The sequence below is a fragment of the Catellatospora bangladeshensis genome, from assembly GCF_016862575.1.
Classification (GTDB): domain Bacteria; phylum Actinomycetota; class Actinomycetes; order Mycobacteriales; family Micromonosporaceae; genus Catellatospora; species Catellatospora bangladeshensis.
The window spans coordinates 163,136-217,286 of the sequence record NZ_BONF01000009.1 but is presented as its reverse complement, the minus strand read 5'-3'; the positions used below and the strand labels follow the sequence as shown (position 1 = coordinate 217,286).

Genomic DNA, 54,151 nt, shown 5'->3' with positions numbered 1-54,151 from the left:
GGGGTGGCGTCGGCGGAGCCGTAGTAGGGGGAGTGGGGTCGTTCTTCGAAGGCGGTGAGTTCGCCGTAGCGCATTTCGTGGAGGATTTTGCCGGGGTCTTCGTCGCGGAAGTCGTCGATGCGGCTGCCTTGGCGGGCGCCGAGTTCGGCGAGGGTGGTGGCGGCGAGGGAGGGTACGAAGGGCAGGGCTTGGAGGCTGGTGAGGATGCTGTCGCGGCCGAACATGGTCATGAACCAGGGCAGGCCGGCGGCGGGCAGGCTGCGTTTGCCGGCGGTCATGGGGGCGAAGCGCAGGGCGGCGAGGTCGGTGAGGCTGCGGCGGTAGGTGTGTTTGAGGGGTTCCCAGTCGCATTCGAGTTTGGGTGCTTCTTCCAGCCAGCGCTGGAGTTCGGTTTCCATGTCGCGGCGGGTGTGGGCGGTGTCTTCGTCGCTGGTGATGCGGTGGTGGGCGGCCTGGTTGGCGGCCCAGCCCCACAGTGAGGTCTCGACCTGGATCTCGGTGGTCCAGCTGGTGTGGGGGTCGAGGTGGACGGTGTAGGTGAGGCCGTCGTCGTCGAGGTCGGCGGGGCTGGTGGTGGAGATGAGGGTTTCGCGGCGGTAGGTGTCGCGTTCGTAGCCGAGCAGGAGCCGGTGGTCGACGCGGGTGTAGTACTTGCCTTTCTTTTTGAGGTGGTCTTTGACTTCGAACAGGTCGGCGAAGTCGGCGCCGGCGTCGATGCGTACGGTGAGGTCGATGGGGTTGTCGGCGTGGTTGAGGATGGTGAGGGTTTCGCGGAAGCCGTCGACGACGGCGCGCTGGCGGATGACGGAGTAGGTGGCGTCGACGTAGACGGTGCCGGTGCCGGGGACGAGGAAGAACCGGGTTTCGAAGTAGTGCAGGTCGTCGGTGGACAGGGGCCGTAGGCGGCTGCCGTTGACGGTGAGGATCCAGCGGGACAGGTAGCGGGTGTCCCAGGAGAACAGGCCGTTGGGTTCGGTGGGTGAGGCGTCGATGTCGCCGGCGGTGTCGCTGACGACGAACGTGTTGCCGTCCAGGGTGCTGACCGTCGGTGCGGGGATCATCTGGGGTGCCTCCTGGCGGCGGGTTCGGGCATTGGCGGTCTTCCGCCGGGGAACAGCCGTTGCAGCATGGTGATGAGGTGCAGGTCGCCGTCGACGTCGACCTGGCCGCGGAGCATGGCGGCCATGGTGTTGACCTGGCCGGTGACGATGCCGTCGAAGAGTTTCTTGTCGACTTTGACGACGCAGTCGGCGGGTTGTTCGCCGCGGCTGACGTCGACGTGGCCGCGGTTGATGGTGACGCGCCAGTGTTCGCCGCGGCCGCCGTTGCCGGTGAGGTCGAAGCGGATGGTGCCGGTGGTGGCGCGCAGCAGCGGGTAGCGGCCGTGTTCGGCGAGGCCGGTGAAGTATTCGGCGGTGGGGTCGTGGTTCATCGGGCGGCGCCGGGTGCGGTGGTGGCGGCGGCCGGGAAGGTGGCGCCGAGGCGGTGCATGAGGTGGTCGCCGACGCGCAGGGCGTTGGCCATGGCGGTCAGGGCGGGGTTGACGGCGCCGATGCTGGGGAAGCAGCTGGTGTCGACGACGTACAGGTTGTCGAGTTCGTGGGTTTTGCAGTTGGCGTCGAGGACTGATGTGGCGGGGTCGGTGCCCATGCGGCAGGTGCCGGCCTGGTGGGCGACGCCGGCGATGGGGATGTCGCTCTTCATGTAGGCGAAGCGGTGGATGAGGTGGTCTTCGTGTAGCCGCATCGTCTTGAGCATGGATTTGAGCTGGTGGTAGAGCTGTTTGGCGGCGGTGGGGTTGCTGGGTGTGTAGTCGAGGATGATGTTGCCGTCGCGGGCGACGGTGACGCGGTTGCCGGGTACGGGCAGGTCTTCGGTGGACAGCCAGAAGTCGACGGCGTGCCGGGCGACGTCGGCCAGGGCCCATGACGGGGCGAGTTTCGTCGCGAGGGGTTTCTCGCCGCGGTACATGTCGGGCGCGGATTTGCCGATCATCTGGATGTTGCCCATGGGGTAGTCGAAGCCGGGGCCGCGGAAGTAGAAGTCGTTGAGGCCGAGGGTCTTCTGGAAGACGGTGTCGTTGGGTTCGCGGGACAGGGCGAGCACGGCCTGGGACAGGTGGTACATGTAGTTGCGGCCGACCTGGTCGGAGCCGTTGGCGAGGCCGCGTGGGTGGCGGTCGGTGGCGGACATGAGCAGGAGTTTGGCGGTGTTGGCGGCGCCGGCGGCGACGGCGACGATGGCGGCCGAGTAGCGTTCCTCGTGGCCTTCGTGGTCGACGATGACCTGTGTGACGGCGGTGCCTTCGGGGTTGGTCTCCAGGCGTACGACGTGGGCGTGGGTGAGCATGGTGACGTTGGGTGCGGTGAGCGCGGGGCGTACGGCGAGCGTTTCGGCGTCGGATTTGGCGTGCAGGGGGCAGGGGAAGCCGTCGCAGCGGGCGCAGCGGATGCAGATGCTGTTGTTGATGTCGGCTTCGTTGAGGCGTACGCCGCAGGGGGCGTGGAACGGGTGGTAGCCGGCGGCGGTGAGGTCGTCGGACAGTTGCTGGATGCGGGGTTCGTGGCGTAGCGCCGGGTAGGGGTAGGGCGCGGAGGCGGGCGGTTCGGTGGGGTCTTCGCCGCGGTTGCCGTGGACTTCGTAGAGCTGTTCGGCCATGGTGTACCAGGGCTCCATCTCCTCGTAGGTGATGGGCCAGGCGGGGGACAGGCCGTCGTGGTGCTGGATGGCGCCGAAGTCTTCGCGGCGCAGCCGGTAGAGGGCGGCGCCGTAGAGTTTGGTGGCGCCGCCGACGTAGTAGTGGACCTGCGGCTGGAATGCCTTGCCGGCGCGGTCGTACCAGGTGTCGGGGGAGATGTAGCGGTTGTCGATGAACACTTCGGCGGTGTCCCAGTTGGCGATTTCGCGGGGCAGGTAGTCGCCGCGTTCGAGCAGCAGGATGCGCTTGCCGGACGGGGCGAGGTAGCGGGCGAGGGTGCCGCCTCCGGCGCCGGTGCCGATGATGATGACGTCGTAGGCTTCCATCACAGCTCTCCTGTCCGTTCCGCGAGGATGATCGATTCGGCGGCTCCGATGAGCGCCAGGTGTGAGAACGCCTGGGGGAAGTTGCCGAGGTGGCGTCCGGTGTGGGCGTCGTATTCCTCGGCGTACAGGCCCAGGGGGGATTTGACGCGCAGGAGCCGTTCCATGAGGTCGCGGGCGCGTTGCAGTTCGCCGATGTGGGCCAGGGCGGATACGAGCCAGAACGAGCAGATGAGGAAGGTGCCTTCCTTGCCGTGCTGGCCGTCGTCGGTCTGGTCGGTGCGGTAGCGCAGCACGAACCCGTTCTCGGTGAGGTCTTCGGCGATGGCGTTGACGGTCGCGGCGAGGCGTTTGTCGTCGCCGGGCAGGAACCGGAAGTTCGCGGCGAGCAGGGTGGAGGCGTCGAGGGCGTCGGTGTCGTAGTGCTGGCGCAGGACCCCGTCGGTGGTGACGCCGTGGGTGAGGATGTCGTCGCGGATCTGTTCGGCGGTGTGTGCCCAGGTGGGGGCGCGGTCGGCGTCGCCGCGCAGGACGGCGAGTTTCGCGGCCCGGTCCAGCGCCACCCAGCACATGAGCTTGCTGGACACGTAGTGGCGGGGTTCGCCGCGGGCTTCCCAGATGCCCTGGTCGGGTTGGGTCCAGATGCGGGTGGCGGCTTCGGCCTGGGACACGACGAGGGGCCACAGGCGGCGGGGCAGGCGCTGGCTGCGGCGGGTGTGCAGCAGGATCGAGTCGAGGACGGCGCCGTAGACGTCGTTCTGGCGCTGGGAGTAGGCGGCGTTGCCGACCCGGACGGGTCGGGCGCCGGCGTAGCCGGACAGGTCGGGCAGTTCGGTCTCGGTGAGTTCGCGGCGGCCGTCGATGCCGTACATGATCTGCAGCGAGCCGTCTTCGGTGGGTTGCACGTCGGCGATGAACTGCATGAACTCCTCGGCTTCCCAGTCGAGGTCGAGCCAGTGCAGGGCGCGCAGGGTGAAGGTGGTGTCGCGCATCCACGTGTAGCGGTAGTCCCAGTTGCGGGCCCCGCCGGGGGTTTCGGGCAGGGACGTGGTGGGGGCGGCGACGGTGGCGCCGGTGGGGACGTAGGTGAGGCCTTTGATGGCCAGGGCGGAGCGTTGCAGCGGGTCGCGCCAGCGGTGGTCGGGGATGCGGGCCTGGGCGAGCCAGGTGCGCCAGTACCGGCAGGTCGTGTCGACGAGGGCGCGGGCGTGGTCGCCGTCGGCGGGTACGGCCAGCCCGGCGGCCCAGGACAGGGCGCACCACGCGTGTTCGCCGGTGGACAGCAGGTGCCGGGCCCGGACCCGGCCGCCTTCGATGCCGAGGGTGAGGTCGGTGGCCAGGCGTACGGTCAGGCCGGCGCCGGTGGCGTCGGCGGCGTGCCGTTGCGGGCCGGTCATGGTCCATTCGGCGGGGGTGTGGCCGTAGCCGAACACGGGTTCGCAGATCAGCTGGACCGCGACGGTGCCTTCGAGGCAGTGTGCGGTGCGGACGAGCAGGTGGTGGGCGTCGTCGTCGACGGGTGGGCGGGTGTGCGGGTTGATCTCGTCGTCGGGTGGGGCGGGGCCGATGACGAGGGCGTCACGGACCAGCAGCCACCCGGATTTGGTGCGCCAGGTCGTCTCGAGGACGTTCGTGCCGGGCGTGTAGTGGCGGCTGGTCGGGTGGTCGATGTTGTCGGGGCCGAGCCGGAACGTGCCCGCCTCCCGGTCGAGGAGGCTGCCGAAGATCGACGGCGCGTCGAAGCGGGGCACGCACAGCCAGTCGACGGACCCGTCCGGGGCGAGCAGCGCGCCGGTGTGGCAGTCGGACAGGTACGCGTACTCCTCGATGGGCGGGAACGGTGACGGCGCGGCGGAGGAGAACCGGCCGGGCCCGTCGTGTCCGGTGCTCACGACCCGGCCCCGGGTGGGGGGTCGGCGATCCAGGGGCCGCGCCAGCCGTGCCCGGCGACGAGCTTGTCCGCCCCGGCCGGGCCCCACGTGCCCGGTGCGTACGGTTCGACCGGTGACGGGTGGTCCAGCAGCGGCTGCATGATGCGCCACGTCTCCTCGACGCCGTCCTGGCGGGTGAACCGGTTGGCGTCGCCGATCAGGGCCGCGTGCAGCAGCACCTCGTATGGGGTGGGGCCTTCGCCGCCTTCGGCGGCGAACTCCATGTCCATGGTGATCGGGCCGACGAAGTCGGTGTCGGCGCGTTTGGCGTTCAGGCGCAGCCGGGCGCCGGTGGCCGGGTCGAGTTTGATGACGAACTGGTCCGGTTCCGGTGTCAGGCCCGCGAACGCGGGCAGGCCCAGCCGCGGCGGCTGCTTGAACACGACCCGGAACTCGGTCTGGGTCACGGGCAGGCACTTGCCGGTGCGGATGAAGAACGGCACTCCCGACCAGCGCCAGTTGTCGATCTCCAGGCGCAGGGCGGCGTAGGTCTCGGTGGTGGAGCCCTTCGCGACGCCGCTGATGTCCTGGTAGCCGTCGTACTGGCCGCGCACGTACTGGGCCGGGTCGGCGTCGAGCACCGCGCTCCAGAGGGCGAACTGGGCGTTTTTGACCGCGTCGGGGTGCCGCCCGGCGGGTGGTTCCATCGCGCCGCCGGCCAGGACCTGCATGAGGTGGTTGACGACGACGTCACGCAGCGCGCCGACCGGGTCGTAGAAGTGGCCGCGGTCGGCCACGCCGAAGTCCTCGGCCATGGTGATCTGCACGTTGTCGACGTGGTCGCGGTTCCACACCGGTTCCAGCATCCGGTTGGCGAACCGCAGGAACACCAGCTCCTCGGTGCCCATCTTGCCGAGGAAGTGGTCGATGCGGAACAGCTGCGACTCGTCCAGGTACTGGTGCAGGTCTGCGGCGAGGGCGCGGGCCGAGGCCAGGTCGTGGCCGAACGGCTTCTCCACCACCACCCGCCCGCCGCGGGTCAGCCCCGCCTCGGACAGGCCCTTGATGACGGTCGCGAACAGCGACGGCGGGATCTCCAGGTACGACACGGGCGTCGCGGCGCCTTTCGCGGCGGCGGCGACGCGGCCGTAGAGGCCGTCGTCGGTGAAGTCGCCCGACACGTACGACAGGCGCGCCGCGAACCGGTCGAACACCTGCGGGTCGAGCGGCTCGCCGGTGCCCTCGATGCACGCCTTGGCGTGTTCGCGCAGCTTGTCGAGGGTCCAGTCGTCGGCGGCGACGCCGATGATCGGGCAGGTCAGCAGGCCGCGCCGCTCGAGCCGGTACAGCGAGCGGAACGTCATCACCTTGGCCAGGTCACCGGTGATGCCGAAGATGATGAACACGTCCGCGGGCGCGGGCGCGGCCGGTGCGGTCATGGTGTGCTCCAGGATGTGGTGGGCTCGCCGTGTCGGCTCACGCCGCTCATCCTTCCAATATCGGGACTTATCCGGGTGTGATACGGCTGAACGCGCATATCGGCCGCCGGCCGGCTGCGACGATGAGCCCGTGGCCCGTCTGCAGCCGCTCACCCTCGCCCTGGCCCTGACCGCGGGCCTGTTCCTCGGCCCGGCCCCCGCCGTCCCGGCCGCCGCGCCCACGCCCGCGCCGACCCCGGCGCCGTCGCCGCTGCCGCAGGGCGACCAGCCCGTGCACCTGGATCCGGCGGGGTTCAGCAGCCGTGTCGACAACCCGTACCTGCCGCTGGCGGCCGGGTCGCGCTGGAACTACACCGCCTCCGGCGTCGACGGCGACGTGCGTACCGAGATCACCGCCGGGACCGGCGCCCGCCGCATCATCGGCATCGACACCGTGCCGGTGCGCACGGTCACCACCGACTCCGGCGGGGGCGTCCTGCGTGACGCGACCGCCTGGTACGCCCAGGACCGCGACGGCAACGTGTGGCTGCTCGGCCAGGCCGGCCGCGACTACGTGGAGGGCGTGCTCACCGGCGTCGACCGGTGGGAGGCCGGCCGCGACGGCGCCCAGCCCGGCATCGCCATGCCCGCCGCACCGGCCACCGGGCAGCGGTGGCGGATCGCGTACGCCCCCGGCCGCGCCGAGGACACCGCGCGGGTGCTCGGCACCGGGCAGCACGTCAGCGTCCCCGCCGGCGCCTACGACGGCGTGATCACCGTCGAGGAGAGCTCACGGCTGTTCCCCGGCGCGCGCATCGAGCACTGGTACGCGCCCGGGGTGGGCCTGGTGCAGTCGCAGGCCCCAGGGGACGGCGACCGCACCAGGCTGGTGGCCTACCACCGGCCCTAGGCCGCGGCCCGGACCCGGGCCATCGCCCGGAACTCGTTGGGCACCTGCTGCATCACGTGGTCGAACGCCTCGGCGCCCATGTCCTCCCGCAGCGCCGTCAGCACCCCCCGCACCCCCGACTCGGTGTCGCGCTCGTTGAGGCCCGTGCGCTCGTGCACCCGCCGCAGCAGCTCGGGCAGCCCGAAGCACTGCATCCGGCCGTTGCCGTCCACCGGCACCGCGTCGCGTAACCCCTCGTGCAGGTGCTCGACCAGGTAGCGGCGCTCGCCGTTGCTCAGCCGGCTGCCCAGGCACTCCAGCGTGGCCCGCGTCGTGTCGGCCGCCTCCTCGACGGTCAGCCCCGACAGCTCGGCGACCTTGCGGAAGAACTGCTTGTCCCCCATACGTCCCCTCCCAAACTAGCTTCCCCGACAGGTGGACCAACCCCACCCTAAAGCCACATGCCCCCCAAACCCGCCCGTATTCAGTTGATCATGAACTTGTGGGCGTGGTCGGCGGCGTGTCACCACCCCGCCACCGTGATCACCACCCCGGGCGGGCGGCGATCCGGTGTGGAGCCTCGTAGGATCGCGCGGATGGAGGGAGCCGGGCTGTACGCCGCCAACGCCGCGGGCATGTGGCACGCCGCCGGGACGCCGCTGCCCGCCGACCCCCGCTACGCCGGGTTCACCGCGTACGGCGCGCTGCGGATCGTGCTGCGCCGGCCGCTGGGCGCGCCGTCGATCGCCGCGATCGTCGCCGCGCTGCCCGCCGGGCGGATGACCCTCGAAGACCCGTACGGGCTCGCCGCGCCCCAGCAGCTGCCCGACGTCATGGTGCGGCGCATGCCTGTCATGAACCGGTCCCCGCGGCCGCTGCCCGCAGGGCGGCGCGACGGGATCAGCGTCGCGCCCGTCACCGGCCCGGACACCCTCGCCACGGCCGAGCGGGTCATCGTCGACGGGTTCCCGTACCCGCACCTGCAGCCGTGGACCGCCGGGCGGGCACTGTCACCCGAACTGCTGCACGCCCCCGGCTGGCGGGCGTGGCTGGCCCACCGCGACGGCACCCCGGCCGCGGCCGGCTACACGTTCGACGACGGCACCGCGCTCGGCGTGTACTCCCTGGCCACCCTGCCCGAACACCGGCGCGCCGGGCTCGCCCGGGCCCTGCTCACGGCGATGCTCGCCGCGCACCCGCGGCGCACCGCGACCCTCGTCGCCACCGAGGCCGGCCGGCCCCTGTACACGGCGCTCGGCTTCACCACCGTGTCCACCGCGACCTGGTACTTCCGGGCCGGCTGAGCCGCTGCGGGTTTCGCCGAACGCGCGGCACGCCACACCCGGCGATGGCATCCTGAGGTGTCCCATACACAGTGCCGGTCGCCCCAGGGCAGACGGCTCGCGGCGACCGGGCCGCGGCCGGAGGCGCCCGATGAAAACCACCCGAACGACCGCACGTGCCCCATCGGCGCAGGATCAGTACGTCGTCGACATCCTCACCGTCGTCAACGGCGTCCCGCAGCAGTGGCGCGTCGACACCCGCACCACCCTGCTGGAGGCGCTGCGTGACACGGCCGGGCTCACCGGCACCAAACGCGGCTGCGACCAGGGCGCCTGCGGCGCGTGCACGGTGCACGTCGACGGCAACCGGGTGCTGTCGTGCCTGATGCTCGCCGCGCAGGCCGACGGGCGCACCGTCACCACCGTCGAAGGCCTCGCCGGGGAACTGGGCCTGCACCCGCTGCAGGAGGCGTTCCTGCGCCACGACGCGTTCCAGTGCGGCTTCTGCACCCCCGGGCAGCTCATGTCCGCCGCGTGCCTGCTGCGCGAGCCCGGCCGCACCCGCAGCGACGCCGACATCCGCGAGTACATGTCGGGCAACCTGTGCCGGTGCGGGGCGTACGACAACATCGTCGCCGCGATCCGCGACGTAGCCGCGCAGCAGGCCGAGGACGGTGCGTGATGCGCGCGTTCGTCTACGAGCGGCCCGCCGACGTCGAGCAGGCCGTCGCCGCGGTCGCCGCCGACCCGCAGGCGGCGTTCCTGGCCGGCGGCACCACCCAGCTCGACCTGATGAAGGACGGGGTGTGGACCCCGGACCGGCTGGTCGACATCACCCGGCTGCCGCTGCGCGGGATCATGGTCGAGGGACAGCTCATGCGCGTCGGCGCGCTCACCACGATGGAGCAGCTCGCCGCCGAACCCGCCGTGACCGAGCGGCTGCTGATGGTGCGCGAGGCGCTGCTGGCCGGGGCGTCGACCCAGCTGCGCAACATGGCCACCATCGGCGGGAACCTGCTGCAGCGCACCCGCTGCCGCTACTTCCGCGACCCGAGCGTGGCCGCGTGCAACCGGCGCAGCCCCGACTCCGGCTGCGCGGCCGTCGACAACACCGCCCGGATGCACGCCATCCTCGGCGTCGACGAACGCTGCGTGGCTCTGCACGCCTCCGACGTGGCCGTGCCGCTCGTCGCCGTCGACGCGCAGGCCCTGGTCGCCGGCCCCGGCGGGCAGCAGCGGCACATCCCGCTGACCGAGTTCTGGGTCCGCGCCGACGAGGGCCCGTCGATCGAGCACGTGCTCACCCACGGCGAGCTGGTCACCGCCGTGGACGTGCCGCTGCTGCCCGCCGGGTGGCGCTCGGGCTACCTGAAGGTCCGCGACCGGGCGTCGTACGAGTTCGCGCTGTGCTCGGCCGCGGTCGCGGTGCTCATGGACGGCGACCTGATCGCCGACGTCCGTATCGCGCTCGGCGGCGTCGGGTCGGTGCCGTGGCGGGCCCGGCAGGCCGAACAGATGCTGCGCGGCACGCACGTCGACCCGGTCCGGTTCGAGCAGGCCGGGCGGGCCACCGTCGCCGGGGCGTACACCCTGCCCGGGACCGCGTTCAAGGTCGACCTGGCGGTGGCGACGCTGACCAGGCAGCTGCTGGCGATGACGACGGAGGCGAACTCATGACCGCCGTACAGGCACGCCCCGCAGGCTGGGTCGGGCAGGGCGTCGACCGGGTCGACGGGCCGCACAAGGTCACCGGCACCGCGCCCTACTCCGGTGACGTGACGCTGCCCGGGATGCTTCACGCGATGGTGGTCACCGCGACCATCGCGGCCGGGTCGGTGACGAAGGTCGACACGAGCGCGCTGCTGACCCTGCCCGGGGTGCGGGCCGTGTTCACGCACGAGAACTTCCCGCGCCTGAACGCCGGGCCGCAGGTCGCGTTCGGGGAGGCGCCGCCCGCGCCGCTGCAGGACGGCCGGGTCGCGTTCCACGGCCAGGAGGTCGCCCTCGTCGTCGCCGACACGATCCAGCAGGCCGCCGAGGCAGCGCGGCTCATCGAGATCACGTACGCGCCCGAGGCGGCGCTGCTCGACCCCGCGCACGGTGTCGCCGAGCCGCTGCCGTACCTGCCCGACACGCGCCGCGGCGACACCGAGGCCGGGTGGGCCCTGGCCGACGTGCGCGTCGGGGCGGCGTACACCACGGCGGAGAACGTCAACAACCCGCTCGGGCTGATGGGCGCCGTCGCCGCGTGGGACGGCGACCACCTGGACTTCCACGACTCGACGCAGTGGCCGGTCAACGTCCGCAAGACCCTCGCCGCGATGTTCGGCGTCCCCGAGTCGGGGGTACGGGTGCACGCCCCGTACCTGGGCGGCGGGTTCGGGGCCGGGCTCATCCCGTGGCCGTACAAGATGCTCGCCGCGGGCGCCGCCCGCGCGCTGGGCCGCCCGGTGAAGCTGATGCTGACCCGGCCGCAGATGTTCAAGCTGGTCGGGCACCGGCCCGACACCGAGCACCAGGTCCGCCTGGCCGCCCGCCACGACGGCACGCTCACCGCGATCGAGCACCGGGCCGTGTCCCTGGCCTCGCTCGACAAGCCCGCGCTGGGGCTGCTCACCGCCGCGACCGGGCAGGTGTACGCGTGCCCGAACGTGGCCACCGTCGAGCGGACCGTGCGGCTCAACCGCCGCTACCCGTCGGCGATGCGCGGCCCCGGCGAGGCCGAGGGCAACTGGGCGATCGAGACCGCCATGGACGAGCTCGCCTACGAGCTGGGCATGGATCCGCTGGAGCTGCGGCTGCGCAACATCTCCGCAGACAGGCACCCGGGCAGCGGCCTGCCCTGGTCCAGCAACGCCCTGACCGAGTGCTGCGAGGTCGGCGCGGAGGTGTTCGGGTGGGCGCGGCGCGACCCGCGGCCCTCGGCCACCCGCGACGGGCACCTGCTCGTCGGCTGGGGCATGGCCACCGCGTTCTACGGCGCGTACCTGCCCGTGTCCACCGCCCGGATCACCGTGTACGCCGACGGCACCGCCGCGGTGCGCACCGCCGGGACCGACATCGGCACCGGCACGTACACGGTCCTGACCCAGGTCGCGGCGGACCTGCTGGGGCTTTCGCCCCGGCAGATCGACCTGCAGCTGGGCGACAGCGACCTGCCCGACGCCGCCCAGTCCGGCGGCTCCGGGCTGGCCTCGTCGCTGTCGGCGGCGCTGCAGGACGCCGCCGCGAACCTGCGCGGCTCGCTGCTCGGCCTGGCCGGGCCGGACTCGCCGCTGCGCGGCGCGAGCCCGGACGAGGTCACCTGCCGCGACGGCGGCCTGTGCCGCACCGCCGACCCGTCGGCGAGCACGTCGTTCGCGCAGCTGCTCGCCGACGGGGAGCTGACGCAGCTGTCGGCCGAGGGCCACACCCGGCTGCCCGACTCCGCCGAGACGGGGATGCACCAGGCGGGCGGGTTCGGGGCCCGGTTCGCCGAGGTCGCGATCGACCCGATGATCGGGCGGCTGCGGGTGCGGCGCATCGTCACCGTCACCGACTGCGGGCGGGTGCTGAACCCGAAACTGGCCCGCAGCCAGATCATCGGCGGGACCGTCGGCGGCATCGGCATGGCACTGTTCGAGGAGACCGTCACCGACCCGGACACCGGGCGGGTCGCCAACGGCACGTTCGGCGACTACCTGATCGCCTCGTGCGCGGACGTGCCCGACATCGAGGTGCTGTTCGCGGGCGGGCCCGACCGGTTCAGCCCGGCCGGGACCAAGGGCGCGGGGGAGATCGGCCTGGTAGGCGTACCGGCCGCGATCGGCAACGCGGTCTTCCACGCCACCGGCCGCCGCCTGCGCGCCCTGCCGATCACCGTCGACCAGCTGATGATGTGAGCACCGGCCCGGCCAGGGCACTGTTTGCCCCGGCCGGGCCGGTGGGTACGAAACGGGCATGGCGACCAACACGCAGACCACCTGGCGGCCGCACGAGGTCGAGGGCGAGCTGAGCACCGCGGACAAGAACCGGCTGCCCGAGACCGTGTTCGCGTTCCCGGCCAAGCACAAGCTGCCGCTGACCGACGCCGAGCACGTGCGTAACGCGCTGGCCCGCTTCGACCAGGTCAAGGGCGTCAGCGACGACCAGCGCGACCTGGCGTTCGCCAACATCCAGGCCGCGGCCCGGCACTTCGGCGTCGACGTCGCCGAGACGCACTGGCACCAGCTGGGCCGCCGCCCGCACACCCAGAACCCGGCGCACTGACCGCAGGGGCGAGCGCGGATCGATCCGCTCTGGCAGGATCGCCCGCATGCTGCCCGTCCCCCCAGGCGCCATCGTCCCGTTCACCGCGTACCCGGTGCCGATCGTCGCGCCGCCGGGCTGCGGTGTGCTGGTGTTCACCGTCAACCGCGGGCCGTACCTGGTGTCGGCCGCTTCCACGGCGCGGCTGCGCGTCGGCGGGCGGGAGGTGCCGTTCGCCGGTGAGGGCACCTGGCACGTGGCGCTGCCCGCCGGCAGCTACGACGTGCGGCTCACCGACTTCATGGGTGTGCCGATCATGAAGACGGCGGTGGCCGTGCAGCCCGGCGAGGCCCAGACCCGGGCGTTCGACTTCCAGGTGTGGCGCAACCGGGTCCTCGACGGGCAGGGCAACGACGCCGCCACGTTCGCCATGTGGTCCAACTACCTGATCATGGTGGTGACGCTGGCCGTGGTCGGCGTCGTGTGCTGCTGCGGCTTCGGCGCTCTGATCACGCTGCCGGCGCTGACCGCGCCGCATTGACCGGCTCGGGCAGCTCGGGCAGCTCGACGTCGGCCTCGCCGAGCGGCTGCAGCGGGGTCACCGTGGCGTAGCCGTCGGCGAGCAGCGCCATGTCCGTGCCGGGTTCCAGGCGGGCGCCGGTGTCCTCCAGCGCGGTGCGCACGAAGCCGGTGCCGCGCTCGGCGATGCGCATCTGCACCTGGCCGAACCGGCCGAACCGGGCCCGGCACAGCCCTCGCACCTTGCCCGCGGGCAGGTCGGGCACGTTGAGGTTCAGCACGGTCGAGTGCGGCAGGTCCGCCAGCAGGGGCAGCAGCGACACGGCGTACGCGGCGGCGGTGTCCCAGTGCCGGTCGTCGTCGGTCAGGTCGCCGTCGGCCAGGTCCAGCGACACGGCCAGGCCGTGGCAGCCGTAGGTGGCGCCGGTCAGCGCCGCGCCGACGGTGCCGGAGTGCAGCACGGCCGGGCCCGCGTTGGCGCCCCGGTTGATGCCGGACAGGACCACGTCGGGCGGGTCGCCGAACGCGCCGCGGGTGGCGATCAGCGCGGCCAGCGCCGGGGTGCCGGTGACGGCGTACGCGGGCACGCCGTCCACGCCGGGCAGGTGGCGCTCCTCGACGACGATGCGGCCGTCCTGCGCGACGGCGCTGACGGCGGCGCTGGCGCCGCTGGAGTCACGGGCCGGGGCGGCCACCACCACGTCGAAGCCGCCCTGGTGTGCGGCCAGGGCCAGGCGGTGCAGGCCGGGCGATTCGATGCCGTCGTCGTTGGTGATCAGGACCCGGGTCATGCGTGCGTCACCTTCTCCGCGAGCTGCTCGGGGGACATGTGGCCGGAACGGTCGGGCTCGGGCGGGGGCACGGCCCCGCCGCCGGGCACCGGGGTCAGCTCGACCCGGGTGGTGAACTGGGCGATGACGTCGGCGCGGCCGGTGCCCAGGCCGTGCCGGGTCACGTTGAGGGCGCCCGCGGCGGCGCCGGTGCGCACCGCCTCGGCCAGGTCGCCGCCGCGGGCCAGTGTCGCGGCGACGCCGGCGGTCATCGAGTCGCCCGCTCCGCGGTGGTCGGCCGGCTCCAGGCGGGGCAGCTCGACCTGGTTGACCTCGCCGTCGATGAGGACGAACGCGGGATGCTCGGCGCGGCTGAGGATCACGTTGGCGGCGCCGTCCTCGCGCAGCTTGAACAGGCCGGACACCAGCGACGGGATGCTGTCGTCGGGGGCCATGCCGTCGCGCAGCAGCTCCTCGTGGGAGACCTTGAGCACGTCGACGCCGCCCTCCAGGACCGCGGTCAGGTAGTCGCCGGACAGGTCCGCGACCACCGTGGTGCCGTTGCGGCGCAGGTCCCCGGCCAGCCGCCGGAACACGTCGGGGGGCAGGATCTGCGGGTCGGCGACCCCCGTAAGCACCGCGACCTTCGCGCGCAGGCCCTCGGCGAGCGCGACGTTGTAGAGCTCGTCCTGCTCGTGGCGGCTCAGCGGCCGCCCGGGGGCCTCGGCGACCTCGCGGCGCTGCCCGTCGCGGCGGTCGTGCACGTAGGCGCCGTTGCGGGCGGAGACGTCTACCGCGCCCAGCTCCAGGCCCTCGTCGAGGATGAGGTTGCGCACCACGCGGCCGGTCTCGTCGCCGAAGGCGGAGCACAGCACGGCGCGTACACCCAAGGATTTGATCATGCGGGCGACCCAGACGCCCTGCCCGCCCGCGTGCAGGTGGATCTCCTGCTCGTCGTCGCCGACCTGCTCGACGGTGACGGTGAGCTGCGGGGACGGTGCGAACACCATGACGGATTCCGGCATGATCGTCGCTTACCCCGGCGCCGGGCGGTTCAATCACCGTCCGGCGCCGGTGATCACCGGTGGGTGGGGGTGCAGGCGTCGGCGGCGCGGCGCAGCAGCGGCACCAGGTCGTGGGGGCTGTTGACGACGACGTCCATCATCGCGGCGACCTGCTCGCCGGTCTCGGGGTTGGACACCCCGACCCGGAACACCCGGAAGGACGGGTCGGCCGCGGCCCGGTCGGCCAGCGCGGTCAGCGCGGGCAGGTCGCCCAGGTCGTCGCCGAAGTACCAGACGCAGTCCAGGTCGCCGGTGGCGGTGCGGATGACGCCGCCCTTGTCGCGGCGGATCGGCGGTTTGAGCTCCAGGACCATCCGGCCGGGCAGCGGCGACAGGCCGTACTCCGCGGCGCGGTGCCCGCCCCAGGTCTCGACCTGGGAGCGCAGGTGCGGGGCGGTGCGGTAGTGCAGCGCGACGGACAGGCGCTTGTCCTCCACGAGCACGTCGGGGTCCAGTTCGGTCACCGCGCGTTTGACGACCTCCTCCACGGCCGACACCCAGGGCAGCACCTCGGGGTCGGTCCACAGGGTGCCGTGGGCGTCCATGGACTCCATGCCGTAGAGGCCGTAGAGGCGTACCGGCTGCGCGCCGAAGTGCCGCTGCAGGAACTCCACCGGCCGGCCGGACACGACCGCGACGGTGCGGACGCGTGCGGCGATCTCGGCGACGGCCTCGACGACCCCCGGGACCGGGACGACGCTGGTGGGGTCGTCGCGGATCTCGGACAGGGTCCCGTCGAAGTCGAAGAAGAAACCGCAGGTTTGGCGCCTTTCGGCAGCTATGCGTAGTGCGTCGGTAACGCTCCGCGACTCGATCACTTGCTTACTCTAGGACATCGATCACGATCTGATCACGTGAGATGCACGATCATTCGTGTCCACCAGGTGTAGGGTGTGCGCCTCGGTCAGGTCCGGGGTCTCCCACCTGCCGATCAGCCGCTCCAGCACCGCCGCCGGGACCCGTGCCTGCCGCCGGTCGTTGCGGGCCCGCAGCACCCCCGGGGGCGCCTCCAGCGACACCAGCTCCACCCGCGCGCCGTAGGACGCCGCCAGCCCGATGCAGATCTCCCGGTGCTGGCGCGACACGTTCGTCGCGTTCCACACGAACGCCCGGCCCTCCCGCAGGTGCTCGCGCGAGCGCTCGTACGCCGCCGCGGCCACCGCCCGCTGATCCCCGGCCGGGCTGACGCCCAGCTCCGCCCGCAGCGCGTCCAGGCTCACCACCGGCAGGTCCGGCCGGTGACCGGCCAGCCACGTGTCCTTGCCCGCCCCCGGCAGGCCCGACAGCACCGTCACCGTCAGCCGCGTGTCGTCGTACGCCGCATACCGCGGGTCCCGCCCCGGCGTGCGGAAGTACTCGAAGCGCGCATGGCCGGAGGCGAACGGCCACGGCGCGTCCAGCACCCCCAGCTCGGCGCAGTACTGCCGGAACAGCTCGATGTTCTCCCGCACGGCATCGGCGTCCGCGCACACCCGGCCCAGGATGTCGGCCGTGGCCAGCAGCGCCAGATCCTCGTTACAGGCCGTCAGGGACACCCGCAGCACGATCTGCTCCAGGTCGGGCCGCTCCAGCGCCCAGAACGGCACCTGGTGGTGGCGCACCAGCGCCGCGACGTGCTCGCGCCATACGATCGGCGCGCCCGCCTCCCACAGGATCCGCCGCGCCAGCAGCTCACCGCGGCGCGAGTGCCCGTGCGCGGTCACCCGCCCGCCCTCGTGCCGGGTGCAGTCCGGCTTGGCCACGTCGTGCAGCAGCACCGCCGCGAACAGCCGCACCTGCCGCTGCCGGGGCAGCGCCCGCCACCGCGGCAGGTCCGCCAGGGCCTGCGCCGCCATCCGGGTATGGGTCAGCACGTCGCCCTCGGCGTGGTGCACCGGATCCTGCTCGACCCCGGCCAGCCGCCGCAGCCACGAAAACTCCGCCTCGACCGCCGCCCAGTCCAGCGCCCAGCCGGGGCCCTGCGGGCACAGCCGCTCAAAGGCCCGCATACAGCACCTCCGGGTCGGCCAGCCGATTGGCGACGATCGGCCGGTCCGCCCAGTGCGAACCCGAGTCCAGCACCGCCGTCAGGAACCCGTGCCGCACCCACTTGTAGCGCTCCACGACCCGGCCGTCCTCCTCCACCTTCAGGTAGAGGCCCTCCATCTCGTCGGCCCGGTCCGTCTCGGCCGCCGCCCGCTCCGGGTCCACCCCGGCCTCGGCCGCCGCGCCGACAAGCGCGTCGCGCCAGCCGGGCGTACGGCACCGCGACGGCCCGACCAGCGCCGTCAGCTCCTCCAGCCGCGTGAACGGCCCCGCCGCGAGCACCGGCACGCTCGTCACCGGCAGGCCCGCCAGCAGCTGGCGCCGCGACGGCGTGTCCAGGAACGCGCCCGTGGCGGTGTCCAGCACGTCGAACTCGCAGAAGTAGTGCGGCAGCGCGTCGTAGAAGACGGTGTGCTTGGCGTACATCCACTCGCCGTAGCAGACGTAGCGCTCGCCAAGCCGCGGCCACAGCAGCGGCGCGACCGTCGCCGCCCACGACTTGAGCACCGCGAACTGCCGCTCCCGCGGCCCCCCGGTCAGGTAGTGCCCGCGCGACTGCAGGCGCAGCTCGCCGCCGGCGGTGAAGCTGATGCCCGCGTTCGCGCCGTCCAGCTTCTCCTCGACGACCACGTGCCGGCCCCGCAGCTGCGCGAACGGCACCTGCGCCAGGTCCTCGTCGCCGGGCTGCAGGCGCGAGCCGGCCAGGTGCGGCGTACGCGGATACTTCACGATCACGCCGACTGTTGTACCCGTCCGCAGTGCCGCCGGGCCAGCGGTTTTACGCCCGGAACCGGTGCCGCGATTAAGGATCGGCGCGCCAGGGTAGGGACGCGCCATGACGGCGACCGGAATCCTCAGCGCAATCCTGATCGGAATCTTCATCGGCACCCTCGGCCGGCTGATCCTGCCCGGCCGCCAGGACATCGGAGTCATCGCCACCGGGTTCGTGGGCATCCTCGCGGCGCTGTCGGGCACCTGGGTGGCCCGCCAGATGGGCTGGGAGAACACCTGGCCCGCCCGGTGGGACTGGGACTGGGTCGGCCTGCACCTCACGTGGAGCTGGGCCGAACTGCTCACGCAGCTGGTGTGCGCGGTCATCGGCATCGTCATCGCGATGGCGCTGACCCGCACCTTCATCGCCGACGACGGCCCTGTCCGCCGTCGTCGCCGCCGCACCACCACCTGAGCGGCCACGCGAACGGGCCCCCGGAAGTGTTCCGGGGGCCCGTTCGCGTGTTCACACGAGGGCGCGGAAGTGCTTGACCGCCCGGTTCGCCAGCGGCATCAACGTGCGCGCGTCCAGCTGCCGCAGCGTGCCCCAGCTCGGGTCGGGCACGAACTCGGCCTGCCGGCTGCTGCGGCGCCCCGTCAGCCGTCCCAGCGACAGCGCCAGCCGCGGCGTCAGCTCGCGCAGCCGCGCCTCGTCCGGGGCCGGGAAGTCGCCGTGCGGCGGTGGTTCGCCGCGCACCCGCCACAGCGTCAGCAGGTCACGCACCCGCGCCTGGTCGGTGGGGTCGGCGCCGAACACCGCGGCGATGTGCAGCGCCAGCATCGCCTGCCACCAGGCCAGCTCCGACCACTCGGTGACCGCGTCGGCCGCGGTCAGCGCCCCGACTGCCTGGATCGGGCCGGTGAACAGGAACCGGTGCCGCAGATCGGCGTGCGCCACGTACGCGGTGGTGCCGGGCAGACCGGCCGGGTAGTTCGCCCGATGCGCCGTGAACCAGTCCCGTGCCTGGTCGCCCAGCTGCGCGACGGCGGCCCGCGCCAGGTGCCCGGCGAACCCGTCCGGGTCGGCGAAGAAGCCGTGCCACGCCGGGACCGGGATCACCGCCGGGCGCTCGGGCAGCTCCCGCAGGCGCGGAGACAGGTCGGCGCCCATCAGCGCGTCACCTCCCCGGCGGCCAGCCGCTCCAGGGCCCGCCGGGCCACCTCGTCGGGCCGGTAGGCGCCGGTCAGCCCCACCGGCGCCGCCAGCGCCGACCGGACCACGCCGCACAGGTCGACCAGCAGGTCGTCCGTGGCGGCCCACAGCAGCACCGACCAGGTGCCGCCGACGGCATACGGCGACAGCAGCAGCGCCCGCTGCCGGTCGCCCGGACCGGCGAAACGGTGGCCCACCTGCGGAGGACCGGGCAGCGGGCTGTCCGACACCGTCTGCGGGCGAGCCGTGAGCCGCCGCGCCAGCACCGCCAGCTCCGACTGCCCCACGTCCGGCACGGTGCCGTACAGCCGGCCCGCGCCCCGCAGCAGCGGCAGATCCCACACCCGCGTGAAGACCCACTCGGAGAAACAAGCCGCGTGCACGCTCCACCCGTCCGGGCGGACACCGTCCCAGGAGATCAGCACGGGCGGGTCGGCCGACCCGTCCAGCCGCACCGCCAGGCTGTAGCCGCCCTGGTTCTCGTCGAGGAAGGGCAGCAGGCCCGCCGCGACCGGGTCGAACTCCCGCTCCTCCTGCTCCTCGAGGTCCGGCGGCCAGTCGTCGCCGTCGGCGGGCCACCAGTACGTCGCCGGGCCGCCCAGCTGCTCCGCCGCGAGCACGAGGTCGGCGCCGTCGGGCTCCAGCACCGTCCGGGCGCGGTCCAGGAGGTACCAGTCGCGCACCGCCCGGGGCAGCGGCTGCCCGTGCGTGCTCTCGAACGCCGCGAACGCGGCCCCCGCCGTGGCCGAACGCCGCGCGGGCACCCCCGCCAGGGCCAGGGCGGCGGCCAGGTGATCCATCTCCATGTACCCGTCCATCAGCGATCGTCCACAATGATCAATCAGCGGGACTATACGGGCCGGTGCCGACAGACGGCGGCGCCGGTTCAGCGGCGCTGCCCGCGCGGCTGACCCCGCCGGGCGCCCTCGCTCTTCGACCGCTGCCGCGGCGGCTTGGCCGCCTTGCCCGGACCCGCCTCAGGGGCCTGCCCGGCGGGCGCCGCACCGGGCGGCACGATCCCGAACCACTGGCCGGTCGCGAACGTCAGCGCGGCCACGTAGACCAGCGCCCACACCACCGCGAGCACGTCCCCGTCGGCCAGGTGCGCGACGGCGCCCAGCGCCGCCACCGGCAGCAGCACCGCCAGCAGCCGCCGGCGGGTCAGGCCGGACCCGGCGCGCCCGCCCAGCGGGACCAGCTTCACGCCCCACGGCCTGCGCGTCAGGGCCAGGCTCGCCGGCCACAGCCGCCCCCGGCCGTCGACGTCGATCACGGTGACCCCGGCGCGGCGGCGCACCCGCACCGGATGCGGCCCGGTCAGGTCGCGCAGCCACGGCTCCCACACCACCCGCTGGTGCAGGCGGCGGCCGCGCCGGTCGGTGAGCACCGCCCAGGCGGCGTACCCCCGTGGCGCCGGGTCGATGCCACCGGCTCGGCTGACCCGCCCGGCGGTGCGCACCGCGCGGCCGCGCTCGGCCGGCGGCCCGCCCTGGGCCAGGTGTACGACCAGCTCGCCCGGCTGGGCCGGGGCGCCGGCCGCGGCGACCCACTGCGCCATCCGGACCAGCCACGACACCACCAGCAGCAGCGCCACCGGGATCAGCAGCGCGCTCGGCCCGACCGTGCCGGACTCGTACAGCGGCAGCGCGGCCACGCTGCACACCGTCAGCGCGGTGACGGAGGCGATGACACGCGTCGGCGCGGGGACACGGACCACGCCCGCACGGTAGGCCCGCCGGTCAAGCCCACCCGTGGGCCGCAACTCAGCGCCGGGCGGCCGGGATCCAGCGCACCACCAGCCGCCGCCGGGCCAGCACACCCGCCGCGAGCAGCGGCATCCCGGCCAGCAGCAGCCACAGTGGACGCCCGGCCCAGTACGCCCACGACTCGACCTCGCCGACGCGCTGCACGCTGTAGCCGTCGTCGGCGAGCACGTACGCGTCGATGGTGGTGCTCTGCGCGCGGGCCTCCAGCTCCTGGTAGAGCAGGGTCAGCCGGCCGCGCTGCAGCTGCCCGCCGGCCTGCCAGGTGGCGCCGTAGCAGTGGAAGTCCGCGCGGGGGCCGCTGGCCCAGATGGTGCCGTGGCGGCAGTCGGCGTCGGCGACGGTGACCTCGGTGCGCTGCCCGTACAGGCCGACGTAGTCGGCGGGGGCGAGCTGGCGCATGGCCACCCCGGACACGCCCCAGGACAGGCCCAGCGCGCCCAGGCCGACGACGGTGGCCACGGCGAGCGCGGCCGCCTGCCGCAGCCGGGTCGCGCCGTGCGGGGCGGCGTCGAGCAGCGCGAACCCGAACGCCAGGCCGGGCAGCGCGACGTTGACCATGGTCAGGCCGAAGCCGGCGAGCACGGTGGTGCACACGGCCAGCGCCAGCGACGCCAGGCCCACGCCTCCCACCAGGACCGCGAGCCCGACGATGGTGCTGGCGACGAGGTCGGTCGTGGAGATGCCGTAGTCGCGCCGCGGGGCGGAGGGGCTTGCGGACCGTTCGGTCATCGTCGTCCCCTCCGCAGCGTTAGAAGGCCTCACTTTAGGGGTACGCGTGCGGGTTGGCATCCGGTGATTCACGGGGCGGCACGCCCGGCCGGACGATCATGACCGGTCGGTCAGAGCCACTCGACGCCTTGGCCGTGGCCCATCGTGAACGCGACCGGACGCCCGTCCACCGCCAGCACGAACCGGCCCGGCGGGACGCCGTCGGGCAGCTGCCGGGCGACCTGCGGCACGACGTGCGCGGCCTCGTTGGACAGCCACACCGTGCCGGGCCGCTGCCGGGCCAGGGCGGCCATCTGCGCCGCGAACCGGTCCACCCCGGCGGTGTCCAGGTAGGCCAGCACCGCGGTGTGGAACACCACCAGCGTCGCCTCGGCCGGGACCTGCGCCACGAGCGCGGGCAGGGCCTCGTTCAGGTCGCCGCGGACCAGCACCGGCGGGGCGGCGGCGGCGATCGCGGCGGCGGCGTGCAGCCGGCCGACCCGCTCGGTGTGCTCGGGCCAGATCAGGCTCTCCAGCCAGCGCACGTCGCCGGGGTCGGTGACGTCGAGCGGGTTGAGGTCGATGCCGCCGCGCCACACCACCTGCGGCACCGCGGCGGGCACCGGAACGGGTCCGTCCACGGTGCACTCCAGCAGCGGCCCGTCCTCGGGGCCGAAGGGTGCGCGCTCGCCGTAGGCGTACCGGTAGCGGTCGGGGTAAAGGCACAGCCCGGCGGAGGCGCCGACCTCCAGCAGGGCCAGCGGCTGGGGCAGCGCGGCCAGCACGGGCAGCAGGGTGGCGCAGCGGCCGGCCTCGTTGGTCTGGGTGCTGCGGGCGAGCATCTGCGCGCTGACCGCGGCCCAGTGTCCGGTCACGAACTGCCGGAACGCCGGGTAGTCCGCGACCGGCCCGCCGAGCAGCCGCACCGCGCCCAGCAGCAGGTTCGGCTGGCGCTTGGGCAGCGGCAGGGCACCGAGCAGGGCGAGCAGTTCGGGGTCGGCGGCCACGCCCAGGCACAGCCGCTCGTACGACGGCGAGCGCCCGGCGGCCTCCCTCAGCGCGAACGCGCGGTACGTCTGGGCGAGGGCCTCGCCGTCACTCGGGATGCCAATCATGATCGGTACGGTAGGACGGCGCCGGTGCCGTACGCACCGTGATCAGCGCGACATGCCGAGGTCGTCAGTGGGCGGAGACGGCGGCGGTGGACGAGGAGGCGGCGCCGCCGGTGATGGCGGCCATCAGGGCCATGTTCATGGCGTAGATGACCTTGCCGACGGCGGGTCCGCACCATTCGCCCTCGGTGAGCTCCTGGATGCGGTGGCGCATGTCGTCGCGGTTCATCTCGGGGAAGTGGTGCCGGTCCAGCATCAGGGTGTGGATCAGCGACAGGAGGCTGACCGAGTCGCGGTCCGGGGTGGCGATGCGGTCCAGCACCTCGCGCAGGTGGCCGACCAGGCTGCGCTCCAGCGCCCGGTCCGCCTCGGGGTAGCGGGGGCGGTGGAACACGCCCATGACCCGGTGGTCGACCCGTTCCAGCACGCCCTTGGTGACCAGGCCGTCGAGCAGGCGCTGGCGGTGGTGCGGGGAGGCCAGGTGGTAGATCCACCAGTCGGGGGCGTGGCCCTTGTGGTCCTCGGCGATCTCGATGAGGGCGGCGTCCTGGGACAGGTCGCCGGTCGGGGTGCGGTCGATCGCCACGACCTCGCCGCGCTGGGTCGCGACCCGGCCCGCGTTGGCCAGGCTCAGCAGGACCGCTCCCTCGATGCCGAAGTCGAGATGGTTGATCGGCACCAGCGGCCTGCCGGTCGTGTCGTCGTAACTGAGCAGGACCAGCTGCTCCGCCAGTGAGAGCTCCATAAGCCCGAGTTTAGGCGCTTTGCCCGCCTTCGCAGGTGCTACTGCAGGTCAGGGCTGAGCAGCGAGCCCTCGCGCAGCCTGCGTACCCACCGCTGGACCTGGGCCCGCCCGCGCAGCCGCACCACCGCGACCTGCTCGCCGCGGGACTCCAGCAGCCCCGCCACCCGCCGGCCCGGCTGGCCGTGGGTGCGCCACGCCCACCGGATCACGTGCTCGGGATCGGTGAACACGGTGCGCAGCGGCCCCTCGGTGTTGCCGTTCCACAGCTGCTCGCGGCGCCAGCGGCGCAGCACCGTGCGCCGGGTGACCTGCCACATCGTCAGCCGCCGCGGGTGGTCCAGCCACAGCACCGTGTCGGCCCGGCCGCTGAGCAGGTCGCCGAGCTTGTTCGTGTACTGCCACTCGGTCACCCAGCGCGGCTGCGCCACGAACGCGGCGACCTCGGCGGCGAAGGTGGGACGCGGCTGCCAGCCCGTCCCGTGGTGCAGCGCGTCCAGCTCCACCCGCGGCAGTCCCAGCACCTCGGCGACCGCCGTGCTCAGCGTCGTCTTGCCCGACCCCGACGTCCCCGCCACCAGCACCCGCTGGGGCACCCAGGGCAACGGATCATCGACGCTCAGCAACGGCACCGCCGTACCCTACCGCGAAGCCCTCCCCGCCGCGCGCCCCCAAGATCCCGTCGATCTTGCGTGAACTGTTGCCGATATGCCCGGAACAGGCGTGTCGTACCCACAGTCCGCGCAAGATCGGCGGGGGAGAGGGGGTGGGGTCAGTAGACCTTGAGGAGGTCTACGACGAAGATCAACGTGTCGCCGGGTTTGATGACGCCGCCGGCGCCGCGGTTGCCGTAGGCGAGGTGGGGCGGGATCACCAGCTTGCGGCGGCCGCCTACGCGCATGCCGGCCACGCCCTGGTCCCAGCCGGCGATGACGCGGCCCGCGCCGAGCTGGAACTGGAACGGGGAGCCGCGGTTCCAGGAGGCGTCGAACTCCTCGCCCTGGAAGGTGACGCCGAGGTAGTGCACGGCCACGGTGCGGCCGGGCGTGGCCTCCTCGCCGTCGCCCACCACCAGGTCGGTGATCTCCAGCTCGGCGGGAGGCGCGCCCTCGGGGAAGTCGATGGTCGGTCTGCTCAAGGTCATGTTCGCCATCCTAAGCACGCCGCGCGGAACGTTGTCAGCGCAGCGCCGCCGTGGAGCCGCGCACCACCAGTTCGGGCCGGAACATGTACTCGCTGTGGGGGGCCGCGTAGCCGCCGATCTCGTCGAGCAGCGCCCGCACCGCGGCCTGGGCCATGGCCCGGACCGGCTGGCGCAGCGTGGTCAGCGGCGGGTCGGTGTACGCCATCAGCAGCGAGTCGTCGAAGCCGACGACCGACACGTCGGCGGGCACGGACAGGCCCCGCTCGCGTACGGCCCGGATCGCGCCCAGCGCCATCAGGTCCGATCCGCACAGCACCGCGCTCACGCCGCGTTCAAGCAGCCGCAGGGCGGCGCCGTGGCCGCCCTCGACGCCGAACGGCGCGATCTCGATCAGGTCTTCGAGGTCGCCGTCGCGCAGGCCGGTCATCGCCTGGGCGAACCCGGCGACCTTGCGCCGGGTCGGGGTGAACCGGCGCGGGCCGCAGATCAGCCCGATGCGCCGGTGCCCGAGCGAGGCCAGGTGCGCCACGGCCAGCTCCGCCGCGGCGTGCTCGTCGCACGACACGAACGGCGCCGCGACCCCGGGCAGGTAGCCGTTGACCAGCACCAGCGGCACCCCGTCGGTGGTCAGCCGGTGGTAGCGGCCCGGGTCGCCGTCGGCGGCGGCGTGCATGCCGGACATGACGATGATCCCGGCGACGTCGCGCTCACGCATCATGTCGACGTACTCGTCCTCGCTGACCGTGCCCGGCGTCTGGGTGCACAGCATCGACGTGTAGCCCTGCTGGGCCAGCGTCGACTCGGCGATCTGCGCGAACGCCGGGAAGATCGGGTTGTCCAGCTCGGGCAGGATCAGCCCGACCAGCCCCGCGCCGGTGCGGTGCAGGTGGCCGGGGCGCTCGTAGCCGAGCACGTCCAGCGCGGTCAGCACCGCCTGCCGGGTGGCCGCGCTGGCCCCGGGCCGGTCGTTGAGCACCCGTGACACGGTCGCCTGGCTGACCTGCGCCTGGGCGGCGATGTCAGCCAGGCGTGCCCGCGTGCCCACTCAGCCCTTCGTCCCGCCGGCGGTCAGGCCGGACACCAGGTGGCGCTGGGCGTACAGGAACACGAGCGCGGCGGGGACCGTGACCAGCACCGCGGCGGCGGTCAGGTACTCCCACTGGGCGTTGAACTGCGGCACGAACTGCTGCATGCCGTAGGCCAGGGTGAACTTGTCGTCGGTCTGGATGAACGCCGACGCGTACGCCACCTCGCCCCACGCGGTCAGGAAGCTGTAGAACGCGGTGACGGCGATGCCGGGCCGGGCCAGCGGCAGGATCACCTTCCAGAACGTGGCGAACGGCCCGGCGCCGTCGATGGAGGCGGCCTCGTCCAGCGACGTGGAGATCGAGTCGAAGTAGCCCTTGAGCATCCACGAGCAGAACGGCACCGCGATCGTCAGGTACGCGATGACCAGCGACGCGTGGGTGTTGATCAGCCCGAGCGCGGCCATGATCTGGTAGATCGGCACGATCAGGATGGCCACCGGGAACATCTGCGTCACCAGGAACACCATCAGCAGGTGCCGCCGGCCGGGGAAGTTGAACCGCGACAGCGCGTAGCCGGTGGTGGCCGACATGAGGATGCCGATGAGCATCGTGCACGCGGCGATGACGACCGAGTTCAGCATCCACGTCGGGAAGTTCGTCTGGGTGAGCACGTACTCGTAGTTGGCCAGGGTCGGTTCCTTGACCAGGGTCAGCTCGCTGCTCTGCACCCACTGCTCGGGCTTGAACGAGCTGAGCACCACCCACGCGATCGGGAACACCGCGATCAGCGACGCGCCGATCAGGGTCGCGTGCAGGCCGATGCTGGCCAGGGGGCTGCGGCGGCTGCGGCCGCGCGGGTTGGCGCCGGGCGCCTGGGGGGCCGGGGCGGCCATCGGAGTGACGGTCATGGTCACCACACCTCGCCTTGCTTGCGCAGCGCCCGCCGGTACAGCACCGAGAACACCAGCAGGATGGACAGGATCAGCACGCCGTAGGTCGAGGCCAGCGAGTAGTTGCGGATGCCCTCGAACGCGGCCCGGAACGCGCCGGTCACCAGGATCTCGGTGCCGCCGGCGGGCTCGCCGCCGGTGACCAGGAAGATGATCGGGAACATGTTGAACGTCCAGATCGTGCCCAGCAGCAGCACGGTCATGCTGACCGGGCGCAGGCCGGGCAGGGTGACGTTGACGAAGCGCTGCCAGGGGGTGGCGCCGTCGATCTCGGCGGCCTCGTACTGCTCGCTGGGGATGGTCTGCATGCCGCCGAGCAGGGTGACCATCATGAACGGCACGCCGACCCAGATGTTGGTGACGACCGCGGTGAACAGTGCCGTCTTCCAGTCGGCGAACCACTCGGCCCGGTCCAGGCCGACCGCCTCGAACAGGGTGTTGATCACGCCGAACTGCTCGTTGAACATGAACCGCCAGGCGAACGCGGACACGAACGCGGGCACCGCCCACGGCAGGATCAGCAGCACCCGGTAGATCCCGCGGCCGCGTAGCGGCCGGTTGAGCAGCACCGCCAGGCCCAGGCCGATGCCGTAGTGGAACACCACGCAGCTGACGGTCCACAGCAGCGTCACGCCGAACTGCTGCCAGAACTCGCCGACCTTGCCGGACAGCACGTCGGCGTAGTTCTGCAGGCCCACGACCTCCCACGCGTTCGGGTTCGGCTTGCACACCTCGCTGCCGGTGATCGACTTGGTGCAGATCTCGGCGAGCTGGTTGGCCTCGGTCTGGTTGGTGAACGACAGCAGGATGCCCTGGCCGAGCGGGTAGAAGATCAGCACCCCGAGCACGATCACGACGGGCGCGACCATCACCCAGGCGTACCAGTGCTTGTCCCAGCTGCGGCGCAGCCGCCCGGGTCGTCGGGTGTCGCGCGGCGGGGGGCTGGTCCGGGCCGGCGGCGTGGCGGTGGCTGTGCTCACGGGCGTGCTCCGAGGGGGATGAGGGGTGCTGCGGGAAAGGGGCCGAGGCCGGTCCCGCGCGGGGACCGGCCTCGGGCCGAGGGTCAGGACGCGGAGTAGTCCTTGACGACCTCGGTCTTGTACTTGTTCGCGACCGCGTCGAGCGAGCCCTTCGGGTCCTTGCCCTGGATCAGGACCTCGGTGGCCATGGTGTCGAGCGGGCCGAAGAACTGGCCGCCCTCGGGGATCCACGGACGCGCCACGGCGGAGGCCACGACCGGCTGGAACGCGGCGATGATCGCGTTGTTCTTCACCGAGTCGATCTGGTACGCCGACTGGCGGGTCGGCAGCACGCCCAGCTTGTCGGCCAGGAACGCCTGCGACTGCGCCGAGGACATGAACTTGACGAAGGCGATGGCCGCGGCGGCCTTCTCCTGCGGCATGCCCGACCACAGCACGTAGTTGTGACCGCCGACCGGCGCACCGGCCTTGGCCGAGCCGGACGGCACCGCGGCGACGCCCAGGTTGTCGATGCCGCCGAACGCCGGGGCGTTGCGGACGTTGTTGACCTCCCACGGGCCGTTGATGATCATGGCGACCTTCTGCTCCTTGAACAGGGTCATCATGGTGCCGTAGGAGTCGTTGGCCGGCGGCTTGACCGCGGCGCCGGACTTGACCAGGTCGGCGGCGACCTTGATGCCGGCGACGTTGGCCTCGGAGTTCACGACGATCTTCTTGCCCGCGGCGTCGACCAGGTCGCCGCCCTCACCGTAGATGAACGGCAGCAGGAAGTAGCCGCCCGCGTTGATGAACAGGCCGTCCTTCTTGGTCTTGGCCTTGATGGTCTCGGCGGCGGTCTTCACGTCGGCCCAGGTCTTCGGCGCCTCGGTGATGCCGGCGTCGGCGAAGATCTTCTTGTTGTACATGAGCGCGAGCGAGTCGGTGACCTGCGGGACGCCGTAGGTCTTGCCGTCGAACTTGTTCGACGACATCGGGGTCGCGAAGAAGTCCGACTCGTCGGCGAGCAGCTCGCTGCCGTCGAGGTTGTACAGGTAGCCCAGGGAGGCGAACTCCGGCACCCACGCCACCTCGGCGCGCAGGATGTCCGGGGCGCCGGACTTGGCCGCGGCGGCGGTCTTGAACTTGTTCTGCGCCTCGCCGAACGGGACCGACTGGTAGTTGATCTTGACGTTCGGGTAGGTCTTGTTGAAGTCGGCGATGAGCTGCTTGTACGCCGGGCCCTCGTTCGCGGGGTCCGACGTGTCCCACCACGTCAGCTCGGCCGACAGGGCCGCGGGGTCGGTCTTCTGGGGTGCCTCGGTCGCGTCGTTGCCACAGGCCGCAACCGCGAGTGCGATGGCGGCGGAGGCAAGAACGGCGATCCCTCTGGCGGTGCGACGCATTATTCGCTCCTCGGGGGTTGCCTGTCCTGTCAGCGCGGGACGTTAGCAAGAAGTTTCCGGTTCAGAAAGTCTTTGCGACTCTCGCCGCAAGGCCGTTACCAAACGGCGCCCCAAAATCAGCCCAAACCAGGACCAGATGCATGCGTGACCCCGTTCACAGGCCGCTGATCTAATGAAATCAATCGGAAGACCTTGCTAACAGTTTCAAGGACCAGCGCAAACAAGTGTCGGCGGGCCGCCCGCACGTGACACAGTCCACCCATGCGCGATCCCGACCACACCGACCTCGACCAGGCCAGGAACGCCGCCACCACGGCGCTCGCCGCGCACCTGCGCGCCGACTGGAGCGTGCCCGCCGGCCCGCTCGACTGGAGCTGCCGCGACACCGCCGCGCACATCGCCCACGACCTGCTCGCCTACGCCGGACAGGTCGCCGCCGCGCCCGGTGACGCATACCTGCCGTGCGACCTGACGGTCCGGCCCGACGCCACCGTTGCCCAGATCTTGCAGATCATGACCGCATCCGGCGGGCTGCTGTCGGTCGCGCTCGCCGCGGCCGACCCCGGGCTGCGCGCCTGGCACTGGGGCCCGTGCGACCCCAGCGGCTTCGCCGCCATGGGCATGGCCGAGACCCTCCTGCACACCCACGACATCACCCAGGGCCTCGGCGCCGACTGGACCATCCCCGCCGGCCTCGCCGCACTCGTGCTGCACCGGCTGTTCCCCGACGCCCCCACCGGCGACTCGGCCGCGGTCCTGCTGTGGTGCACCGGCCGCGGCGAACTGCCCGGCCGTCCCCGCCGCACCGCCTGGACCTGGCGCGCCGCCCGCCCCTGACCACCCACGCCGGTGCGGCCCGCTGCGCCGCACCGGCGATGAACCCCGCCACACACCGTTGAGGACCACCGCCGCCCGCGCCTAGGGTCAGGCCATGAGCGCGCAGGATGTCCAAGCGCTGCTGCGCGAGCGCGGCGCCGCGACCATCGCCCACCCCGGCGGCACCCTCCACGCCCACCTGGTACGCGTCCACGACCGGCTCGCCGCGCACGGCCTGCCCGAAGCCACCGCCCTGGCCGGGCTCGCCCACGCCGCATACGGCACCGACGGCTTCGCCACCGCGCTGCTCACCCTCGACGAGCGCGACCTGCTGCGCGCCGCCGCGGGCGAGCACGCCGAGCTGATCGTCTACCGCTACGGCGCCACCCTGCGCAAGGCCACCTGGCGGCAGCTCGCCAGCACCCGGCAGGTCCACGACCGGTTCACCGGCACCGCCGAGACCCTCACCCCCGACCAGCTGCGCCCCCTGGCCGACGTCAGCATCGTCAACGAGCTCGACCTGTGCGAGCAGGCCCCCGACGTCGCCGCCCGGTATGGCGACTACTTCCGCGACCTGTTCGCCTCCTGGGCGCAGCTGGCGTCCCCGCCCGTGCTCGCCGACGCCCGCGCCGTCCTGCGCTTCTGAACATCCGGCCCGAACCCGTGCGGCGGCACGCCAACCATTGCCGCCGCGGCTGACGTCTACGAGGGTCGAACGCACGTCGGCGCACGGGAGGAGCGGCCTTGGCAGACGCCGGGTTCGACGAGTACGTGCAGGCTCGGCTGGGTCAGTGGTCACGGGTGGCGTACCTGCTCACCGGCGACCACCACGCCGCCGAGGACCTGCTGCAGAACGCCCTGTTCAAACTGGCCCTGGCCTGGCGCAGGATCAGCATCGACGCCCCTGACGCGTACCTGCGCCGGATCCTCTACCACGAGCACGTGTCGCGCTGGCGGCGCAGCCACCACCTGCGCAGCGAACACGTCACCGACCGGGTGCCCGAACGCGTGGCGGGCACCGACCTGGCTGCCGACGCCGTCCGCCGGATCCTGCTGCGCCAGGCCCTGGAGAAACTCACCCGCAAGCAGCGTGCCGTCATCGTGCTGCGCTTCTTCGAGGACCTGTCCGAACCCGAGGCCGCCGAGGCCCTCGGCGTGTCCGTCGGCACCGTCAAGAGCCAGACCAGCCGCGCCCTGGCCCGGCTGCGCGAGGTCGCCCCCGAACTGCACGTGCTCGTCAAGGAGACCCGGGAGGTGCGGGCATGACCGATCTGAGGGAACTGCTCGACGGGCTGGCCGACGAGGCCCCCCGCTACGACGTCGTCACCGCCGTACACGAGCGCAGGCACCGCCACGTCCGCAACCGCCGCCTCGCCCGCTCGGGCGCGGGAGTGCTCGCCACCGCCGTCGCCGTGACCGCGGGACTTCAGCTGCCCGGCTGGTTCGAAGACCCGCTGAGCCCGTTCCCCAGCGTCTGGGACGGCTGCCGGGCCGACCGGCTGCCGGTGCCGGGTGGCTACGACGCCGGCAGCACCGTCACCGCGGGCGACCCCACCGGCCGCTACCTCGCCGGCCGCGTGCAGCGCACCGACGGTACCACCACCGCCCTGATCTGGGACGCCATGCGCGACGGTGAACTGCCCCGGCCGGTCGGCGTCGACGGCGAGCAGGCCCGCATCACCGATGTCAACCAGGCAGGCGTCGCCGTGGCCGTCAGCGTCGTCAACGCCGAGACCGTCTCCTGGATCGTGCGCGACGGCATTCCCGTGCGGCTGCCGGGCAGCGGCGTCGAGGCGCTCGCGGTCAGCGCCACCGGCGCGGTCGCCGGCGTGGCAGGCGTGTCCGGGCAGGCCGACAAGCAGCCGATCGTATGGCGAGACACCGCCGCCGAACCGGCCGTGCTCGCGCTACCCGACACCGCCACCGGCGGTACCGTCACCGACATCGCCGAGGACGGTGCCGTCGTCGGCACGATCAGGGACGAAAACGGCACGCACCCCTACCTGTGGCACCCCGACGGCACCGGCGAGCAGCTGAAACTCCCCGACGACATCGTCGGATCGGTCCAGGACGTCCGGATGGGCGCCGTCTACGGGGAGTGGGTGACCGGCGCCGTACGCGACGACCGCGGCTTCGACACCGTGACGCTGGTGCGGTGGAACCGGGTCACCGGCCAGAAATGGTGGTGGCTCAACGGCATCATGCCGGACGTGTTCGGCGACACCCTCGGCGCGGGCACCGGCAGCCTGCTGCCGGTGGGGTTGGCAAGGAACTCCGAGCACGCGCCGGGCAGCGACCTCTACGTAGCCGCCGTTTACGTCAGGGGCCGCAACCTGCCGATAGCCGACGGGGCCGTGCAGCCGCCCGACGCGCCCGACGCCGACTTCGCCACGATCAGCCGCGACGGCGCCGTCATCGGCGGCACCCAGCGGTTCCCCGCCGCGGGCGGGGGCACTGTGCCCGGCGCGGTCTGGTGGCGCTGCGACTGAGCAGGAGCACCGTCCGTGAGCCCGTGCCCCGGCGGGCTCACGGACGGCCGCGGTGCCGATCCCACTCGTGCGACAGGATCGACATCACCGTCGCGTCCACCCACCCGTCGCCGTCGCGTTTCACGTCCCGCAGCACACCCTCGGCGACGAAACCGACCTTCTCGTACACCCGGCGCGCCCGCGGGTTGAACGCGAACACCTCCAGCTCGATACGGTGCAGGCCGAGCTGCTCGAACCCGTACCCGACGAACATCCGGATCGCCTCGGTGCCCAGCCCCCGGTCCCGGCCCGCCGGGCCGAGCAGCACCCGGAAGTTGCAGCTGCCGTTCGCGGCGCTCCACTCGTTGAACACGACCTCGCCCACGCACACGTCCGCGGCCCGGTCCACCACCGCCAGGTCCAGCCGGTCGGGCTGCGCGTTGCGGGTGCCGTACCAGCGCCGCAGGACCTTCTCCTGATCCGCCTCGTCGCCGGGCGTGCTGCCGGTCAGCCGGATCACCTCCGGGTCACGCAAAGCAACCCGGATCGCGTCCAGGTCGCCGTCAGCGAACGGGCGCAACACCACCTTTTCACCGGTCAGCGTCGGTTTGACGGAAAAGTCCACGGCTTGTTCCCCGATCATCCCGCGATGATGGCGACCCGTACGCCCCGGCGCAAACAGAAATCCGTCACCACACCCCACGGCACGAACCACCCCAAGGCGACCACCCGCCGCCCCGATGAGGCATGCTGGACACGAACATTGCGACTGGCGGCACGAGGATGGGAACGACCATCGGGGAGCAGGCCGCGGAAGCCGACCGCCTGGGCGACCGCGATGAGGAGCCGCATGTCCGCGCCCACCACCACCGCCCGGCTGCTGCCCGGCAAGCCCGTCGCCGAAGCCGTCCTGGCCGACGTCGCCACCCGCGCCACCGCCCTGCGCGCCCGCGGCATCACCCCCGCCCTGGCCACCCTCCTCGTCGGTGACGACGACGCCAGCGCCGGCTACATCCGCATCAAGCAGCAGCAGGCCGCCGACCTCGGCTTCGTCTCACCCCACGAGCACCTGCCCGCCGGCGCCGGCCAGGCCGACGTCGAAGCCGTCATCAAAGCCTGGAGCGACGACCCGGCCGTACACGGCATGCTCGTGCAGTACCCGATCCCCGGGCACCTCGACTACAACGCCGCCCTCGCCGTCATGGACCCCGACAAGGACGTCGACGGCATGCACCCCGTCAACATGGGCCGCCTCGCCCTCGGCATGCCCGGCCCGCTGCCCTGCACCCCCGCCGGGATCGAAGCGCTGCTCGCCCACTACGACATCCCCGTCGCCGGGCGCGAAGTCGTCATCCTCGGCCGCGGCGCCACCCTCGGCCGCCCCCTGGCGATGCTGCTCGCCCAGAAACGCCCCACCGCCGACGCCGCCGTCACCGTCGTGCACACCGGCGTCAAGGACTGGCCCCGCTACACCCGGCGCGCCGACATCCTCATCGCCGCCGCCGGCGTACCCGGCATCATCCAGCCCGAACACGTCAAGCCCGGCGCGACCGTCGTCGGCGGCGGCGTCCGCTACGAAGGCCGCCGCATCCTGCCCGACGTCGACGAGTCCTGCGCCGACGTCGCCGGGGCCATCACCCCCCGCGTCGGCGGCGTCGGTCCCACCACCGTCGCGATGCTGTTCCGCAACGCCGTCACCGCCGCCGAGCGGGCCAACCCGTGACCGAGGCGAGGGCCGCGGTCGCCGCGCTGCACCGCTACCCGGTCAAGTCGATGCTCGGCGAGCAGCTCACCGCAGCCGACGTGACCGCACGGGGCATCACCGGCGACCGCGCCCTCGCCCTGCACGACACCGCCACCGGCCGCATCGCCAGCGCCAAACACCCCCGCCGGTGGCAGCGGCTGCTCACCCTCACCGCCACCACCGACGACACCGGCGTCCGCATCACCGGCCCCGGCCTGGACACCCACAGCACCGACCCCGCCGTGAGCAAGGCCCTGTCCGAGCTGCTCGGCCGTGACGTCACCCTCACCGCCACCCCGCCCGCGCAGGCCCGCCTCGACCGCGCAGACCCCGACGCCGTCCTGCGCCACGGCCTCACCGACGACACCCCGCTCACCGTCAGCGAGCTGGGCACCGGCGCCCCACCGGGCACGTTCTTCGACTTCGCGCCCCTGCACCTGATCACCACCGGCACCCTGGACACCATCACCGCACTGCACCCGCACCAGCCCGCGGCCGCCCGCCGCTACCGGCCCAACATCGTCATCGACGCCCGCACCGGTGGCTTCCCCGAAGACGAATGGCCCGGCCGCGACCTGCGCATCGGCGCCGACCTCGTCCTGCGGGTCATCGCCGCCACACCCCGCTGCGTGATACCCACCCTCGCCCACGGCGACCTGCCCCGCGACACCGGCGCACTGCGCGTGCTCGCCGACCACCACCGCATCGTGCCGCTGCCCGGCCTCGGCCCCCAGCCCTGCGCCGGCGTATACGCCCAGGTCGTCCAGCCCGGCCGCATCCGGCCCGGCGACACCGTCCGACCGGCCTAGCGCGACACCTGCTGCAGCAGGCCGTACACGAACATCAGCCGCCACACCCCACCGGCCGGCTCGGGCACGTCCACACCCCACCGCGCCGGCACCTCCGGATCGCGCTGCACCGCACCCGGGAACCTCGCCAGCACGTCGTCGACCACACACGACCACGGCGCCAGCGACCCCACCGGCCCCAGCTCCGGCACCGGCGAACCCGCCGCCCGCACCAGCCACCCGTGCAACACGACATCCCCGGCGCCCACCAGCGCCTCGAACCGCAGATCCGGCCACAGGCCAGGCAGGCGCCACCGGTGCGCCGTCATCCGCGCATCCCCGAACGGCACCTCATACCGCTCATCGGCCGGACCCAGCACCGCCCCGTACAGCGCCAGGCCCTTCGGTGCCGTCCGCGAGCGCAGCATCGTCTGCCACCGGTTGTGCGCCGCCATGTACTCCCGATGCGACACACCCAGCTCGACGCACGCCGCCTCGACCAGGTCGGGCTGGAAGTCGAACATCCGCCGCAGCAGCATCAGCTGGAACTCCCGGCGCGCGAACCCCTGCACGCCCCGAGCCTACGGCCGCCGGGCGGCGGCGTCGGCCAGCCGGTCGAACGTACGGTTCAGCACCGCCCGCCGCTCCTGTTTGAAAGCCGGCGACGGCTCCAGATCGTCGATGGTCCGCTCCCAGACGGCCATGAAGGTCTCCTTCCACGCTTCGACGACCCCGGCCTCCGGCAGGCTGCCGGAGGCGTAGCCGGCCTGGACGAGGACGTGCAGCAGCTCCAGGTTGCACGGCACGGCGACACCCCAGTACTCGTCAGGCTCGATGGTGACCGGATCGTCGGCCATCGCCTCGGCGACCTCGGCGACGAGCCGGTCGACGACGATCGACAGGTGATCCAGCGCCGTGTCGCTCTCGAAGTTCCCGCTGCCCCACGTGCCCACGAACACTCCTCGCCCGGATGCCTTGAGTACTGTCGAGCCCTATCGAACCAGGTGGGAGTGACACTCCCGGCCACACGTCGCGAAGCGGGCCTGCCAGCCGCGACAGATCTTGCACCGATGTGGGCATCGGCTACAACAGAAGACAGCCCCCGAAAGGACGAGCGATGCCCGCCCGCCACCGCACCCGCTGGACCGTCGCACTCGCCGCCGCCACCGTGCTGACCCTCGGCTGCGGCGCCCTGCCCGACGACCCCACCCTGCCCGACGACCCCGCACCCCAGCCCAACGCCCCGCAAGCCACCGCCAGCGCCGAAGTCGACGGCACCAAGACCGTCGAAGAGTTCCAGCGCGACGCCCGCGGCGCCGTCGGCCAGGCCGAACGCTACTGGAAAGCCGTCTTCACCGACTCCGGCGTCGCGTTCACCCCCGTGCGCACCGTCAGCCCCTACCGCAACACCGGCGACCTCGCCTGCGGCCCCGAACCCATCCCCGCCAACAACGCCGTCTACTGCCCCGCAGGGGACTTCATCGCCTACGACGCCGACTGGGCCGTCACCGCTTTCCGCCGCATCGGCGACGCGTTCGTGTTCTACCTGCTCGGCCACGAATACGCCCACGCCATCCAGGCCCGCCTCGGCATCGAACACCGCTACGCCATCGACCACGAACTCCAGGCCGACTGCATGGCCGGCGCCTACCTCGGCGACTCCGTCCGCAGCGGCGACCTCACCCTCGCCGACGGCGACCTCGACGAGTTCCGCACCGGCCTGCTCGCCGTCGGCGACCCCGAAGGCCAGCCCTGGTTCGCCCCCGACTCCCACGGCACCGTCCAGCAGCGCACCCGCGCGTTCTTCAACGGATACGAACGCTCCCTCGACGCCTGCGACCTCAGCTGAACCCCCGCACCGGTACGGTGCGTCGGGGCCGCGGCTTCAGCGGCGGCACCGACGCACCGGGCAGGGAAGAGGATCCGCGATGAGGCACCGCGAGGCCGAACAAGACCGGGAGGTGGCCGCGCTCCTGTCGGCGCAGGCGTTCATCGAGATCCGCTATCTGGCCTACGGAGCCAGACATCTACCGGAGGACCAGTCACCGGACAAGACCCTGGAACGTATCCGGTTCCTCGCCGACCTCTGCCACAACCTGCCCGGCATAACCCGGCCGAGGAGATGGTCGCCGTCCCGCCGCGGGGCAACGGCCAGCACCCGCGAGCAGGCCCTGACCCAGCGGCCGATGAGCTGGACCTGGAACACAGCAGGCCCGCAGGCCAGGGCATGGATGCTGGGCCACATCACAGCGCACCATCCCCGGTGGACGCCGCCACCACCCATCCCGCAGCGTCCGAGCACCCCGCCGGCCCTGACACTTCGGCAGGAGGCCAGCGCACTGCTCGGACGCTGGCCGGTGCAGGCCCCACCCGGCGAACAACCACTACCGGAAGCAGCACGCGCACTCAAAGCCGTCGACACCGCCACGGTATGCGCGCTCTACGAAGAAGCCGGGCGCCTACGCCTCGGCCTCGGCAAAGGCGGGCCTTGGCTCCACCACCACCTCCACCCCGACGCAGTCCACCACATCGTCCCCGACCCGGCCGACTACTACTGGCCCGGCCGGCCCGAGGGCAGCGAAGGCACCATACGCTGGTGGCAGTGCACCGTACTGCTGCGGATGTACGACGGCGAACAGGTCAGCAGCATGATCGCCGTCATGCCCGAGACGTTCACGGCACTGCCCCAGAACCTGCCCCGACGCAGGCAGGCCCGCCTCGTTCACCTCGCCCGAGCCACCGAACGCGACACCTACCTCTGGGGCCGCGACCACAAAACCACCTGCGGCCCGCAGACCTGTGGCTACGCACCCGAACCGGCCGAGGGCTGACGCTACGACCGTCAGCCCCGCAGCTCCACCCAATCCGTCACGCCACGCGGCGAACGACACCGCACCCGGCCCGACGGGCGCAGCCGCGCATCCCGCGCGTACCAGGCCGCAAGCTCCCGCTCCGCAGACTCGTCACCGCCGTCCGCGGCCAGCAGCAACGCCGACACCCCATCGGCCAGCCCCAGGTCCGCCCCCGCCAGATCCTCGACCATGCCACCCCAGCCGTCCCACAACAGCAGCTCGTCGCCCTGCCGATGCGCCAGCTCCAGCAGCACGTAGTCGAACACCAACCAGCCCCCGGACAACTGCGGCAGCGACGGATCCACCCCATACCGGTCCACGTCGACCTCACCGCGTCGGTACGCCGACCACACCGACGCCGCCGACGCGAACACCGCACCCGGCACATCCGCCGGATCGAACCCCCAGCCGCGTGCCGGATCCAGCTGGGCGTCCACCCATACCCACCGCTCGCCGTCCCAGAACTCCGCCACCACGTGATCGCAGTGAAACCCCGGCACCAGATACGACGCGAACCCCACCCGCGACCGCGCCGGCACCCCACGCTGCCGCAACGCCGCCACCGTCAGCAACGTGAAGTCCCGGCAACAGCCCACCACCCGCGACCCCACCGGCCGCGGCACCTCCAGCGGCACCGGGAAACGCCCCTGATCAGCGGCAAGGATCCGGTCCACCCACCGGTTGTCGATCTCCGCCAGCCGCCCGCCCTCGAACACGATCCCCGCCGCCCGGTAGTGCACCAGCACGTTGCGCACCACCGCCGCCAGCTCCCGCACCTCACCCGGCAACCCGTCCAGCAACGGCGCGAACCCACCCGGATCGCTGTAGGGGGAGTGGCCCGACCAGTCCCGCACCATCACGACCACCCCTCCACCGGCATCGCCACCTCCGCGTACGGCCCATCCCCGGCCACCGCATCCCAGTCCGCCAGATACACCTCCCGCACCGGACCCGCCGCCACCAGACCCGCATCCCGCACGAACCCGTCCACCGCCGCATACGCCGACATGATCCGCGGATAGAAGCAGTCATCCCGCAGCACCGTGCAGAACACCTCCGTACGCGCCGGCTCCAGCCCACCCGAGAACGGCACACACACCTCGATCGGCGCCGCACAGTCCGGCGTCACCGGCCCCAGATACAGCACCCGCAACGACCCACCCGGCCCCACACCCGAAGCCGCCAGATGCCGCCGCAACACGTCCTCACCCAACCGCATCGCCGCCACCAGCCCCTGCTGATCCACCTCGAACCGCAGCGCCGCCACCTTCACCTCCGGCACCCGCCGCACCGCCACCGCAAACGCCACCTCCGGCACCGCCGCCCGCAACAGCTCGCCCCGCAACTGCGACAGCGTGCCCCGCCGCGCCACCACCGCCGCCTCCTGCGCCGCCCACCACCGCTCCAGCCGCAACACGGCCTCCTCGTCGGACAGCGCCAGCAGCTCGCCGATCACCGCCAGCGGCATCTCCAGCTGGCGCAGCAAGCTGATCCGCCGCGCCCGCGCCAGCTGCTCCACCGCATACCACCGGTAACCCGTCACCGAATCCACCCGCGCCGGGCACAGCAGCCCCGACACGTCATACAACCGCAGCGCCTTCACCGACAGACCCGACCGCCGGCCGAACTCACCGGTCGTCAGCTCACCGCGCCGAACATCCCCAACCGCCACGCGCGCCAGTCTGCGTCCTGCCCCAGGGGCCGGGTAAAGCCCCACAACGAAAAAGCGGGCCGTGCCGCAGCACGACCCGCCCCGAACCCGCACCACTACGGCGCCGGAACCTCCGCCACGACCGCCGTCGGCTGGCCCGTGACCTTGCCGTCGGCGCCCAGCGCCACCGTGAACTCCACGTCCAGGTGCTGCCCCCAGCACGCCTCAGCCGCGTCACCCGCCGCCGTACCATCCGGCGGCACCAGGTCGAACGTCCCCGTGAACGTCAGCGTCTCCGCCACCGCCAGCCGGAAGTGCTCCGCACTGCGCGCCTCACAGGTCACCCCCGTGCCCGTGCCGACCACCTCGCCCAGCCGCGTGTGGATGATCCGCTTGGCCGCCGCGTCAGCCGGATTCGACACGGCCACCCGCACCGTGCCCGTGAACGCCAGCTCACCCAGCTCCTCGAACGTCGCCGAACCCGTCAGCGGCACCTCGAACCGGCTCGCCTGCGTCCCCGGCACCGCCGGCGGCTCAGCAGGCGGAGCGGCGCTCGCCGGACCGGCCAGCGCGCCGGCCGTGACGATGGCCGCAGCGGCAGCCCATCGGACGATCCTGGATACGGACATGTAGAACCCCCGTCGGTGATGACCACGGAACACCCGCAGTACCCGGTCAACTTCCGACGGTGACACTATCGACACAGAACGTGAGCACCAACGGCCTCGGCCGCGTGTCGGCCAGGAAATGCCAGATCAGGGCCTCTCCCACACCGACACGTGCTTCTCGCTCTCACTGCCGAACGGCGTGCCGTCCCAGTCCGCCCAGCGCTCCCGAAGCCGCAGCCCCGCCAGCCGTGCCATCAGGTCGAACTCCGCCGGCCACGCGTACCGGAAGGGAATGGACCGGTACGACCCACGCCCGTCCACCACCTCCACGTAGTTCGAGCTCATCGCCTGCGTGGCCACGTCATAGTGGTCGAACGCCCACCGCGTCGGGGTCACCCGGAACGGCACCGCACTCTGCCCGGCCGGGAGTTTCCGCAGCTCAGGCACCATCACCTCGACGACGAACGTGCCGCCGGGGGAGAGGTGCGCCGCGGCGTTGCGGAAACACTCCACCTGCGCGTCCTGCGTGGTCAAGTTCATGATCGTATTGAAGACGAGATAGACGACCGAGAACGTACCCGCCACCCGCGTCGTGGCGATGTCGCCCATGGTCACCTCGATCGCGTCACCGCCCGGCTTGGCCCGCAGCCGCGACACCATCGCCCGCGACAGGTCGATACCGTGCACCGGCACACCGCGCTGCGCCAGCGGCAGCGCGACCCGGCCCGTGCCGATCGCGAACTCCAGCGCCCGGCCGCCACCGGCCAGCCCCGCCAGCACGTCCACGGCCGCGCCGACCACCTCCGGCCGGAACCAGTCCGACACCGCGTCGTCGTACCCCGCCGCCACCGGCTCGCCGAAGAAGCCGTCCCCGTCGTACGTGGAATCACTCATCGGCGGACCGTACCCCCGGCCGCGATGTCGCGCCCGCGAATATCGGCAGCGCTTACGGTGAAGGATGCCCACACCCCGGCTGCCGCACGTCTACTGGATCGGCGGCGCGAGCGGCGCGGCCAAGTCGACCGTCGCCCGGCGGCTCGCCGAACGCCACGGCCTGCGGCTCTACGCCACCGACGACGTCATGACCGAGCACGCCGCGCGCAGCACCTCCGACGACAGCCCACTGCTGGCAGCCTTCGCCGCCATGGACCTGGACGAGCGCTGGCTGCTGCGATCCCCGCAGGTAATGCTGGACACGTTCCACTGGTACCGCGGCGAGGGCTTCGACCACATCGTCCACGACCTGGCGACGACGCCCACCTCGCCGCCCGTCGTCGCCGAGGGCTTCCGGCTGCTGCCGCACCTGGTCGAGCCGCTGCTCGCGGACCGTACCCACGCGGTGTGGCTGCTGCCCACCCCGGACTTCCGGCGGACCGCCTTCGACACCCGGGGCTCCACATGGAAGATCGCCGGCCGGACCAGCGACCCGGAGCGGGCGCTGCGCAACCTGTTCGAGCGCGAGCGCCTGTTCACCGACCGGCTGCGCGGGGAAGTGGCCCGCCTGAACCTGCCCGCCGTGGAAGTCGACGGCGCGATGTCCGAGGACGAACTCGTCGACCGCGTCGCAACGCTGTTCGGACTCTGAACAACGACGCCCGGCGTCTCCCGCGAGGCTTCCGAAGGCCGCGCCACGCTCAGCCGAACCCTGGGTCAATTACTGGATTGGCATTACCGGTAATTCAATAATCAGAAAACGGGCTCAGGATCAGAGTTCGGCTCATAAATGCCGTACAACATAATGACTGTTATGATGCCGGAACGGAATCTATGTGACCTCAGTGCGTCATTGCCTTCGCGCGCTCCAGAACTCGCATCAGGCCGACTAGCCGTCAGATTTCACGCAGTTGTGTACGGGCCCGTGCGCACACGTCCCCGTCAGCAGGTGCAACAGCCGGGCTGATTCCGTGACCGCCGCAACGCCGACAAGTTCAAGATCTATTACAGTGGCCCTGACCTGCATAAACGCCCTGAGGGCCACGGAGCGGCAACATCGGGGCTTAGCCCATGTCAGACCAACCGTCCCGACACGGCACTAATGCGCTCATCCGGCTCCGTAGCGCTCGTCGGCGGTTCGTTGGCCGCCGCCGCGCACTTCACTGCTCACCGCGAACTCCATCTAAGATGGTCCTGCGCATACCGCGGGCGGTCCGGGGGGTGGGATGACGGAAGCCGAACGGCGCCTCACCGCGGTGGTGGCGCGGCTACTGGCCCTGGTCCGCGAGGGCTTGCCTGAGCCGCCCAGCCCCTATCTGTCCCGCTACCTTCCTGAGCACGTGGCCGAGGCAAATGCCTGGCAGCTGCTCGCGGACGAGGGTGTAGTGATCGACTGGCTGGACCCCCAGCGAGTAGCCGGCGAGGCACTCCGAGTCGCTTTCGGACGATCGGATCTTCCCATGAGCGTCGCCTCGGTGCTCGCGGCCCACCACCTCCTGGTCGCCGCCGCGCCCGAGGACCGGGCCGCCATCCGGGCGATCGAGGCCAGCAGGCTCGGCGGCGCCGAACCCCGGGAACACTTCGCCGGGGTCGGGCGATGGCGTTTCGACTGGTGTCACCACCGCTACGAACCGCTGCACGTGACACTGGGCGCGCACACCGCCAAGGTTACCGTGCTGACGGCCGTCGTGGCCGGACCGAACCGCAAGCTGCTCGCGACCGGGGCCGAGGACGGTGTCGTGCGGCTTTGGGACCCCGAGGCCGGCCAGCCCGTGCTGGACCCGTTGGCGGCGCACGCCGGTGCGGTCACCGCGATCGCCGCCACGGCCGGCGGCTTCGTCACCGGCGGCGAAGACGGAGCCGTTCGGCTGTGGGACGTCAGGACCGGCCGGTTGACCGCCGAGCGGCAGCTGGCCTCGGCGGTGCTCTCGCTGAGCGTCGGCGCGGCAGGAGCAGACCTGGACGAGCATGTTCTGTCGGCGTCGGCCGGCGGGGTCACCGTCTGGTCCGCCGACCTGGAGCCGCGGTCGGAGTTCGCCGCGCCAGGTGTCGAGCTCGCGGTGGCGCTGATTCTGGCAGGCGGTGGCGCCGCGGTCGCCACGGCCGAGAACGGCGAGCTGCGGATCAGGCGGCTTCCGGGCGGTGAGCTGCACACTCGCGGCCAGGGTGGTCCGGTCTTGCACCTCACGGCGGTGCGGACCGGTGACGGGGATGCGATCGCGGTCGCGAACGTGGACGGTGCGGTCATGGTCTGCGACACGGCCACCGGTGCGGTGTCGTCTTCGTGGTCACGAGCGGTCGACTGGATTTCGTGCCTGGCGGCGGTGCCGTCCGGCATCGGCGGCGTGCTGATGGCCGGCACTGACGCGGGCACGGTCTGGGCCCTGGAGCCGAGCGACGGGACGTCCCGGCAGGTCGCCGGGGGCGGGCATCTCGGCCCGGTCACCGCCGTCGGTGGCCTGACGATGTTGGACGGCAGGTCGTTGCTGGCCACGGGCGGTGAGGACGGCACCGTGCGGTTGTGGAGCACCGTGCTGCCGCCTCCCCCGGCCTCCGCGGCGCACCATCGCGGGTCGGTGCGGGCGGCGACATCGGCGGCGAGCGGGTCGGCGACGGTACTGTTCACGGGCAGCGCGGACGGTCTGGTGGTCGGGTGGTCGTTTGACGGTGGTGAGGTCGTCCGGTTGCCGTGGCGGGCGCATTCCGGTGCGGTCACGGTGCTGCAGCGGGTGGCCGGACTGGTGGCCAGTGGCGGTGATGACGGCCGGATACGGCTCTGGTCGCCGGACATGTCGGAGCCCGTGGGGCCAGGGTGGCAGGCCCATGATGGCTGGGTGCGGGCGATCGCCGATCTCGGCGGTTCGTTGTTCGCCAGCGGCGGCAACGACGGCGTGATCAGGGTCTGGGACGGCACCGGTGGCGAGGTGCGGCCACCACTGCGCGGTCACCTGAACGCGGTGCGGACGATGGCCTGCGCCTCGGTGGGTGGGCAGCGGCTGCTGTTCACCGCTGGCAACGATCAGTCGGTGCTGCGGTGGAGCGCTGCGACGTTCGAACCGGCGGGGCCCCCTTTGCGTGGTCACACCGACTGGGTGCGCACGATCGTCGCAGTTCCGGTCGCGGGTGGGGTGCGCCTGGTCACTGGTGGCAATGACGGGTCGATCATCGTGTGGGATGCGGAGAGCGGCCGCCAGCTGCTGCCTGCCATGACCGGCCATCGTGGCACGGTGCGCTCGCTCGGGCTGGTCTCGACCGGTTCGGGTGAGGCGCTGGTGAGCATCGGCGGTGATCAGACGGTGCGTCTGTGGGATGTGGAATCGGGCTCGCCGCTGCATGTCCTGCCGTTGGGGGTGCAGCCGCACATCCTTGTCGCGCAGCGTGATCGGGTTGCCATCGGCACTGACGCGGGTGTTCTTATGCTTGGCGTGACGGGGACTCGCTCGTGAAGGAGGGCCGGGATGCGGGATGCGGTGATGGTCATCCCCGGGATCATGGGCAGCGAGCTCGTCGACGAGCGGACGGACTCGGTGGTCTGGGGTATGGCGGACGTGCGATGGTACGCCGACGCCTGGTTGGGTGGGGACGGCCTGCTGCCACTGATGCCGGGCAGGGCGCCGGTGCGGGCCACGCGGCTGCTTCGCGCGCCGGCGTTCGCGCCGTTCCTGCGTGGAGTGGAGCCCTATACCGAGCTGCTGGCTGCGCTGCGGCAGGTGTGCGCCGACCCGGCGGCGGTGGCCGAGTTCCCGTACGACTGGCGGCTGGCGGTGTCAGTGAACGCCCAAGGGCTGGCGCAGGCGGCGGTGCGGCATCTGGAGCGGTGGCGGCGGCATCGGCTGGGTGATCCGCAAGCGCGTCTGGTGCTGGTCGCCCATTCCATGGGAGGGCTGGTCGCGAGGTGGTTCACGGAGTTGCTCGGCGGTTCGGAGATCACCCGAAGTGTCATAACTATCGGGACGCCGTTCTTCGGCGCGGTCGCGGCCACCAAGATGATCAACTCTGGGCTGGGCACGCCCGTTCCGTTGCCGCACCGGAGGGTGCGTGAGCTGGCTGTGGCGCTGCCGGGTCTTTACGACCTGCTCCCCCGGTACCGGTGTGTGCGCGCCGCAGGGGGGCTGCGCCGACTGGAGCCGGTTGACGTGGCGGATTTCGGCGGCGACCTGGATCTGGCCAAGGCGGCGCTGCCGTTCTCGGCTGAGGCCGATCGGCTGCTCGGGCGGCCGGGGCTGCGTGCGGTCGTCGGGGTGGATCAGCCGACGGCTCAGTCGCTGGAGATCGTGGAGGGCGTGGTCACGGTGCACGACTTCCTCGCTGGCGCCGAGAACCGGGCCGGTGACGGCACCGTCTACCGTGATGCGGCTGCGCCGCCGGGCGTGGAGCCCACGTACGTGTCGCAGGGGCACGGGGCGCTGGCACGGACGGCCGAGGTGATCGCACATGTGCGGGCGGTCCTGACGGAGTCGCCGCTCGGGCCGCCGCTGGGTGCCGAAGGTGTGGGTGTGGAGGTGCCTGATGTGGTCCAGGTCGGCGAGCAGTTCGACGTCGTGGCGGTGAACCGCTCGGATCCTGCGCGAGTGACGTGCCGTGTGGTCGACGCCGGGACCGGGGCGTCGGTGGCGCGGCCCGTATTCGTCGCGGCGGGTGGAGCCACGGTCGCGTATGTGCGTCTGCCGGCTCGCGGTCTGTACCGGGTCGAGGTCAAGAGTGGTGGCGCGTCGGCGGTGCGCCAGTTGGTACTTGCGACGTCATGACGGGCGGGGGCGACAGCTTCGAGGTGCTGCTGGTCGGGGTCGGCGCGTACGCCCATCACGACCCGATCTCCGACATGGAGGTGCAGCTGCGGCGGGTGGCCGAGCTGTTTCGGGAGTTGGGTGGGTTGTCGGGGTCGCCTTGGCCGCCGCCGGCCGGGCCGAGCATGTCTGCGGTCAACGAGGAGCTGCGTCGGTGGTCGGAGCCGGATCCGGCGCGTTGTTCGGTGGTGGTGTGGCTTGGCCACGGCGAGAGCGACGGCGACGATGCGTGGCTGGGTGTCTACGAGACCGGTAAGCCGATGCGCGGTACGGGCCTCAGTCCGCACGCGGTCGCTGATCATGTGGTGAACGAGTGGCAGCGGCGTGCGGCGCATGCGGACGCCTGGGCGATGGTGGTGGTGGAGGCGTGTGGTGCCGACACGTTCGTGCGGCGTCTGGCGTCTCACCTGCTCGGCCGTCACACGAGCCCGCAACGGCTGGCGCTGATCGGGTCCGGTGGTGAGGGCACCGGGTATCTGGGGAGGTTTTCCGACGCGCTGGAGGCGACGCTGCGGTCGTACACGGACAATGACGAGTCGGTGTCCCTGAAGGATCTGGTTGGCCGGCTGGAGGATCGGCTGGAGGAGGGCTGCGCTCATCTGCTGTCCGCGCGGAGGGCCGCTCGGCTGGTGCGGCGCCGGGTGTTGCCGGGCCCGGTCAACGCGCCGCTGGACCTGTATGAGGAGTTCCGGCGGTTCCTGTTGGGTCTGTCGGCCGATGAGCGGACGCATTTCCTGCCGAAGGCGCAGGGTGGGGAGCTGGGTGAGCTGGCGTGGCATTTTGTGGGGCGTGCTGAGGAGAGCCGCCGGATCGTGGACTGGCTGCGGGGTTCGGGCCGTGGCCTGTATGTGGTGACCGGTCCGCCGGGCGTGGGTAAGTCGGCCCTGCTCGGTAACGTGCTGGTCGAGTCCGATCCGGGTATGCGGGATCTGCTGGCCCGCGCTACGGACTACGTGCCTGTGTACGCGGCTCCGGCGCGGGCTTTCCACGCGGTGATGAGCCTGACGGGGTTGCGTGTCAGCGACGTGGTCGAGCGTCTGGCGTGGGCTTCCGGTGTGGGGTCGGTCGACGGCGTCGATGGGCTGGTTGCCGCGTTGCACGCACGTGGAATGCCGTTTCGGGTCCTTGCTGATGCGCTGGATGAGGCGCAGGAGCCGCAGGCGTTGGCGAGCGGCGTGTGGCGGCGGCTGGTGGGGGTGCCCGGCTGCCGGGTGGTGCTGGGGATGCGCCCGGCGACGGGCACCGATCCGGATGTGGCGGGGCCGGCCGGCGAGGATCTGCTCGCGTTGTTGCGGGGGCCCGACACGCAGGTGCAGACGCTGGGTCATGACCCAGCGGCGGTGGGTGCGTACGTGCGGCGGCGGCTGGTCATGGCGGGGGTAGCCGATTCGGGTGCGGTCGACTGGGTGGTGGAGGCGTTGCGGGGCCGGCATTTCCTGTTCGCGCGGCTGGCGATACATGAGATATTGGCGCGTCCTCAGTTGCTGCTGCCGCATCGACGGCTGAGGCTTGCCAGGTTGCTGGACAGGGACCACCGGGCGCTGTTCGCGGAGGCGATCGAGCGGCTGAACCACCGGTTTCCGCTGGCGGAGCCGACCTTGGAGGCGTTGGCGTGCGCGCGGGGGCGTGGGTTGCCGCGGGCGGACAAGCTGTTGACGACGGTGGCCGCAGCGCTGTCGTCGGCCGGGGAGGTGCGTGAGGCCGATGTCGACGACGTTCTGGCGGCGGCAGCGCCGTACGTGATGATCGATGCGGAGGACGGAACGACGGTGTACCGGTTGGCTCACCAGACCTTCCGGGAGTATTTCCGGCCGTCGTGAGGGTCGGGGCTATCCGTCCTCGGCCAGGCGTGCCCAGCTGACGAGCAGTTCGAAGAGTTCCCGCCGGTGGTCGAACGCCTCGGTCGCGGGGCGGGCCAGTCCGTAGTGCACCGCCCCGACGGGTTCGGCGCGCTGGGCCGCGCGGAGCATCGCGGGGGCGAGCCAGGTGTATTTGGCTGCTCCGGTCGCGGCTATCCCCCGGCGTACCGTCGCCACGTCGAGCCGGCATCCGCTGGCACGTAGGCCCGCCAGGTATCCCTCGGTGCTGGCCGATACCAGTTCGGGCAGGATGGACGGCGGGTAGAGCCCGTCGGTCATCGAGTCGACGATCAGGTTGGAGACGTCTTCGCCGACGGCGCCTTCGCCGATGAACGCCCAGTCGATGATTGAGTACTGGTCGCCTGTGGTGAAGAGGTTCATTGGCCATACGTCCAGGTGGCACAGTGTGCGTGGGAGCGCGGCGGCGACGGCGAGCAGCTCGCGGCGGCGTTCCCAGAGCCGTTGCAGTCCGGCGCGCAGGTGCGGGGGCCAGGTCTGGGCGAATGCTCCGGTCCAGTCCGGGTCGGGATCGACGTCCCGGTCAGCCAGGTACTGGCCGAGCCAGTTGTGTGACAGCCAGCTGATCCTCGGCACCTGGTGCACGAAGCGTGCCTGGGCCCGGCCCAGGCGGTTCGCGAAGTCGCCGGAGTCGGCGACCGTCCACGCGGCGGCGGTGCGGCCGGGACAGTCGGCCAGCACGAGCCGCCAGCGGCCTTCGGGCAGTTTCCGGGCGTCGAGGACCGCGGGCGCGCAGAGGCCGGCATCGGCGAAGACCTCACGGCACAGACCCGTGCGGTATGCCAGCAGCTCGCGTTTCCAGTAGTTCCAGTGAAGGGGATCGGTGCTGGTCTGCCATTGCGGTGAACCGGTGAAAGCGGTCGGCGGCGGCTGGATGATCTTTTCGATCGCCGTGGTCGTGCCGTGGCGCACCCGCCAGACCCCGACCGTGGCGGGGTTGCCGGCGTTGAAGGGCAAGGGCTGCGCGTCGGCTTGCACGTGGCCTCCTCCCGTGGCGCATATTCTCTTCATTGTGGCGTTGCACCTGGCTCAGGACGAGGAAGTCGATCGTCGATTGGCTGACGATCCGCTGGCGCTGCTGATCGGGATGCTGCTCCACGACGACCAGCACCCGGTGGAGCGTGCGTTCATGGCACCGGTGCGGTTGGCCGAACGGCTGGGGGTCGAGCGCCTCACCGTGACGCACCTGTGCGAGGTGGACATGGGTCTGCTCACGGCGGCGTTCGCGAAGGTGCCGGTGCTGCATCCGTTTCCGGCGGTGAAGGCGCAGCGGGTACGGCGGCTGTGCGAGCATCTGACGCGGGGTTACGGCGGAGATGGGGCCCGGGTGTGGGCGGATCCGTTGGCGTGGGTGGTGCTTGCGCGGCTGCGTGAGCTGCCGGGGTTCGACCGGCAGAAGGCGCAGATCTTCCTCGCGCTGCTCGGCAAGCGCCTGGGCGTGCGGCCGCAGGGCTGGCAGGCGGCGGCCGGCCGGTACGGCACGGAGGACGTGTTCCTGTCGGTGGCCGACATCTCAGACGACGTCTCGCTAGGCAGGGTGCGTCAGTACCGCAAGCGCCTGGTGCCGGAGGCTTCCGAGCCGGCCTGGTCGACGGGTCCGGCCGCTGCCGGTCCGGCTCAGACCGCAGGCTGACCTGGTGCCGGGCGGCCAGGAAGCGGGATGAGTCCGGCGTCGGTGGGACGGAAGCCGCAGGTGTCGAAGTAGAAGCCGCGCAGGTGTGGCTCGAAGTCGACGTGGAGCCATTCGCATCCGGCCGCCGCCGCCTGCCGTGCCGCCTCGGCCACCAGCCCGGTGCCGACGCCGCGGTGGCGCTGGTCGGCGGCGACCACGGTGTCCAGCAGGAACGCGTGGCCGCCGCCGTCCCAGGCGACATTGACGAATCCGGCGAGCCGCGCACCGTCACGCGCGCACACCCAGCCGAGGCTGTGTCGGCTGACCTGTGCCCACCAGTCGTGGCCGGACGGTTCGTACCCGAAGCCCACGGCGTGCAGCGCGTCGAGTTCGGTGTTGTCGAAGGGTGTACGCCAGCTGTAGGTGATGGTCATGGCCGGACGGTAGGCCGGGGTGTGCGACCTGGCCAGCGGTATATTGGTCAGCGCACCTGTGTCAGGCGGCGGCGCGCTCGTCGAGGGGGCGGCGGCGCAGGCGCCGGTCGGCCAGCGCGGGAGGCTGCCAGGCGCCGTCGGGCCGGTAGAGGTCGGTGCCAGGCGTGACTATCCCGTCGATGCGGTCGAGGGTGGCGTCGTCGAGCGCGAGTTCTGCTCCCTTGAGGGCGGCGTCGAGCTGCTCCGTGGTGCGCGGTCCGAGGATGGTCGCGGTGACGGCGGGGTGGGCCTGGGTGAACGCGACGGCGAGCGCGGGCAGTGTGGTGTCGAGGTCGGCGGCGAGCGCGGTGAGTTGTTCGAGTGCGGCGTATTTGGCGTGGTTGCCTGCGGCCGCGGGGTCGAAGCGGTGTGGGGTGAGGGCGGCGCGGCCGGTGGTGAGGTCGACGGTGTCGCGCTGGATGCGTCCGGAGAGGAAGCCGGAGGCGAGGGGGCTCCAGGTGAGTACGCCCATGCCGTATCGCTGGGCGACGGGCAGGATGTCGGCTTCGATGCCGCGGGCGAGCAGGGAGTACGGCGGCTGTTCGGTGCGGAAGGGGCTGATGCCGCGCTGGTGGGCGGCGTGGTGGGCTTCGACGAGTTCTTCGGCGGGGAAGGTGGAGCAGCCGTAGGCGCGGATTTTGCCGGCGCGGACGAGGTCGTCGAGGGTGGCGAGGGTTTCGGCGATGTCGGTGGTGTGGTCGGGGCGGTGGATCTGGTAGAGGTCGATCCAGTCGGTCTGGAGGCGGCGGAGGCTGTCGTCGACGGCGGTGAGGATCCAGCGGCGGTTGTTGCCGCCGCGGTTGCGGCCGGAGCCCATGGGGAAGTGGACTTTGGTGGCGAGGATGACGTCGTCGCGGTGGTGCTGGAGGGCTTTGCCGACGATGGTCTCGGATTCGCCGGCGGAGTACATGTCGGCGGTGTCGATGAAGTTGATGCCGTGGTGGAGGGCGTGGTGGATGATGCGGGTGCAGTCGTCGTGGTCGGGGTTGCCGACGCTGCCGAGCATCATGGTGCCGAGGCAGTAGGTGCTGACGTCGATGCCGGTGCGGCCGAGTGTGCGGTAGCGCATGTGGTGCTCTCCCCTGGTCTCCCGCAAGGCGGGATTCGATCTTGGGGTTGAGCGTAGGTGCTGGAGTGCGCTCCAGGTCAAGCCGGTGCGGCGGGCCGGGATCCGCGGCCCGCCGTGGGTCAGGCGGTTTTGGTGCCGGCTGCGGCCTGTTCGGTGCGGGTGCGCAGGTCGGGCAGGTCGATGCCGTGGTCGGTGAGGATGCGGGCGGCGAGGCCGCGGCCTTCGCGGATGAGGCCGAGCAGGATGTGTTCGGTGCCGATGTGGCGGTGTTTGAGGCGGAGGGCTTCGCGCAGGGAGAGTTCGAGCACGACTTTGGCGCGGGGGGTGAACGGGATGTGGCCGGGGCTGGTGGGGGTGGCGCGGCGGCGTCCGAACAGTCCGCGGCGGGCGGGTGGGCTGGGCGGGGTGAGGGCGCCCGGGCCGAAGTTCTCTTCGAGTTTGGCTTTGACGGCTTCGAGGTCGATGCCGATGGCTTCGAGTGCGGCGGCGTCGGCGGCGCCGAGGGGTTCGGTGGCGTCGGCGAGGCGGGTGACGTCGGCGGCGACCTGGTCGTGGCGCAGGCCGGTGGCGGTGAGCAGGTTGTGGGCGAGGCCGGTGTCGGGGCCGGGGCGCAGGAGCGCGAGCAGGAGGTGTTCGGTGCCGATGTGGTGCTGGCGGAGTTGGCGGGCTTCGGTCTGGGCGCCGTTGACGGTGGCGCGGGCGGCGTCGGTGAATCGTTCGAACATCATTTCTCCCGTCGGTCCGGTTCGGGCCAGCGTGCGGCGTGTTTCTTGTGTACGGCCTGGCGGCTGACCTCGAGGGCGTCGGCGATGTCCTGCCAGGACCAGCCGGCTCGGCGGGCGTTGCCGACCTGCAGCACTTCGAGGGTTTCGAGGAGTCTGCGCAGGGCGAGCACGGCGCGTAGGCCGGTGCCGGGGTCGGTGCTGCCGGCCGCGGCGGCGAGTTTGGTCGCGTCGCTCATGGTGTCAATGTAGGTTGACGCGTACCGGGTTGTCAACTTGAGTTGACAGCGACCGGCCGCGCCCCGCGGAAACGGGAGGCGCGGCCGGTCGAATGGGGGGCCTGGTGTCAGCCCTTGAGGAAGGCGAGCAGGTCGGCGTTGAACTCGTCCTGGTGGGTGGCGGTCAGGCCGTGCGGCGCCCCCGGGTAGACGTGCAGGGTGCTGTCCTTGATGAGCTTGGAGGACTTGTTGGCGGCGGCGACGATCGGCACGATCTGGTCGTCGTCACCGTGGATGATCAGCGTGGGCACGTCGATCTTCTTGCAGTCCTCGGTCAGGTCGGTCTCGGAGAAGACCTTGATGCAGTCGTACGCGCCCTTGAAGCCGACGGTCATGCTCATCAGCCAGAAGTGGTCGCGGATGCCCTGGCTGACCTTGCTGCCGGGCCGGTTGGCGCCGTAGAACGGGGCGCTGAGGTCCTGGTAGTACTGGGAGCGGTCGCGTTCGACGCCGGCGCGGATGTCGTCGAAGACGGAGCGGGGCAGGCCTTCGGGGTTGGCGTCGGTCTGCAGCATGAGCGGCGGGATGGCGCCGACGAGCACGGCCTTGGCGACGCGGTCGGTGCCGTGGCGGCCCATGTAGCGGGTGATCTCGCCGCCGCCGGTGGAGTGGCCGACGAGCACGATGTCGCGCAGGTCGAGTTTCTCGATGACGGCGGCGAGGTCGTCGGCGTAGGTGTTCATGTCGTTGCCGTCCCACGGCTGGCTGGAGCGGCCGTGGCCGCGCCGGTCGTGGGCGATGGCGCGGAAGCCGTTGGAGACGACGTACCACATCTGGTCGTCCCAGGCGTCGGCCGTGAGGGGCCAGCCGTGGCTGAAGACGACGGGCTGCCCGGTCCCCCAGTCCTTGTAGAAGATCTCGGTGCCGTCCTTGGTGGTGACTTTGCCGGTGCTCACGGTCGGTTACCTCCGTGCTCGGTGTGGTTTCGGCTGCGGGCGGCACGCGCGTGCTGCGCTGCGGGCGCGAGCGCCGACCTGCCGACCGTAACACTGTCATCACGGTGGGTAGCTGCGTTCCGCGAGCTGTGCACCTTATCCGAGATACGGGCCGAATGGGGTCTGTTCGCCGTGTTGGGCGGTCCGTACGGCGGCGGGGCGCGGCGCACCCGAGTGCGCCGCGCCCCCACCGGACGGGATGACCTCAGCGTTCCAGCAGCTGCTGGTGGAAGTCGCGGTAGCGCTGCACCGCCTGGCGCAGCTGCTCGGTGTCGGTGCCGGCCGAGCCGAACGCCTCGTCCAGCTCCTGGCGCCGCTGCGCGAGGCTGGCCTGCAACTGGTCCACCGTCTCGCCGATCAGGTCGCGCATCTCGGCCGCGACTGCCGCCGGGTCGTCCACGAAGCGCAGCTGCGCGGCCTGCCACCGCTCCCGCAGGCCGTCGGCGGCACCGGCACTCCACAGCGACGCGGCCGCCACCGTGGCGTCCACATCCGACGGCGAGTCCACCGCGTCCGCACCGGCCACCACCGGGTCGGCGTCCGGCGTGACGGCCTCGGCGTCGACCGCCTCCGCCTCGACGGCGTCACGCTCGGCGTCGGTCAGGTCGTCGTCGGCGGCGGCCTGCTCGGCGAGCGCGTCGTCGGTCACCTCGACGTCGGCGAGGTCGTCGAGGGTGCGGGTCTGCTCGCCGCCGGTCTCGTCGTCGCCGTGGGCGGGCGCGTCGGCGCTGGGCGTCTCGTCGCCGATACGGGCCTCGGGGTGCACCGGGTCGTCGGTGGCGTCGGTGTCCGGGACGGCCACGTCGTGGCCGCCGCGGGTGGTGCCGCCGAAACCGTCGAGGTCCACCGGCTCGACGTCGTCACGCTCGCCGTCGGCGTGGTCGGCGGCCACGACGCCGTCCTGGTCGTGGCGGTGCTCCGGCTCGTCGGCCGGGTCGACGAGCTCGCCGTCGACCACGTCGCGGTCGTCGGCGGGCCGCTCGCCGTCGAACGCGTCCCGGTCGTCGGTCATGCGCTCGTGCGGCACGCCGTTGAGCCGCCCGTCGCGGTCGGTCTCGTCGGCGAGGTCCTGTCCGAAGTGGGTCCTGGTGTCGTGGCTCATGCGTTGATCTCCTGGTCCTGACGTGCGGGGGTGGGGTCGGCGGGCACGGGCTCCTCGCCCAGCAGCTGCGCGACCAGCTCGCGGTAGCGGACCACCGCCACGCGCAGCTCCTCGGTGCTCGCCTGCCCGTTGCGGTTCTTGTCGGCGATCGCCTGCGCCTGGCGGTACGACTCCAGGGTCGCGGCGTGGTCCACCGACAGCTGCGCCAGCTGCTCGTCGGCGTCGCCGGTCGGGTAACCCCGGGCCGCGATCAGGTCGGTGACCAGCTCGTCGGCCTCACCGACGGCGTCGGCCGGGGCGTCGATGAAATGCGCCTGCAGCGCGTGCCAGCGGACCACGAACCGGGCGTGATCCTCCGGGGAGAGTTCGGTCAGTTCCAGCTCGCCGTGGCGGCGCTCGCGATCACGCAGCTCCCGCTCGGCCTCGCCGCGCGAGTCGAACTCGGCCACGGCGCGGTCGTACTCGGGGCCGAACCGGTTGCGCAGCTCCCGGCGGCGCATGGCCTGCCAGGCGACGAACGCGCCCACGGCCACGGCCACGAGCACGACCGCCAGGATGATGATCTGTCCGGTGTCCATCGGGGGTACCTCCTTCGAGCAGGCAGATACCCCTT

The 54,151-nt window shown here is 72.0% G+C and carries 58 protein-coding genes, 1 pseudogene and 1 riboswitch (1 of these 60 only partly in view); of the genes and pseudogenes, 21 read left to right on the top strand and 38 right to left on the bottom strand.

Annotated elements, in window-relative coordinates; translation table 11 throughout:
• The 5 genes in view from Cba03nite_RS08375 to zwf are tightly spaced (each overlapping or abutting the next) and all read right to left on the bottom strand, a layout consistent with a single transcriptional unit that may run on beyond the window.
• Positions 1-1,058, bottom strand: the beginning of a protein-coding gene (locus Cba03nite_RS08375) for an amylo-alpha-1,6-glucosidase (protein ID WP_203744151.1). It extends 1,066 nt beyond the left edge of the window; the window shows 1,058 of its 2,124 coding nt (coding positions 1-1,058); its start codon is at positions 1,056-1,058; its stop codon lies off the left edge, out of view.
• A complete protein-coding gene (locus tag Cba03nite_RS08370) occupies positions 1,058-1,432 on the bottom strand; it encodes an SCP2 sterol-binding domain-containing protein (protein ID WP_203743764.1) in 375 nt (124 codons plus the stop codon). Before Cba03nite_RS08370 ends, Cba03nite_RS08375 begins: the two co-directional genes overlap by 1 nt.
• Positions 1,429-3,024, bottom strand: coding sequence for a GMC oxidoreductase (locus Cba03nite_RS08365; RefSeq protein WP_203743762.1), 1,596 nt, complete (start codon positions 3,022-3,024; stop codon positions 1,429-1,431). Before Cba03nite_RS08365 ends, Cba03nite_RS08370 begins: the two co-directional genes overlap by 4 nt.
• Positions 3,024-4,913: a glycoside hydrolase family 15 protein gene (locus Cba03nite_RS08360; RefSeq protein WP_203743760.1), complete on the bottom strand. Its 1,890-nt coding sequence runs from the start codon at positions 4,911-4,913 to the stop codon at positions 3,024-3,026. The genes Cba03nite_RS08365 and Cba03nite_RS08360 overlap by 1 nt, the downstream gene beginning before the upstream one ends.
• On the bottom strand, positions 4,910-6,331 hold the full coding sequence (gene zwf / locus Cba03nite_RS08355; protein ID WP_203743758.1) for a glucose-6-phosphate dehydrogenase: 1,422 nt from the start codon (positions 6,329-6,331) through the stop codon (positions 4,910-4,912). Before zwf ends, Cba03nite_RS08360 begins: the two co-directional genes overlap by 4 nt.
• A gap of 130 nt (positions 6,332-6,461) precedes the next feature.
• On the opposite strand from zwf, the gene Cba03nite_RS08350 reads away from it, so the two are divergent.
• A complete protein-coding gene (locus Cba03nite_RS08350) occupies positions 6,462-7,220 on the top strand; it encodes a hypothetical protein (protein ID WP_203743757.1) in 759 nt (252 codons plus the stop codon).
• Here the strand turns inward: Cba03nite_RS08350 and Cba03nite_RS08345 are convergent.
• Entirely contained in the window at positions 7,217-7,603 is a 387-nt protein-coding gene (locus Cba03nite_RS08345) for a DUF2267 domain-containing protein (RefSeq protein ID WP_203743755.1), read from the bottom strand. The genes Cba03nite_RS08350 and Cba03nite_RS08345 overlap by 4 nt on opposite strands.
• A 192-nt stretch (positions 7,604-7,795) precedes the next feature.
• On the opposite strand from Cba03nite_RS08345, the gene Cba03nite_RS39585 reads away from it, so the two are divergent.
• The 6 genes from Cba03nite_RS39585 to Cba03nite_RS08315 all read left to right on the top strand — a co-directional run bounded on the left by Cba03nite_RS39585 (position 7,796) and on the right by Cba03nite_RS08315 (position 13,250).
• A complete protein-coding gene (locus Cba03nite_RS39585) occupies positions 7,796-8,503 on the top strand; it encodes a GNAT family N-acetyltransferase (protein ID WP_239125563.1) in 708 nt (235 codons plus the stop codon).
• A gap of 130 nt (positions 8,504-8,633) precedes the next feature.
• Entirely contained in the window at positions 8,634-9,164 is a 531-nt protein-coding gene (locus Cba03nite_RS08335; protein ID WP_203743753.1) for a (2Fe-2S)-binding protein, read from the top strand.
• Positions 9,164-10,159: an FAD binding domain-containing protein gene (locus Cba03nite_RS08330; RefSeq protein WP_203743750.1), complete on the top strand. Its 996-nt coding sequence runs from the start codon at positions 9,164-9,166 to the stop codon at positions 10,157-10,159. Before Cba03nite_RS08335 ends, Cba03nite_RS08330 begins: the two co-directional genes overlap by 1 nt.
• Positions 10,156-12,363 carry a xanthine dehydrogenase family protein molybdopterin-binding subunit gene (locus tag Cba03nite_RS08325; RefSeq protein WP_203743748.1) on the top strand — a complete coding sequence of 736 codons (2,208 nt, stop codon included), beginning with the start codon at positions 10,156-10,158 and terminating at the stop codon, positions 12,361-12,363. The genes Cba03nite_RS08330 and Cba03nite_RS08325 overlap by 4 nt, the downstream gene beginning before the upstream one ends.
• A 58-nt stretch (positions 12,364-12,421) precedes the next feature.
• Entirely contained in the window at positions 12,422-12,730 is a 309-nt protein-coding gene (locus tag Cba03nite_RS08320; RefSeq protein WP_203743746.1) for a DUF6582 domain-containing protein, read from the top strand.
• Between the two features lie 46 nt (positions 12,731-12,776).
• Entirely contained in the window at positions 12,777-13,250 is a 474-nt protein-coding gene (locus tag Cba03nite_RS08315; RefSeq protein ID WP_203743744.1) for a hypothetical protein, read from the top strand.
• On the opposite strand, the gene surE is transcribed toward Cba03nite_RS08315, so the two are convergent.
• From surE to Cba03nite_RS08290, 5 genes are read right to left on the bottom strand one after another with little or no spacing between them, the layout of a single operon-like run.
• Complete coding sequence (surE, locus tag Cba03nite_RS08310; protein WP_203743742.1) at positions 13,219-14,019, bottom strand: 5'/3'-nucleotidase SurE; 801 nt, start codon at positions 14,017-14,019, stop codon at positions 13,219-13,221. The genes Cba03nite_RS08315 and surE overlap by 32 nt on opposite strands.
• A complete protein-coding gene (locus Cba03nite_RS08305) occupies positions 14,016-15,023 on the bottom strand; it encodes a 1-phosphofructokinase family hexose kinase (protein WP_239125562.1) in 1,008 nt (335 codons plus the stop codon). The genes surE and Cba03nite_RS08305 overlap by 4 nt, the downstream gene beginning before the upstream one ends.
• Before the next feature lie 53 nt (positions 15,024-15,076).
• Positions 15,077-15,880 (bottom strand): trehalose-phosphatase, encoded by an 804-nt coding sequence (gene otsB, locus Cba03nite_RS08300; RefSeq protein WP_239125561.1) that lies wholly within the window; start codon positions 15,878-15,880, stop codon positions 15,077-15,079.
• Positions 15,881-15,901: 21 nt separating this feature from the next.
• The gene (locus Cba03nite_RS08295) at positions 15,902-17,050 is read right to left on the bottom strand and encodes an AAA family ATPase (RefSeq protein WP_203743740.1); all 1,149 of its coding nucleotides are present in this window, start codon (positions 17,048-17,050) and stop codon (positions 15,902-15,904) included.
• Positions 17,037-17,822: an RNA ligase family protein gene (locus Cba03nite_RS08290; protein WP_239125560.1), complete on the bottom strand. Its 786-nt coding sequence runs from the start codon at positions 17,820-17,822 to the stop codon at positions 17,037-17,039. The genes Cba03nite_RS08295 and Cba03nite_RS08290 overlap by 14 nt, the downstream gene beginning before the upstream one ends.
• 100 nt (positions 17,823-17,922) lie before the next feature.
• On the opposite strand from Cba03nite_RS08290, the gene Cba03nite_RS08285 reads away from it, so the two are divergent.
• Positions 17,923-18,273 (top strand): GlsB/YeaQ/YmgE family stress response membrane protein, encoded by a 351-nt coding sequence (locus Cba03nite_RS08285; RefSeq protein ID WP_203743736.1) that lies wholly within the window; start codon positions 17,923-17,925, stop codon positions 18,271-18,273.
• Between the two features lie 51 nt (positions 18,274-18,324).
• Here the strand turns inward: Cba03nite_RS08285 and Cba03nite_RS08280 are convergent, their stop codons facing one another.
• The 12 genes from Cba03nite_RS08280 to Cba03nite_RS08225 form a co-directional block, all read right to left on the bottom strand.
• Positions 18,325-18,969, bottom strand: coding sequence for a hypothetical protein (locus Cba03nite_RS08280; RefSeq protein ID WP_203743734.1), 645 nt, complete (start codon positions 18,967-18,969; stop codon positions 18,325-18,327).
• Positions 18,969-19,817: an SMI1/KNR4 family protein gene (locus Cba03nite_RS08275; protein WP_203743732.1), complete on the bottom strand. Its 849-nt coding sequence runs from the start codon at positions 19,815-19,817 to the stop codon at positions 18,969-18,971. The genes Cba03nite_RS08280 and Cba03nite_RS08275 overlap by 1 nt, the downstream gene beginning before the upstream one ends.
• A gap of 80 nt (positions 19,818-19,897) precedes the next feature.
• The gene (locus Cba03nite_RS08270) at positions 19,898-20,728 is read right to left on the bottom strand and encodes a hypothetical protein (RefSeq protein WP_203743730.1); all 831 of its coding nucleotides are present in this window, start codon (positions 20,726-20,728) and stop codon (positions 19,898-19,900) included.
• Between the two features lie 46 nt (positions 20,729-20,774).
• The gene (locus Cba03nite_RS08265; protein ID WP_203743728.1) at positions 20,775-21,506 is read right to left on the bottom strand and encodes a hypothetical protein; all 732 of its coding nucleotides are present in this window, start codon (positions 21,504-21,506) and stop codon (positions 20,775-20,777) included.
• Positions 21,507-21,616: 110 nt separating this feature from the next.
• Complete coding sequence (locus Cba03nite_RS08260; protein ID WP_203743726.1) at positions 21,617-22,600, bottom strand: DUF2332 domain-containing protein; 984 nt, start codon at positions 22,598-22,600, stop codon at positions 21,617-21,619.
• Between the two features lie 64 nt (positions 22,601-22,664).
• Positions 22,665-23,342, bottom strand: a complete 678-nt coding sequence (locus Cba03nite_RS08255) for a GOLPH3/VPS74 family protein (protein ID WP_203743724.1) — start codon at positions 23,340-23,342, stop codon at positions 22,665-22,667.
• A 38-nt stretch (positions 23,343-23,380) separates the two neighbouring features.
• Entirely contained in the window at positions 23,381-23,971 is a 591-nt protein-coding gene (locus tag Cba03nite_RS08250; RefSeq protein ID WP_203743722.1) for a P-loop NTPase family protein, read from the bottom strand.
• A 140-nt stretch (positions 23,972-24,111) separates the two neighbouring features.
• The gene (locus tag Cba03nite_RS08245) at positions 24,112-24,483 is read right to left on the bottom strand and encodes an FKBP-type peptidyl-prolyl cis-trans isomerase (RefSeq protein WP_212843410.1); all 372 of its coding nucleotides are present in this window, start codon (positions 24,481-24,483) and stop codon (positions 24,112-24,114) included.
• A gap of 34 nt (positions 24,484-24,517) precedes the next feature.
• Complete coding sequence (locus tag Cba03nite_RS08240; protein ID WP_203743720.1) at positions 24,518-25,528, bottom strand: LacI family DNA-binding transcriptional regulator; 1,011 nt, start codon at positions 25,526-25,528, stop codon at positions 24,518-24,520.
• Positions 25,529-26,419, bottom strand: a complete 891-nt coding sequence (locus Cba03nite_RS08235) for a sugar ABC transporter permease (protein WP_203743718.1) — start codon at positions 26,417-26,419, stop codon at positions 25,529-25,531.
• 2 nt (positions 26,420-26,421) lie between these two features.
• Positions 26,422-27,441: a carbohydrate ABC transporter permease gene (locus Cba03nite_RS08230; protein WP_373315735.1), complete on the bottom strand. Its 1,020-nt coding sequence runs from the start codon at positions 27,439-27,441 to the stop codon at positions 26,422-26,424.
• Positions 27,442-27,524: 83 nt separating this feature from the next.
• Entirely contained in the window at positions 27,525-28,823 is a 1,299-nt protein-coding gene (locus tag Cba03nite_RS08225) for an extracellular solute-binding protein (RefSeq protein ID WP_203743716.1), read from the bottom strand.
• Positions 28,824-29,084: 261 nt separating this feature from the next.
• Between Cba03nite_RS08225 and Cba03nite_RS08220 the strand changes: the two genes are divergently transcribed.
• From Cba03nite_RS08220 to Cba03nite_RS08205, 4 genes are all read left to right on the top strand, one after another.
• Complete coding sequence (locus Cba03nite_RS08220) at positions 29,085-29,660, top strand: maleylpyruvate isomerase N-terminal domain-containing protein (RefSeq protein ID WP_239125559.1); 576 nt, start codon at positions 29,085-29,087, stop codon at positions 29,658-29,660.
• Between the two features lie 94 nt (positions 29,661-29,754).
• Positions 29,755-30,285: a DUF6817 domain-containing protein gene (locus tag Cba03nite_RS08215; protein WP_203743714.1), complete on the top strand. Its 531-nt coding sequence runs from the start codon at positions 29,755-29,757 to the stop codon at positions 30,283-30,285.
• A 98-nt stretch (positions 30,286-30,383) separates the two neighbouring features.
• Positions 30,384-30,905 (top strand): SigE family RNA polymerase sigma factor, encoded by a 522-nt coding sequence (locus Cba03nite_RS08210; RefSeq protein WP_203743712.1) that lies wholly within the window; start codon positions 30,384-30,386, stop codon positions 30,903-30,905.
• The gene (locus tag Cba03nite_RS08205; RefSeq protein ID WP_203743710.1) at positions 30,902-32,128 is read left to right on the top strand and encodes a hypothetical protein; all 1,227 of its coding nucleotides are present in this window, start codon (positions 30,902-30,904) and stop codon (positions 32,126-32,128) included. Before Cba03nite_RS08210 ends, Cba03nite_RS08205 begins: the two co-directional genes overlap by 4 nt.
• 37 nt (positions 32,129-32,165) lie before the next feature.
• On the opposite strand, the gene Cba03nite_RS08200 is transcribed toward Cba03nite_RS08205, so the two are convergent.
• A complete protein-coding gene (locus tag Cba03nite_RS08200) occupies positions 32,166-32,732 on the bottom strand; it encodes a GNAT family N-acetyltransferase (protein ID WP_239125558.1) in 567 nt (188 codons plus the stop codon).
• A 130-nt stretch (positions 32,733-32,862) separates the two neighbouring features.
• Positions 32,863-32,945: riboswitch (ZMP/ZTP riboswitch) on the top strand.
• Positions 32,946-32,957: 12 nt separating this feature from the next.
• On the opposite strand from Cba03nite_RS08200, the gene Cba03nite_RS08195 reads away from it, so the two are divergent.
• Together Cba03nite_RS08195 and Cba03nite_RS08190 are read left to right on the top strand one after the other, a co-directional pair.
• A complete protein-coding gene (locus Cba03nite_RS08195) occupies positions 32,958-33,830 on the top strand; it encodes a bifunctional 5,10-methylenetetrahydrofolate dehydrogenase/5,10-methenyltetrahydrofolate cyclohydrolase (protein ID WP_203743706.1) in 873 nt (290 codons plus the stop codon).
• A complete protein-coding gene (locus Cba03nite_RS08190) occupies positions 33,827-34,660 on the top strand; it encodes an MOSC domain-containing protein (protein WP_239125557.1) in 834 nt (277 codons plus the stop codon). The genes Cba03nite_RS08195 and Cba03nite_RS08190 overlap by 4 nt, the downstream gene beginning before the upstream one ends.
• Here Cba03nite_RS08190 and Cba03nite_RS08185 read toward each other — a convergent pair.
• Complete coding sequence (locus Cba03nite_RS08185) at positions 34,657-35,211, bottom strand: hypothetical protein (RefSeq protein ID WP_203743704.1); 555 nt, start codon at positions 35,209-35,211, stop codon at positions 34,657-34,659. The two genes, Cba03nite_RS08190 and Cba03nite_RS08185, sit on opposite strands and share 4 nt — an antisense overlap.
• A gap of 9 nt (positions 35,212-35,220) precedes the next feature.
• Positions 35,221-35,592, bottom strand: a complete 372-nt coding sequence (locus tag Cba03nite_RS08180; protein ID WP_203743702.1) for a DUF4259 domain-containing protein — start codon at positions 35,590-35,592, stop codon at positions 35,221-35,223.
• A 164-nt stretch (positions 35,593-35,756) separates the two neighbouring features.
• Here Cba03nite_RS08180 and Cba03nite_RS08175 point away from each other — a divergent pair, with 164 nt between their 5' ends.
• Both Cba03nite_RS08175 and Cba03nite_RS08170 read left to right on the top strand, forming a co-directional pair.
• Positions 35,757-36,488, top strand: a complete 732-nt coding sequence (locus Cba03nite_RS08175; protein WP_203743700.1) for a neutral zinc metallopeptidase — start codon at positions 35,757-35,759, stop codon at positions 36,486-36,488.
• A 79-nt stretch (positions 36,489-36,567) separates the two neighbouring features.
• A complete protein-coding gene (locus Cba03nite_RS08170; protein ID WP_203743698.1) occupies positions 36,568-37,470 on the top strand; it encodes a hypothetical protein in 903 nt (300 codons plus the stop codon).
• Between the two features lie 11 nt (positions 37,471-37,481).
• On the opposite strand, the gene Cba03nite_RS08165 is transcribed toward Cba03nite_RS08170, so the two are convergent.
• The 4 genes from Cba03nite_RS08165 to Cba03nite_RS08150 form a co-directional block, all read right to left on the bottom strand.
• Complete coding sequence (locus tag Cba03nite_RS08165; protein WP_239125587.1) at positions 37,482-38,348, bottom strand: transglutaminase-like domain-containing protein; 867 nt, start codon at positions 38,346-38,348, stop codon at positions 37,482-37,484.
• The gene (locus Cba03nite_RS40230) at positions 38,348-39,163 is read right to left on the bottom strand and encodes a MerR family transcriptional regulator (RefSeq protein ID WP_203743694.1); all 816 of its coding nucleotides are present in this window, start codon (positions 39,161-39,163) and stop codon (positions 38,348-38,350) included. Before Cba03nite_RS40230 ends, Cba03nite_RS08165 begins: the two co-directional genes overlap by 1 nt.
• Before the next feature lie 95 nt (positions 39,164-39,258).
• Positions 39,259-39,771, bottom strand: a complete 513-nt coding sequence (locus tag Cba03nite_RS08155; RefSeq protein ID WP_203743692.1) for a hypothetical protein — start codon at positions 39,769-39,771, stop codon at positions 39,259-39,261.
• Between the two features lie 126 nt (positions 39,772-39,897).
• The gene (locus Cba03nite_RS08150; protein ID WP_203743690.1) at positions 39,898-40,644 is read right to left on the bottom strand and encodes a class I SAM-dependent DNA methyltransferase; all 747 of its coding nucleotides are present in this window, start codon (positions 40,642-40,644) and stop codon (positions 39,898-39,900) included.
• 64 nt (positions 40,645-40,708) lie between these two features.
• Here Cba03nite_RS08150 and Cba03nite_RS08145 point away from each other — a divergent pair, with 64 nt between their 5' ends.
• The 4 genes from Cba03nite_RS08145 to Cba03nite_RS08130 all read left to right on the top strand — a co-directional run bounded on the left by Cba03nite_RS08145 (position 40,709) and on the right by Cba03nite_RS08130 (position 47,290).
• Positions 40,709-41,335, top strand: coding sequence for a cytidylate kinase family protein (locus tag Cba03nite_RS08145; RefSeq protein ID WP_203743688.1), 627 nt, complete (start codon positions 40,709-40,711; stop codon positions 41,333-41,335).
• A gap of 574 nt (positions 41,336-41,909) precedes the next feature.
• A complete protein-coding gene (locus Cba03nite_RS08140) occupies positions 41,910-44,129 on the top strand; it encodes a WD40 repeat domain-containing protein (RefSeq protein ID WP_203743686.1) in 2,220 nt (739 codons plus the stop codon).
• Positions 44,130-44,141: 12 nt separating this feature from the next.
• The gene (locus tag Cba03nite_RS08135; protein ID WP_203743684.1) at positions 44,142-45,431 is read left to right on the top strand and encodes an alpha/beta hydrolase; all 1,290 of its coding nucleotides are present in this window, start codon (positions 44,142-44,144) and stop codon (positions 45,429-45,431) included.
• Positions 45,428-47,290 carry a hypothetical protein gene (locus tag Cba03nite_RS08130; protein ID WP_203743682.1) on the top strand — a complete coding sequence of 621 codons (1,863 nt, stop codon included), beginning with the start codon at positions 45,428-45,430 and terminating at the stop codon, positions 47,288-47,290. Before Cba03nite_RS08135 ends, Cba03nite_RS08130 begins: the two co-directional genes overlap by 4 nt.
• A gap of 9 nt (positions 47,291-47,299) precedes the next feature.
• Here the strand turns inward: Cba03nite_RS08130 and Cba03nite_RS08125 are convergent, their stop codons facing one another.
• Positions 47,300-48,325 carry a protein kinase family protein gene (locus Cba03nite_RS08125; RefSeq protein WP_203744193.1) on the bottom strand — a complete coding sequence of 342 codons (1,026 nt, stop codon included), beginning with the start codon at positions 48,323-48,325 and terminating at the stop codon, positions 47,300-47,302.
• Between the two features lie 13 nt (positions 48,326-48,338).
• On the opposite strand from Cba03nite_RS08125, the gene Cba03nite_RS08120 reads away from it, so the two are divergent.
• Entirely contained in the window at positions 48,339-48,980 is a 642-nt protein-coding gene (locus Cba03nite_RS08120) for an HhH-GPD-type base excision DNA repair protein (protein WP_239125556.1), read from the top strand.
• Here the strand turns inward: Cba03nite_RS08120 and Cba03nite_RS08115 are convergent.
• From Cba03nite_RS08115 to Cba03nite_RS08085, 7 genes and pseudogenes are all read right to left on the bottom strand, one after another.
• A complete protein-coding gene (locus Cba03nite_RS08115; protein ID WP_203743678.1) occupies positions 48,965-49,393 on the bottom strand; it encodes a GNAT family N-acetyltransferase in 429 nt (142 codons plus the stop codon). The genes Cba03nite_RS08120 and Cba03nite_RS08115 overlap by 16 nt on opposite strands.
• Positions 49,394-49,454: 61 nt before the next feature.
• Positions 49,455-50,501: an aldo/keto reductase gene (locus Cba03nite_RS08110; protein WP_203743676.1), complete on the bottom strand. Its 1,047-nt coding sequence runs from the start codon at positions 50,499-50,501 to the stop codon at positions 49,455-49,457.
• A gap of 134 nt (positions 50,502-50,635) precedes the next feature.
• Positions 50,636-51,226: pseudogene (locus Cba03nite_RS08105) on the bottom strand (Clp protease N-terminal domain-containing protein); the annotation flags it as partial.
• Entirely contained in the window at positions 51,226-51,462 is a 237-nt protein-coding gene (locus tag Cba03nite_RS08100) for a helix-turn-helix domain-containing protein (RefSeq protein WP_203743672.1), read from the bottom strand. The pseudogene Cba03nite_RS08105 and the gene Cba03nite_RS08100, both read right to left, overlap by 1 nt.
• A 107-nt stretch (positions 51,463-51,569) precedes the next feature.
• The gene (locus Cba03nite_RS08095; RefSeq protein ID WP_203743670.1) at positions 51,570-52,397 is read right to left on the bottom strand and encodes an alpha/beta fold hydrolase; all 828 of its coding nucleotides are present in this window, start codon (positions 52,395-52,397) and stop codon (positions 51,570-51,572) included.
• Between the two features lie 244 nt (positions 52,398-52,641).
• Positions 52,642-53,538: a prolipoprotein diacylglyceryl transferase gene (locus tag Cba03nite_RS08090; protein ID WP_203743668.1), complete on the bottom strand. Its 897-nt coding sequence runs from the start codon at positions 53,536-53,538 to the stop codon at positions 52,642-52,644.
• The gene (locus Cba03nite_RS08085; protein ID WP_203743666.1) at positions 53,535-54,116 is read right to left on the bottom strand and encodes a hypothetical protein; all 582 of its coding nucleotides are present in this window, start codon (positions 54,114-54,116) and stop codon (positions 53,535-53,537) included. Before Cba03nite_RS08085 ends, Cba03nite_RS08090 begins: the two co-directional genes overlap by 4 nt.
• Positions 54,117-54,151 lie beyond the last annotated feature (35 nt).

Bases quoted from the DNA above. Each gene is read 5' to 3' on its own strand.
- Cba03nite_RS08135 (WP_203743684.1), top strand. From the start codon at position 44,142: ATGCGGGATGCGGTGATGGTCATCCCCGGGATCATGGGCAGCGAGCTC.
- Cba03nite_RS08115 (WP_203743678.1), bottom strand. From the start codon at position 49,393: ATGACCATCACCTACAGCTGGCGTACACCCTTCGACAACACCGAACTC.
- Cba03nite_RS08285 (WP_203743736.1), top strand. From the start codon at position 17,923: ATGACGGCGACCGGAATCCTCAGCGCAATCCTGATCGGAATCTTCATC.
- Cba03nite_RS08370 (WP_203743764.1), bottom strand. From the start codon at position 1,432: ATGAACCACGACCCCACCGCCGAATACTTCACCGGCCTCGCCGAACAC.
- Cba03nite_RS08330 (WP_203743750.1), top strand. From the start codon at position 9,164: ATGCGCGCGTTCGTCTACGAGCGGCCCGCCGACGTCGAGCAGGCCGTC.
- Cba03nite_RS08225 (WP_203743716.1), bottom strand. From the start codon at position 28,823: ATGCGTCGCACCGCCAGAGGGATCGCCGTTCTTGCCTCCGCCGCCATC.
- Cba03nite_RS08205 (WP_203743710.1), top strand. From the start codon at position 30,902: ATGACCGATCTGAGGGAACTGCTCGACGGGCTGGCCGACGAGGCCCCC.
- Cba03nite_RS08170 (WP_203743698.1), top strand. From the start codon at position 36,568: ATGAGGCACCGCGAGGCCGAACAAGACCGGGAGGTGGCCGCGCTCCTG.
- Cba03nite_RS08265 (WP_203743728.1), bottom strand. From the start codon at position 21,506: ATGACCGAACGGTCCGCAAGCCCCTCCGCCCCGCGGCGCGACTACGGC.
- Cba03nite_RS08325 (WP_203743748.1), top strand. From the start codon at position 10,156: ATGACCGCCGTACAGGCACGCCCCGCAGGCTGGGTCGGGCAGGGCGTC.
- Cba03nite_RS08150 (WP_203743690.1), bottom strand. From the start codon at position 40,644: ATGAGTGATTCCACGTACGACGGGGACGGCTTCTTCGGCGAGCCGGTG.
- Cba03nite_RS08335 (WP_203743753.1), top strand. From the start codon at position 8,634: ATGAAAACCACCCGAACGACCGCACGTGCCCCATCGGCGCAGGATCAG.
- Cba03nite_RS08365 (WP_203743762.1), bottom strand. From the start codon at position 3,024: ATGGAAGCCTACGACGTCATCATCATCGGCACCGGCGCCGGAGGCGGC.
- Cba03nite_RS08110 (WP_203743676.1), bottom strand. From the start codon at position 50,501: ATGCGCTACCGCACACTCGGCCGCACCGGCATCGACGTCAGCACCTAC.
- Cba03nite_RS08235 (WP_203743718.1), bottom strand. From the start codon at position 26,419: ATGACCGTCACTCCGATGGCCGCCCCGGCCCCCCAGGCGCCCGGCGCC.
- surE (WP_203743742.1), bottom strand. From the start codon at position 14,019: ATGACCCGGGTCCTGATCACCAACGACGACGGCATCGAATCGCCCGGC.
- Cba03nite_RS08140 (WP_203743686.1), top strand. From the start codon at position 41,910: ATGACGGAAGCCGAACGGCGCCTCACCGCGGTGGTGGCGCGGCTACTG.
- Cba03nite_RS08090 (WP_203743668.1), bottom strand. From the start codon at position 53,538: ATGAGCCACGACACCAGGACCCACTTCGGACAGGACCTCGCCGACGAG.
- Cba03nite_RS08195 (WP_203743706.1), top strand. From the start codon at position 32,958: ATGTCCGCGCCCACCACCACCGCCCGGCTGCTGCCCGGCAAGCCCGTC.
- Cba03nite_RS08155 (WP_203743692.1), bottom strand. From the start codon at position 39,771: ATGTCCGTATCCAGGATCGTCCGATGGGCTGCCGCTGCGGCCATCGTC.
- Cba03nite_RS39585 (WP_239125563.1), top strand. From the start codon at position 7,796: ATGGAGGGAGCCGGGCTGTACGCCGCCAACGCCGCGGGCATGTGGCAC.
- Cba03nite_RS08220 (WP_239125559.1), top strand. From the start codon at position 29,085: ATGCGCGATCCCGACCACACCGACCTCGACCAGGCCAGGAACGCCGCC.
- Cba03nite_RS08295 (WP_203743740.1), bottom strand. From the start codon at position 17,050: ATGCGGGCCTTTGAGCGGCTGTGCCCGCAGGGCCCCGGCTGGGCGCTG.
- Cba03nite_RS08345 (WP_203743755.1), bottom strand. From the start codon at position 7,603: ATGGGGGACAAGCAGTTCTTCCGCAAGGTCGCCGAGCTGTCGGGGCTG.
- Cba03nite_RS08320 (WP_203743746.1), top strand. From the start codon at position 12,422: ATGGCGACCAACACGCAGACCACCTGGCGGCCGCACGAGGTCGAGGGC.
- Cba03nite_RS08275 (WP_203743732.1), bottom strand. From the start codon at position 19,817: ATGGAGATGGATCACCTGGCCGCCGCCCTGGCCCTGGCGGGGGTGCCC.
- Cba03nite_RS08175 (WP_203743700.1), top strand. From the start codon at position 35,757: ATGCCCGCCCGCCACCGCACCCGCTGGACCGTCGCACTCGCCGCCGCC.
- Cba03nite_RS08260 (WP_203743726.1), bottom strand. From the start codon at position 22,600: ATGATTGGCATCCCGAGTGACGGCGAGGCCCTCGCCCAGACGTACCGC.
- Cba03nite_RS08255 (WP_203743724.1), bottom strand. From the start codon at position 23,342: ATGGAGCTCTCACTGGCGGAGCAGCTGGTCCTGCTCAGTTACGACGAC.
- Cba03nite_RS08245 (WP_212843410.1), bottom strand. From the start codon at position 24,483: ATGACCTTGAGCAGACCGACCATCGACTTCCCCGAGGGCGCGCCTCCC.
- Cba03nite_RS08100 (WP_203743672.1), bottom strand. From the start codon at position 51,462: ATGAGCGACGCGACCAAACTCGCCGCCGCGGCCGGCAGCACCGACCCC.
- Cba03nite_RS08315 (WP_203743744.1), top strand. From the start codon at position 12,777: ATGCTGCCCGTCCCCCCAGGCGCCATCGTCCCGTTCACCGCGTACCCG.
- Cba03nite_RS08145 (WP_203743688.1), top strand. From the start codon at position 40,709: ATGCCCACACCCCGGCTGCCGCACGTCTACTGGATCGGCGGCGCGAGC.
- Cba03nite_RS08305 (WP_239125562.1), bottom strand. From the start codon at position 15,023: ATGCCGGAATCCGTCATGGTGTTCGCACCGTCCCCGCAGCTCACCGTC.
- zwf (WP_203743758.1), bottom strand. From the start codon at position 6,331: ATGACCGCACCGGCCGCGCCCGCGCCCGCGGACGTGTTCATCATCTTC.
- Cba03nite_RS08165 (WP_239125587.1), bottom strand. From the start codon at position 38,348: ATGGTGCGGGACTGGTCGGGCCACTCCCCCTACAGCGATCCGGGTGGG.
- Cba03nite_RS08215 (WP_203743714.1), top strand. From the start codon at position 29,755: ATGAGCGCGCAGGATGTCCAAGCGCTGCTGCGCGAGCGCGGCGCCGCG.
- Cba03nite_RS08085 (WP_203743666.1), bottom strand. From the start codon at position 54,116: ATGGACACCGGACAGATCATCATCCTGGCGGTCGTGCTCGTGGCCGTG.
- Cba03nite_RS08280 (WP_203743734.1), bottom strand. From the start codon at position 18,969: ATGGGCGCCGACCTGTCTCCGCGCCTGCGGGAGCTGCCCGAGCGCCCG.
- Cba03nite_RS08130 (WP_203743682.1), top strand. From the start codon at position 45,428: ATGACGGGCGGGGGCGACAGCTTCGAGGTGCTGCTGGTCGGGGTCGGC.